A 57671-nucleotide genomic window follows, 5' to 3' on the forward strand; every position below is an offset into this window, starting at 1 on the left:
CTTTGGGCTCAGCCACAGGTTCTGTTACCGGAGCCGCAGGTTTAACCTCTTCAACAGGTTTTGATTTGCTGACTTTTTCAGGCTCAGGCGGCATATTGCGGATAAACAAGTCGTCGCGGGTAAGTTCAGGCTCAAACTCTTCTTCATTGGAAGGTCTTTTGTCAGCGATTGAAATGGTTTTGTGTTGGGTATATTCCAGTTCAATCTTTTTGGAGAGATCTTTCACATTCTTCTCCGACTGATACTCTTTTACCAGCAAAGCGTAAACTTCGGAAGGGAGTTTTGTGTTGGGGTTATTGTCGATTTTAATTCCTTTTTTGTGCAGGAATTCGACAATAGTAGGTACCCCGACGTTAAATTCCTGCGCCGCTTTCCCCAGTCTTGTGCTTTTGCTTACTTCTTCTGACATATTGTTATTATATTCGGTTGTTTTAACCCGCTTATTACCACGGATTTTCTGTAAAAATACGCTAATTATGTTATTCAAACCCTGCGTGTTCCGGAAAAATCCTGTTCAACAATGAAAATTACCCTTCTAATGCTATTCAAATTCGGCCCTGAGGATTCTGATAACCTCTTTAATGGTTTCTTCTTCCAGGTCAGTGCGGTTCACGAGTTCATCAATACTGAGGTCGATGACGCTACGGGCGGTGTCGCAACCAATGGCTTTCAGCTCATCGATGATCCACTGATCGATTTCATCGGAAAATTCCTGAAGATCCACGTCTTCGTTGTCTGAATCTGTATCACGGTAAACATCAATTTCATAGCCGGTAAGTTTACTGGCCAGTTTGATGTTATATCCACCTTTACCGATGGCCAGCGAAACCTGGTCGGGTTTCATAAATACATCGGCCCTTTTGTTTGCTTCGTTGATGGTGATGGACGAAATTTTTGCCGGGCTCAGCGCACGGGTAATATAAAGTGTTGGATTGGATGTGAAATTGATAACGTCAATATTCTCATTTCTGAGTTCACGCACAATTCCATGAATACGCGATCCTTTCATTCCCACACAGGCTCCCACAGGGTCAATACGGTCGTCGTAGCTTTCAACAGCTATTTTGGCGCGTTCGCCCGGAACCCTAACAATGTTTTTAATGGTGATAAGTCCATCATAAACTTCAGGCACTTCTGATTCGAACAAGCGTTCGAGAAAAGCAGGGGAGGTGCGTGAAAGGACAATGATGGGTGTATTGTTTCGCATATCCACTTTAGAAACAACGGCACGGATGGTGTCGCCTTTTCTGTAAAAATCGGAAGGGATTTGTTCTGAACGGGGCAGCGTTAGTTCAATGTATTCGTCATCAAGTACAAGAATTTCTTTTTTCCATACCTGATAAACTTCCCCGGAGATGATTTCACCGATTTTTTCTTTGTATTTTTTGAAAATATTGTCTTTTTCGTATTCCTGGATTTTTGACATCAGGTTTTGCCTGATGGTGAGAATTTCACGACGGCCAAAATCCTTCATTCTGATTTCTTCAGACACTTCTTCTCCAACTTCAAAGTCAGGTTCGATTTTGATGGCGTCGGAGTAAGCAATTTGTCTGTTATCGTCTTCAACAGCTCCGTCTTCAACAATTTCGCGATTCCTCCATATTTCGAGGTCTCCTTTGTCAATATTGACAATGACATTGTAGTTCTCATCAGAGCCGTGCTTTTTTATCAGCATGTGCCTGAACACATCTTCAATGATGCGCATCATGGTTTCGCGGTCGATGTTTTTGAACTCTTTGAATTCGGAGAAAGTTTCGACTAAATTGATATGTTCCATTTTCTTAAGCTGTTCTTTAGAATGGATAATGATTTGTTTTTACTTGAAAGAGATAATCTCTTTGGTTTGTTTAATCAGGTTGAAGGGAATTTCTTTTGTTTCTTCGGTTTCAACCTTTTTTATTTTCGTTTTCCGGTACACTGTAATTTTTTCAGCATCAGCAGCCATGAGTTTACCGGTAAATGTGGTTTTATCTTCCAGTGTAACTTCAACTTCGCGGCCAATATTTTTGATGTATTGCCGCAATAGTTTGTAAGGCTGATCTATACCTGATGAAGAAACAGTGAGGCTGTAATCTTCTGTTTCGCGATCGTAAACCGATTCAAAGTGGCGGTTAATGGCGATACAATCATCAATGCTGAGGTTGGTATCGCTGTCAAGCAGAATGGTAATATTGTTTCCCGCTTTCACTTTGATCTCCACAATAAATTTGTCAGTGCCTTCCAGCTTCTGTTCAACAGTTTTACGGATTTCGTCTGCGTTTATCATAAATGTGGTTAAATGTAATAAAAGAGGGGACAAACCAGTCCCCTCTACATCGTTTCAACCCTTTGTAAGTGCCGCATCAGTACCGGCGGGTGATCAGACCTTATCAGTTGTCCGACTAGGGCTCGAACCTAGAGTCTTCTGAACCAAAATCAGACGTGTTACCATTACACTATCGGACAGACTACCTTAAAAAAGGTGTGCAAAAATAGCTATTTTTTTTGAATTGCGAAATTTTTCCCCATAAAATCTTTGCATTTCTTTAATTTCTTTGTGCCCTGCCTTATATTTTAGAATTATTAACGATTTAAGGTCTTTCATCATATTACGCAAATTCATTACCTTCGCCACAACTTTTAAACAGGAATGTCACTGGCTGAATCTTTTGCTTTTATCTCAATTTCAGATTTTTGCAAAGGAAGTGGAGCAGTGGTTTATGTGTATTTTCTTACCTGAAATCAATCAGATCATTACAAAATGAAAAAATTCAAACAACTTAACAACATTGTCGGATGGTTTAGTTTCCTGGTGGCTCTTGTTGTTTACACGCTGACACTGGAACCTACTGCCAGCTGGTGGGATTGTGGAGAGTACATTTCTACTGCGTTTAAATTACAGGTAGGGCATCCGCCAGGAGCTCCTTTGTTTCAAATGGCGGGCCGCTTCTTTTCGCTGTTCGCTTTTGGTAACACCCAGAATGTAGCCTGGATGATCAATTTTATGTCAGGGCTGGTCAGTGCCTTTACCATTTTGTTCCTTTTCTGGACCATCACCCATATGGCCAGAAAACTGATTGTAAGCGATTCTGAATTTTCACTCGGGCAAACGATTGCAGTGCTGGGCAGTGGACTGGTAGGTGCGCTGGCTTACACTTTCAGTGATTCATTCTGGTTTTCGGCTGTTGAAGGCGAGGTGTATGCCATGTCATCTTTTTTTACTGCCGTGGTTTTTTGGGCCATTCTTAAATGGGAAGAACAATCAGACCAAAAGCATTCCATCCGCTGGATTGTGTTTATTGCATATCTGGTAGGCTTGTCAATAGGGGTTCACCTGCTTAATCTGCTGGCAATTCCTGCTATTGCTTTTGTATATTACTATAAAAGGTATAAACCATCTACCAAAGGGGTGATTATAACAGCTGTTGCATCGGTCTTTTTGCTGGCATTTATTATGTATGTTATCATTCCATGGATTGTTGATTTGGCTGCAAAATTTGAGCTGGTTTTTGTGAACAGTTTCGGATTACCTTTCAATTCAGGAACTATTTTTTATTTCCTCTTTATTACTGTTGCGCTGGTGTTTGGTATTATTTATACCCAAAAGAAAGGCAAGCTTATTGCAAATACGGCTATTCTTGCTTTTACCTTTATTCTGATAGGCTATTCGTCATTTCTGATGCTGGTAATCAGGGCCAATGCCAATACACCTATTAATGAGAATAATCCGGATGATGCCATCAGTTTGCTCTCCTACCTGAATCGTGAACAGTATGGTTCATGGCCTATCTTTTACGGGCAGTATTATAATGCACCATTAAATCCTAAGGATCCTTACGCAGATGCTTCTCCTATTTATATCAGGGACGCTGCCAGCGGTAAATATGTGGTTACTGACTCACGTGAACGATCCATTCCAAACTATGATCCCGCGTTTTGTACTCTGATGCCGCGTATGTACAGCTCACAGGAAAACCATATCAAAGCCTACAAAAGCTGGGCTAAAATTCAGGGAATTCCGGTACAGGCTGTCAATAACGAAGGCCAGTCAGAAACGCTGGTAAAACCAACATTCGGTGAAAACCTCCGCTTCCTGTTCCGTTATCAGTTGGGTCATATGTATTTCCGCTACTTTATGTGGAATTTTGCCGGTCGCCAGAATGATATTCAGGGTCATGGCGGTATCAACAATGGCAACTGGCTGAGCGGGATTGGTTTTCTGGATGAGATGCGTCTTGGCAAACAAACCGATTTGCCCGAAAGCATGCAAAGCCCGGCGCGCAATACCTATTATCTTTTACCTTTGATTTTGGGTGTTATCGGATTGTTTTTCCATTTTAACCGTAACTATAAGGATGGAGTTGTGGTGGCATTGCTCTTTTTTATGACAGGTATTGCCATTGTACTGTATCTGAATCAGACTCCATTTCAGCCTCGTGAGCGAGACTATGCCTATGCGGGTTCATTCTACGCATTTGCCATATGGATTGGACTGGGTGTGCTTGCCATTTATGATTTCATGACACGGAAAACCAAACTTAACCAGCCTGTTGCTGCTGGTATTGTGACCGTAGCTTGTCTGGCTTTGGTCCCTTCCATTATGGCTTCCGAAAACTGGGACGATCACAACAGATCCAACAAATATGCAGCCCGCGATTTTGCTGCCAATTACCTTAACTCCTGCGATAAAAATGCGGTGTTGATTACCAATGGCGATAATGATACTTTCCCGCTCTGGTATGCACAGGAGGTTGAAGGTTTGCGCACTGATGTTCGGGTTGTTAATTATATGCTGGCATCGGGCGATTGGTATGTTCACCAGTTGTCACGTAAAATTTATGACTCGGAACCTTTAAAATTCACGCTTACACCTGCGCAGTATAACAAGGGCGTAAATGAATATATTCCTTTTGTTGACAGGGGTGGCGGACAGCAATATGAATTGAAGGAAATTATCAATTTTATTGCAGATGAAACTGATAGAAGCAAAGTTCCTTTACAGAATGGAGACAAAATCAATTATTTCCCTGCCCGCAGGGTAAGGCTAACGGTTGATTCTGCAAAAGCAGTGGCTAATGGAATCGTTCCTGCCTATATGGCCGATAGTATTGTTCCCGCTGTGGAATGGGAAATTAAGTCAAATTATTTAATTAAAAATGATTTGATGTTACTTGATTTCCTGGCCAGCAATAACTGGGAGCGTCCTCTTTATTTTGCCAGTCCTTCAAGTGTGAGTAAGGTGCTTGGTATCGACAGGTATTGTCATCAAACCGGAATTATTTACAAGTTTATTCCAGTGCCTGCTCAGGATTATATGCCTGGTTTGGGAGGAGTAGACACCGAAGCTTCCTACGATATTCTGATGAATAAATGCAAATGGGGTAATCTGAATCAACCCGGCGTTTATGTTGACCCGGAAAGTTTGCGCAACTCAATGATGCCTAAGCAAAGTTATATGCGTTTGGCTCAGGCTTTGCTTAATAAAGGCAAAAAAACCGAAGCAATTGCAGTTGCAGATCACTGTTTGCATGAATTTCCCAACAACAAAATTACCTTTGATTATTATATGCTGCCAATGGCTGAGATTTATTACGAAGCTGGTGCTATGAAAAAGGGAAATGATTTTGTGAAGACTATTGCTGATATTTATCTGGCTGACCTTAGCTATTATAGTGCTGTTAGTCCCGAATTCAGCAATTATTATCAGGATGACCAGATGCAGGCATACGCTGTAATGTCGCGTATATGGCAATATGCCGAAAAATACGGACAGAAAGCATTGCTTGATGAACTGAAATCAAAAATGATTATTCCTGAGGATTTGAAAGATGTCTTTAAATAATCGATGATTTATAACTTGAAGCCGCCGGTTGATATTTCAGCCGGCGGCTTTTGATTTTAGGAGTGAGCTATTTGTCATATCTGCCAGGGAAATTTTAGATCAGGTGTAATTGTGGCGCAAATAACGGTGTCAAATACTTGGTAACTGTGGATTGATAAACACAGGGCAGTGGTCATCACACATAAAGGGAAACTACTGTTACGAATGAAGTGATTACAGGGCCAAAAACAGGAGCAAAGACTAAAAACCAAAAGCCTTCCGGATGATAAACATCTGAAAGGCTTTTATATATGATAGGTGATAAATCAGCTATTTTTTGGCAACAGCATCAGGTTTATTTCTGACATACCAGATTAAAGCTACTCCGGCAAGAATAAACGGAATACTCAGCCATTGTCCCATGTTTAGCGACATGCCTTCTTCAAACTTAACCTGATTTTCTTTCAGAAATTCAATCAGGAACCTGACGCCAAAGAGGACAATCAGAAATACGCCGAAAATTGTGCCTTCTTTCATGGTCTTATAGTTTTTGCGATAGTAATGGAGAAGGGCAAAGAACAAGGCAAGGTATGAGAGTGCTTCATAAATCTGAGTAGGGTGGCGTGGAATAGTTTCGCCGTCGCGCAAAAAGACGAAACCCCAGGGAAGGGAGGTGAAATGTCCGTAAATCTCACTGTTCATGAGGTTTCCCATTCTGATAAAAAAGCCGCCAAGTGCAACCACAATAACAACGCGGTCGAGTGTCCACAGATAAGTTTTTCCGGTTTTTCTTACAAACAGAATCAGGGCGAGCAGAATACCAACGGCAGCTCCGTGGCTGGCGAGTCCGCCTTCCCATATTTTAAGAATGCTGATTGGATCGGCCAGGTATTCAGCCGGCTGATAAAAGAAAACATGTCCCAGACGGGCACCCACAACCGTGCCTATCACCACATAGGTGGCCAGTCTGTCAAGTACATTTACGGAGATGTTCTCTCTCTTAAAAACCTGTTTTTCAAGTATTAAATATCCGAGATAAAAAGAAAGGGCAAAAAATAATCCATACCATCTGATTTGAAGTCCTCCGATGTGGAAAATCAATGGGCTAATATCCCAGTTTATCTGATTGAGTAGCATATGTTTTTATATTAAACCGCAAAAGTAAACAATTAACAGCCATCAGCCTTTTTTTGGATGAATTGATTTTTCGCTTTTTAATTTCTGCATCAGCTTGTATATAACGCCCTGGTAGTAGGTGTGATTTTGGGGGAGATTAAATCCTGAGCATGCAATGGCTTGATTGTAAGCTTCTGATAAATCAAAATCTTTTTGTTTGCGGGCGGCGTAAATTCCCGCTTTGTGAAGGTTTTTAGCCAGAAATTCCTGTTCGGTCTGGCCCGGAGTAGGAATCAGTACGGCCTTGTTTCCTGTGTAAGCAATATCCATGAGTGTTGAATAACCTGCACGGCATATGACAACTGGTTTTTGATGGAGAATTGAGCCCAGTTCTTCGGTTTCGAGGTGGTCGGCTATATCGAGCCCTTTTCTGAGCGGTTTTATTTGCGTATCTCCGGGGATTCCCCTTAACAACAGGCAATGTTTGTCAGGCAATGGCAACCGGGCCAGGAGCTTGTTTTCGAAAATAGTGCGTTGAGGCTCAGGGCCAGATACAATGGCTACGACATCATATCTGCGCTGACTTCTTTTAGTTGCTTTAAGTTGGTCAAAACGACTGAGTAAACCGATGTAACTTGTATTTTGAGGTAAGTTTCTGCCATGTGATAGTTTTCCTGACAGGTTGAGCTTGCCAGCGAAGTCAGGAATCCAGGATTCATCATAATGCTTCATATGGTAACGGGTAGCCAGCCTGAGAACAGGCGCATACAACATCAAGGCGGCAGGCGCTATAATGTTTACCTGATGCGTGATAAAAACAGAATAAACGTTTTTGTTCCACAATCCATAACGATTGTCAGATATAACCATATCAGGTTGCAGCTCGCGGATGATTTTATTCATCTCTTTATGCTCTTTTGCAATCATCCTTAAAAGACGCGGAGCATCAGTGAGTACTTTTATTGCAACCGGCAATCGTTTACCATAACTCACATTGTACCCGGGCAAGCGGACAAATTCAATTCCGGGGAATTCAGTTTGCAGTAAAGTGAGCTGCAATCCGTCCGATCCAACAATCACTTCAGCCCCGTTTTCAATAAGTTCTCTGATAAGGGGAATGCATCGGGTGGCATGCCCAAGACCCCAGTCAAGCGGACAAATCAATACACGGACTTTATCGGATTTCATGCTTTTTTTTCTGCAAATATAGAAACTGAAAATTCATAAAGACTGACTTCATAGAGAATTAACGAAAAGTTCATAAATTCGCAATATGGCTATTGATCAACAAACTTTACTCTATCAGATAGCTTTGACGCTGCTGCCCGGCGTTGGAGATGTGAATGCACGGAAGCTGGTTTCCTATACCGGTAGCCCTGAAGCAGTTTTTACAGAAAAGAAAGCCAATTTGCTCAGAATTCCGGGTATGGGCTCTTTTACTGCCGATTTGATTATTCAAAACCGTGATGTCTTAAAGCGCGCTGCGGAAGAAGTGGAATTTGTTGACAAGTTTAAAATTGAACCGGTATTTTATACTTCTGATGGTTATCCCGAAAGGCTAAAGCACTGTGCTGACAGCCCGGTATTGATATATAAATCAGGCAATGCAGATTTAAACTCCCCGCGTATTGTAAGCATAGTAGGAACCCGCAGGGCAACGGAATATGGCAAAGAAATCTGCCGGAAGCTGGTAAGCGGATTGGTAGAGATGGATGTGCTGGTGATTAGCGGACTTGCTTACGGAATTGATACCTGTGCGCATAAATCAGCACTTGACGAAGGACTGTCAACAGTTGGGGTGCTGGCTCACGGGCTCGACAGAATTTATCCTCCCTTAAATAAAGGGCTGGCTGAGCGTATGGTAAATCAGGGCGGTTTGGTTACAGAATTTCCTAGCCAAACCAATCCTGACAGGGAAAACTTCCCCAAACGCAACCGCATTATTGCCGGCCTCGCAGATGCAACAATTGTGATTGAAGCAGGTGCTAAAGGAGGTGCTCTTATCACTGCTGATATTGCCAACTCATACAATCGTGATGTGTTTGCCGTTCCGGGCCGCATAGGTGACCCTGCATCTGAAGGTTGCAATAACCTGATTAAAACCAACAGGGCTGCGCTTGTTCAGTCGGCCAATGATATCAGGTATATTATGGGCTGGGATAAATTGAATGCCAAAGCAATACCTGCCCAAACCCGCTTGTTTGTGCAACTTGATGCCGATCAGGAAAATGTTGTTAGAATTCTTACAGAAAATGGTGATTGCAGCCTTGATAAAATTTGCAACTGCAGTGGCGTGCAAACAAGTAAAGTAGCTGCAGCTTTGCTTTCACTTGAATTTGAAGGTATTGTAAAAAGTTTGCCGGGTAAGATTTACCGTCTGATCTAGTGCTGTTCTGCAGTTTTTTGCAGGCTTTTTCTGAATAGTATGAAAGAAATGAAAACGGTTACAGTTACAAACATCCAGAACAAGAGCACGTCGCTGCTCAGCAATGAAAACCGGTAAATGCCCAAAAAAACGGTTGCAGCTCCCAAGCCAGTCATGGAATCGATAAACTGATTTTTTCTGATGTCGCCAAGTCCGGTAAAAAAGCCTGTGATAACGGCTATGGCCATGCTTACAGGGCCCATGCTCCAGAAGAAATGCTCTGATAAACCGCTCTTATTGCCCAGGAGTGAGTAGTATATGGCATAAATACTGGTTAACCCGAGCGTGATAACGACGGCATATAATATTCCTGTTGATGGCGTTTTATGGCGCATTTTTCTCAGAACCGAAAAACGCAAAGGCAAAAAAACGGATATTTGATAAACAAAAGCAACAAACACAAATGAATAGGCTATCATGCGGCGGATACTCCGGGCGCCGTCAATCATCAGGTAGTGTGCCGCCTGATCTATCAGTATAACTGGAATTATCATCCACACACCCCAGAAAAAGGCTTGTACCAGCAACATGTGGTTCGATTTCGGATGCCTGTATTTATGGAACAGGTATATTGCCATGAAAATTGCAGGTGAAATGAGGTAACCGGGTAGCTGTTCCATCATGGATGTATGAGTTCAATGAATTGAATAAAGCGGTTGAAGTGAATTTCTCTTTGTCCGAAAATTAATGCAGCCATATCCTTTTTAAAGCGATTGATTCTGCGCAGATAAATGTGCTAATCAAATATAGTGATATTTTGTAATTTTACGCTTTCCAAAACAATGAATCAAAAAAAATGAAATGGTTGAAGTAAAAAGGCTGAATGAAGCTGAAATCCGTGAAATGGGCATCAGGAACTGGGCCATTTGGGAGAAAGAGGAGTCCCGATTTGCACATACTTACGATGAAGAAGAATGGTGTTATTTTCTTGAAGGAGAGGTCATCATAGAAACAGATGCAGGTAATTATCCGATTAAGCCCGGCGATTTTGTTATTTTTCACAATGGGTTAAATTGCGTTTGGGATATCAGGCAGGCCGTCAGAAAACATTATCTTTTCAAATGAGTACTGCCAATGAGTTGATGGGCGTTGTAATCCGCTCAACGGGAAGTTTTTGCACGGTGCTGGCCGACAATGGAAAAACTATTGAATGCAAATTAAAGGGAAATTTCCGAATCAGGGGAATCCGGTCAACCAATCCGGTAGCAGTTGGCGACAGGGTTGGTTTTAGTTTTTTGCCTGAACAGGAAACAGGTTTGATTCATAAAATTGAGGAAAGACAGAATTACATCATCCGTAAGGCAACCCGTCTTTCGGCTATGTCGCACATTATTGCTACAAATATCGATCAGGCAGTCATTATGGTAACATTGGTAAAGCCGCGGACTTCCACCGGCTTTATTGACAGGTTTCTGGTTACAGCCGAAGCATATCATATTCCGGCGTTTATTGTTTTTAACAAGTGCGATCAGTACACCACGGTCGAAGCTGCGGCTATGAATCAAATGATTCAGCTTTATGAAGGGCTGGGTTATCCCTGCCTGGTTACATCGGCTATAACCGGTCAGGGTGTTGAAGATGTTAAAAAGCTATTTATTGATAAGGTTAATTTGCTTAGCGGGCATTCGGGTGTTGGAAAAACAGCCCTGATTAATGCAGTTGAACCCGGAGTTATCAGAAAGGTTGGCGAAATATCTGACTACCACCACAAGGGAAAACATACCACCACTTTTGCCGAAATGATACCCCTGTCTTTTGGAGGATTTGTGATTGATACGCCGGGTATTAAAGAGTTTGGTTTGGTTAATTTCGAAAAACAGGAGGTGCCTGAGCGCTTTCCTGAAATGCGCAATCTCATGCACCAGTGCCAGTTTAATAATTGTACCCATGTGCATGAACCTGGCTGTGCCGTTAAAAAAGCACTGACCAATGGTTTAATCAGCCAATCGAGATACGCCAATTACCTGAGTATTTTAAATGATGAATATTTTGATGAAACAGAGTGGGATTGATCATTTGATAAAGAAAAAACCATGCGCTTGCTGATTCAGAGAGTTAAAACGGCCAGTGTTCGCAGTGCTGATTATGGCTCGGCTTCCATTGGTGGAGGCTTGTTGATTTTTATTGGTATTGAAGATGCCGACGAAACCGGAGATCTTGAATGGCTTTGTGGAAAAGTTGCCCGATTAAGGGTTTTTGACGACGCCGACGGTGTGATGAATTTGTCTGTAATGGAAACAACCGGTCAGCTGATGGTTATCAGTCAGTTTACTTTGCATGCTAGCACAAAAAAGGGGAATCGTCCATCATATATCAAAGCGGCTACTCCGGATAAAGCCATTCCACTTTATGAAGCTTTTGTGAAACGGCTTAAAGATGAAACCGGATTACAAGTTGAAACAGGGTGGTTTGGCGCTCATATGGAAGTTGAGCTGATAAACGATGGCCCGGTAACAATCATTATAGATTCGCGCAACAGAGAGTAATTTTACTGATTTGTTATTATTTTCTTTACATAAAAAAAGCCCCGGGATACCGGGGCTTTTTTTAATTATCCTGTTCAGGCTAGAAAGATAAACTCATCCCAAAGCTGGGCATAACAGGCAATTGATATACTTTCTCTCCGGTAATCCTGTTTACATAAAAAATGTTGTCTCTATCGTAAATGTTGGTTACACTCAGGTTGAGTTCGAGCATACCGTTATCACCAATTTTGAAACGCCTCATCAGGCTAAGGTCAAGCCTGTGGTAGAAGGGGAGGCGGGCCGAGTTGTATTCGCCATAAAGCACTCCCAGCTCTCCATTTGCCACGATATAGTCGTTGGCAGCACCATTGGGGAATGTTAGTTTTTCATAAAAACCCTGTGATTGAGTGAACGGGAATCCTGAACCAAGGTTCCAGCGGGCATTAAACTCCCACATCAACTCTTCACCAAACCTGTAGGAACTTACCAGGTTCACATTGTGCCTGCGGTCATAGTGAGGAACGTAATCAATTTGTCCGTCGTAGCGGTTGACATATGCGAGCGAGTATACAGCCCAGAAATAGATTTTCCGCTTGTCGTACTTAATGGAAACATCAAAGCCATTGGCGTTGCCGTTTTCAATAATAAAGTCTTTTTTCAGATAATCAGGAACTTCGAAATAATCACCGTTGTCTTCGAATATTTTATTGCGGTTGATATTGGTCAGCTGTGAGAAGTTTTTATAGTAAACTTCAATGTTTGCTGTTACACCTGGTAATGGGTCGAGCTCAATACCGGCAATAATATGTTGGGCTTTTTGAAGTTTATGAGTGACAGATTTGCCGTCAAATTCTTCCTGCAGGTTGTCGGGGCCTGACAGAAAACCATAAAAAAGGTTAACCACATCGCGGTCAGAGTTGGCGCTAATCAGGTTTTGTGAGTAAAAACCGCCAGCCATTTTTAACCTGATATGGTCAGTCAGATTATATTTCATTGCCAGTCGGGGCTCAGCCGAAAGGTTTGACAGTGATGCATAATACTGAAGACGGAACCCAGGCTCAAAAAGCAGTTTACCTCTGGTCATTTTATATTTTACAAAACCGGCAAGCTCAGTGGTGTTTTCCGTTTGATTGATAGCCCGGCCAACAGAGTTGTAAAAATCAAAAACAGTTTTAAATCCCTGCATTTCAACGCCGTATTTTATTTCATCTTTTCCGAGGAAATAAGTAAATCCGAGGCCGAGGTTAAAGCCATTGATTGTGCTTGACCGTGAAGGCAGTGCGCCTTCTTCCATTGAAATATCATAGGATGAATAAGCAAAATTACCTTCCATCAGTACAGGATTGTTGCCCGGAATAACCAGGAAGTTAGCACCGGCACCTGACGATTTCCATTTGTAACTTGCCAGATTGGTATAGTCAACTTTGTCGTTGAAATTAAACCCGTAAAGATTCACTTTTGAACCATTGGCTCCATTGATTGAAACCTTGCCATAAACATCAGTGTAATTAAACGGAAGTCCGGCGGTGTCAATATAATCATACAGGAATTTTGAACTCTCTTTGAGGTATGAGTTTTTGGCAGAAATGATAAATGACGAGCTGCCTCCTCCTGATTCTGATTGTTTTTTTATTGGGCCTTCAATCATCAGCTTGGCACCGAAAGTACTTGCTCCGACTTTACCTGCCATCCTTTTTTTGTTGCCATCGCGCGTAGTCAAATCCATTACTGATGAAATTCTTCCGCCATGCTGTGCATTAAAACCTCCGGTATAGATATCGGCATTTCTAAGAATGTCAGTGTCAAAAACGGAGAAGAGTCCGATGGAATGGAAAGGGTTATAAACAATCATACCATCCAGTACCACTTTATTCTGAATAGGAGAACCACCTCTGATGTAGAGTTGTCCGCCCTGGTCGCCGGTAAAAATAACTCCCGGCAGAACCTGAAGGTACTGAGCCAAATCAGGTTGTCCGCCAATGGTGGGTATCCTGCTGATTTGCTTGGGTGTTAATTTTACAACTGATGTTCTGGTGTCGCTTCTGGCTTCTTCACGCTCAGCTGTAATTTGCACTGCATCAAGATTGTAGGCGCCTTTGTTGATAAAAAGTTTTTTAGTCAGTACCGTGTTGCCTTGTATGGTCACCTGCTCACGAAGCGTATCATAGCCCAGGTAGGTAACCATTAAAGTGTACTTGCCATCAGGTATCCTTGAAATGGCAAAATAACCATTTACATCTGTTGCCGCTCCATAAGAAGTTCTATAAAGGTAAACATTGGTGAAAATAATCGGTTCACCTGTTTCTTTTTCGTAAACAAATCCACGGATTGTGCCGTTTTGCGCTGAAATGTTCAACGAAAAAGCAATCAGCAATGAAAGTGCGGCAAAAGCCGGTTTGATTATTCTGTTCATATCAGCAACTAAGAGTTTGATTGAGATGGTCAACTGTCTTTAGGCGTGTTTCAGCATAAATCTGAATTTTATTCCTGAAACAAAACTAATTTTGAATGGCAAATTTAATTATTTTTCCCGACCACAGTAAGAATCTTCTTTTTCTTTGATTTGAGAATCATGGCAAAAACCTTGGGCTGTCTGATTTGTCAGGAATCATGCAGTGCTTTTGTTGACCAGATATAAGATATCTGTTGCGGGCTATTGTTCTGTATATGAAGTTTCTGATTGCTCCCGGGATGAGATATCCCACCCAAAACAGTTTCCAGAATCCGCCCAGTGCCAGGGCTATTTCCAATATGGCTTCAGACTCCATGTATGATTGTTGATTCCTGATAAAGTAAACACTGTTGAGGTTCGGTTTTTTACCGTTTAATGAATTTGAAACCAAATAGGGCTCTAAGGATGCTAACGTGCCGAAATATAGCCTTTTGCGTTTGTCAACCCGGATTAATAACTGAACAATGCGGTTGCAAAAAATACAATGGCCATCAAAAATTACCAGTCCGCAGTTTATAGGTATTTTTTTCAGGAATATAGGTTCAGAATGGGTTTCGGACTGCATATTTTTATTAGATTTGAACTTGTGTTCGCAACGCTTTCATTTTTATTCTGAAAGTACTGTAAATACAAACAAATTTTAAAGCCGATTGTTAGTAAGCCATTGGTTTGAATGTTCGGATTCTTTTATATATTTGTTCTTCGGCCAATATGTACAAAATTACATAACTAAAAACATAAATACGTATAATGAGCGAACAAGTGATTTCAATTTCTGAAGGAAAATTAATCGTCCCAGACGAACCGGTTGTACCATTTATTGAAGGCGATGGGACAGGTCCTGACATTTGGGCTGCATCGCAGCGCGTGCTGGATGCTGCTGTGGCCAAGGCATATAATGGCAAGCGTAAACTTATTTGGAAAGAAGTATTGGCTGGCGAAAAGGCTTTTAACCTGACAGGCAACTGGCTTCCTGAAGAAACCCTTGAAGCCTTTAAAAAATACAAGGTTGGAATTAAAGGGCCTTTAACCACACCTGTAGGCGGAGGCATCAGGTCGTTGAATGTAGCTTTACGCCAGCAGCTTGATTTATACGTGTGTTTGAGGCCGGTTCGATGGTTTAGCGGGGTTCCGAGTCCTGTAAAAGAGCCGGGAAAGGTTGATATGCATATTTTCCGCGAAAATACAGAGGATATATATGCAGGTATCGAATACATGAATGGTACGCCAGAAGCTGATAAGGTGAAGAAATTCCTGATGGAAGAGATGGGTGTAACCAAGATAAGATTTCCTGAGTCGAGTTCTATTGGCATTAAGCCGGTTTCAAAGGAAGGAACTGAAAGACTTGTAAGAGCTGCATTAAATTATACCATCAGCAAAGGATTACCTTCGTTAACACTGGTTCATAAAGGGAATATCATGAAGTTTACGGAAGGTGCTTTTAAAACCTGGGGATATGAACTGGCGCGCACTGAGTTTGCCGACAAAACTTTTACCTGGGCTGAATACGATGAAATAGCTGCTGAAAACGGGAAGGAAGCCGCTGATCTGGCTCAGCAAAAAGCCCTTGATTCAGGTAAAATCCTGGTTAAGGATGTGATTGCCGATGCTTTCTTGCAGCAGATTTTGCTCAGGCCTTCAGAATATTCAGTTATTGCAACCCTGAATCTGAATGGTGATTATATTTCAGATGCGCTTGCTGCTATCGTAGGAGGTATTGGTATAGCCCCCGGGGCAAATATCAATTATGTAAGCGGTCATGCTATTTTTGAGGCTACCCACGGTACAGCTCCTAAGTATGCAGGTCTCGACATGGTGAATCCGGGTTCTGTTATTCTGTCAGGGGCCATGATGCTTGAATACATGGGCTGGAATGAAGCCTCAGCACTTATCTATAAAGGAATAGAGCAAACCATTCAGGCGAAGAAAGTTACTTATGACTTTCACCGGCAAATGGAAAATGCTACCAAATTGAAAACATCTGAGTTCGGAACCGAACTGGTTCGGGCTATTTCACAGTCGTGATCATTAAAATATTGTTGAACCTACACATCTATTACAATGGCAAAAGGACTTAAAGATACCCTGTACGAAAAAATTATGGATTGGAGGCCCAGAACAGAAAGGCTTCTGAAAGAATACGGTGATGTGGTTGTGGATAAAATAACCATAGGCCAGATTATTGGCGGTATGCGTGGGATTAAATCCCTAGTGTCTGATATCTCTTACCTTGATCCTGAAGAAGGTATCCGTTATCGGGGTTATACTTTGCCCGAGGTCTTTGAAAAGTTACCCAAAGCCAAGAATTCTGATATGCCATTGGTTGAAGGACTGTTCTATTTGCTGTTAACGGGCGATATGCCAACGGAAGAGCAGGCATACAGTGTAGCCGATGAGTTTAGCCAACGAAGAATTTTACCTCGTTATGTGTATGAAGTAATTGATGGTATGCCTTGCTGTAGTCATCCGATGACAATTTTCTCGACAGCCATTCTTACCATGCACCGTGAGTCATTCTTTACTAAAAAATATCATGCAGGCATCAATAAGCTGGATTACTGGGATCCTACTTATGAGGATACGCTGAATATGCTGGCCAAGCTTCCTGAGATTGCGACTTATATTTATGCAAAACTATACCGCGATGGTAAACGCATCCAGTCGAACCCCAATTTGGATATGGGTGGTAATTTTGCACATATGATGGGTATTCCCAAGCCTTATGATGATGTAACGCGTATGCACTTTATTGTTCATGCTGATCACGAAGCGGGTAATGTAAGTGCTCATACAGGCCATTTGGTGGCCAGTTCGTTATCCGATGTTTATTTGTCAATTTCGGCTATGATTAATGGGCTTGCAGGTCCTTTGCATGGGCTTGCCAATCAGGAAGTGCTGCGTTGGCTGCATGATTTGATGGATAAAATGAACGGTGAAGTGCCCTCTGAAGCTGACTTAAAACAGTTTGTATGGAATACTCTTGAATCCGGCCAGGTTATTCCTGGTTTCGGACATGCAGTTCTTCGCAAAACCGATCCCCGTTACATGCTGCAACGCGAGTTTAGCCTTCGCAATCTTTCTGAAGATCCTTTGTTTAAGGTGGTTGATATGCTTTTTAAGGTAGTTCCGCCCATTCTTCTTGAACAGGGAAAGGCTAAGAATCCATGGCCCAATGTTGATGCACAGTCAGGTGTTATTCAGTGGCACTATGGCGTAAAGGAATATGATTTTTATACTGTTCTTTTTGGTATTGGTCGTTCTATCGGTATAGCTGCAAATATTATTTGGGATCGTGCACTGGGCTATCCACTTGAAAGGCCCAAATCTCTTACTACCGCTATCCTGGAAGATATTGCTGCCGGTAAGAGTGTGAATATTGAAGATTAAACATTATCCAATCACTCAGAAAAAGGCAGCGATGCCTTTTTTTTATGCTTCTGTTATGATAAAACAAATAGAGATTGTCCTTCCTGCCTTTAGCCGGGGATTTCATCTGATTACAGGTATTGTTGAAAGTCATTTGCCTGAGTTGCCTCAGTCGGGTTTGTTGCATCTGTTTATCAAACATACTTCTGCAGGTATCTGTATAAATGAAAATGCAGATCCGACAGTACTATCCGATTTTGAAACAGTATTTGATAAACTTGTGCCCGAAAATGAAACCTATTACAAACACACCCTTGAAGGGAGTGATGATATGCCTGCACATATTAAATCGGTCTTGTGTGGTACCGAAATTTCAATCCCCATAACCGGGGGCCGGTTAAACACCGGAACATGGCAGGGCATATATTTGTGCGAATTCAGAAATAAGGGAGGCAACCGAAAGCTGGTAGCAACCATCATTTCGTGAATTAAAAACTATTTGTTCAGATAATCAAAATACCACTGAATGGCTTGTTCAAGTCCTTGATGAAGGCTGAACGCCGGTTGATATCCCAAAAGGGTTGTGGCTTTTTCGATAGACGCCAGGGAGTGTTGCACATCGCCTTTGCGCGGAGGGCCATAAGAGGGTTTTATTTGGGCTATGGAAGGTTTGAAAGCCGACAGGAACCCGGTGAGTTGATTGTAGAGCTCATTCAGACTGGTATTTTCGCCAAAAGCTACATTGTAAACAGTATTGATGGCTTCGGGGTTTTGTGCCAGCAATGCCAACTGGTTTATTTGCACCACATTTTCAACATAAGTAAAATCGCGCGACTGGCTCCCATCTCCATTAATTACAGGAGCATCACCGTTAATGAGTGATTTGATAAATTTAGGGATTACTGCAGCGTAAGCACCGTCGGGGTCCTGGCGTTTGCCAAAGACATTAAAATAGCGCAGGCCAATGGTTTCCATTCCGTAAAGGTCGGCAAAAACCCTGGCATATAGTTCATTCACATATTTGGTGATGGCATAGGGCGAAAGCGGTCTTCCGATGATGTCTTCCTTTTTGGGCAGTGCCGGATGATCGCCATAAGTAGAGGAACTGGCCGCATATACAAACCGTTTGATGCCGGCATCCCTTGCAGCAACCAGCATATTGACAAATCCGCCCACATTGACATCGTTGGTTGTAATAGGATCGTTAATTGAACGTGGAACAGACCCAAGAGCTGCCTGATGTAAAACAAATTCCATTCCTTTAACAGCCGTATGGCAATCTTCAAGATTTCTGATATCACCCTCTATCAGGGTAAATTTAGGATGATCGAGAAATGGTGCAATGTTCTCTCGTTTACCTGTTGCAAAGTTGTCGAGACATACAACCTGATTGTCTTGTTTTAATAATGCTTCAATCAGGTTTGAGCCGATAAAGCCTGCACCTCCGGTTACCAGTACGTTTGATGAAATAAGTTTTTTCATGAAACTTGTTTGTCAGATTGATTATTGCCCATTCTTGGCAAAAAGTGAAAGAGGCATGAGTATTTTGTCAAAGACAAAAAATTGGACCATAACAAAGTCTTTGTCATTATTTACAAGGGCATACATCCTGTCACGGTCATAAGTAACTGTTGAACCGTCAAAAACGTCTATTTCCGGCACAGGAAGCATTCTTCCAAAAGTAGTTGCAGTTTGTTTTGTTCCGTCTTTAAGCTCAAGAGTAATCCGGTGCAAAGGGGTTGAATTTACTATTGAGTCCATTTTGTGAGGCTCCATATCGTTGAGCAATGTTTCATATCTTATATTTCTGAAAGCATTCACAAAAGCCATGAGCTGAAGGGTGTCGTATCTGCTGATCAACTGGTTGTCAGTCAGTTTGTACAAACTTAAACTTTCGTTATTGTTGTTGATGACTTTGAAGGATTCTTCTGGTTTTTGGGTAAATTCCACCTTAATTTCTTTGATGTCAGGTAGTTTTTTATTAAAAACGGTGTGTACTCTCCAGTCGGTTTCAGCTGTTGAAAACCTGGTGGCAACAAATCCTCTAAGTCCGGGCATATAAAGAATAACAGGTGTGTCAGCACCTTCCAGTAATGCATATGTGCCTGCATTATCCATGGTTGCATCACCAATATAGTAGGTTTTTGCCAGCTTTTCGTAGGGAAAAAAATGATAGCTGCCCAGGTTAATTCTGTAGGATTGCTGATAAATTTCAACCTTTACTGACCTTGAAGCAAGTAGCGTGATAATATTGTTGTGTGCTGCTTTTGCGACAGGTTCTCTGACTTCCAGATTGCTGATGGTGGTGAGAAAAGTATTTACATTTTCAACATGAGCATCATATTTGTCATTTAACGACCAGGTTCCATCTGGTTTTCGGGCAAGCAATACTTTATTATCGGCCTTGTCTGACATAAAGATGCGTGTAACTGAGGCTGTATCACTCACGGCAAAGTCGCTGATCTTTCTGTCAAGCGTTGACTTTGATTTGTTTAGCATTAGCAATCCAGCCACTACAGCAAGCAAAAGTGTAACAAGTATTATGATTCTGTTTTTGCGCATTTTATCGAATTAATTTGAATTTTGACTTGAAAATTATCTGGCGTATTTGCGTTTTCTGAGGGCAAACTGTATCAAACCAAACATTATCACCAGTAAAACAGGGGCGGCTGTATTGATTAATTGCCACATTAGCAGTTGCTTGCGTGCTCTGTTTACATCAAGAGCCCTGAGCTTAAGTTCTCTTGCTCTAACCGACATCAAACCTTCGTCATCGCAAAGGTAGTTTACAGCATTCAAGATCAAATCTTTATTGCCAAATGTTTGTCCGGTGTGACGGTCATAACCTAAGGGAAGCGGCATAAAAGAGCCGTTGTTGAATTGTACCTGATTACGGATAATGTCTCCATCAGCCATTACAATCATTCTGTTTTTGGGGCTTTTGGCCGTAAATCCGATTTCGGGGGCCTGGGATATTTCTGATGTGATTCTGTTGTTGTAAAGTGATTGAAACTCTCCTTCGAGCAAAACTGCAACTGCCTGAGGTTGCTGATTGTAATCTTTGGGATCTGCTTCTTTGCTCAGGATATCGAGTGAAATCATTACAGGAGTAAGCGCAATGCGGGTGTACTGCGAAGTTTTCAGCAAAATAGTCTTCTTAATGGCCGGATTTCCGACAGTATCAAGACTGCTGATAAATTCGGTGCGGATAGCATTCAGATTGTTTACTACCGGGTGCTGTGAAGTAGAGGTAATTACAGGAAAGAAATACCAGGGGAAAAAGCTGAACTGGGGTTGGTTGCCTATTTGTCCAGTAACCATAGGAATAGGCAATGCATTGATGTCCATCAGCAGGTTGCTGTTAAGGCGCACACCATAGGTGTAGAGCATATCGTTTAGGTTTATGTCCTGTGTTACGCCCATAGTGCGATCTGATTTTTGCAGGCTGTCCATTGTGGCAAAAACAGGGTCAACCAGCCATAATATTTTGCCTCCGTTCATTACAAACTGGTCAATGATAAATTTGTCCTTTTCAGTAAAAACCGAGTCAGGTTTGGCAATCACCAGTGCTTTGTATTTATTTACCACGCTGTATGTTCCATCTTCATTTTCTTTTCTGTTGGTCAAAGCGTTAATATTGCCGGCAATTTTAACGCTTTCAACCTGGTAATAATCAGATAAGGCGTGGCGTGCGTCAGCTGTTTCGATAAGAGGTAATTCGCCATGGCCATATGAAAATGCGATTTTGGGTTTGCTGGTGTTGCTAAGCTTTCTGATGGCATTTGAAATATTATACTCAAGTGCCTGTATGGAGTTGTTGATGATAGCATCAGGTGGTGCGCCCAATTGGTCGGCGAGCAGGCTTAAGGGGATTTCACGGCCTTTATAGGAAACCAGGGCTCCCGGAAATATTCGTTGCTGTTGCTGCCCTTCCTTCATTTTCACATTGATGTCGGTTGGCTGAAGCCCCTGTTCAATCAGTCTGTTATACACTTCTCCTCTGGCTTTGGCCGATTCTTCTGCCGAAGGGTTGATAAATTCGTACTGGATGTTGTCACTGTAAGCCCTGAATTCATCCAGCATTTCGCGGGTTGATTTGCTGAGTAATTTGAATCCTGCCGGGAAATCCCCCTCAAGGTAAACCCTGAAATAAATGATATCGTCTGTTTCGCGTAAAAGCTTTTTGGTGGACGGCGATAATGAATACCTCTTTTCAGTAGTGAGGTCAAATCTGGTAAATAAATATGAACCAATTACGTTCAGCAGTATGATGATGATTAAACCCAGTGCAAGCTGAATGATATTGTTTCGACGTATGTCAGCGTTATTTCGTTTACTTGTTTCCATGCTTTTCAGAAGCCCTTTGATCAAAACTATTTACCGGATTTGTTTTTGCTAAGTGTTTGTTCCCATTTACGGCTCTCCAGCGCAATTTTGGTGAGCAGAATAAAAATGGCTATCAGACTCACAAAATAAAGCACATCACGTGTGTCAATCACACCCCGGCTCATTGAAGCATAATGCGCCTGAATGCCCAGCGACATGATAAACAGGTCGGCCTTGCCGAAAAGTGAAAGTTGTGCAATAAATTCAAACCCGGTATATGCAAATCCACTGAGCACCAAAGCCAGAATAAAGGCGATAATCTGATTATCAGTAATGGATGAAACAAAGAGGCCGATGGCTACAAATGCTGAAGCTAAAAATAGCAATCCGATGTAGCTGCCCCAAAGCCCGCCCATATCCATGTTGCCTTTGGGAAGTCCGAGCAGGTAGACAGATATGGCATAAATCAGCGTTGGTAAAAGTGAAAATAATACTAATGTAACACCTGCCAGATATTTGGCCATAATAATCTGAAAATCTGTAAGCGGTTTGGTAAGCAACATTTCAATGGTTCCGCTGCGCTTTTCGTCAGCAAATGAACGCATCGTAATGGCCGGTATCAAAAAAAGGAAGACAAATGGCGAAAGCGTAAACAGGTTGTCGAGGCTTGCATAACCATAGTCAATAATGTTGAATCCGAGGGGGAAGACCCACAAAAATAGCCCGTTGATAATCAGGAAAACTATAATGGCCAGATAGCCTATCAGCGAATTCAAAAAACTGAAAATTTCTTTGCGAAAGAGTGTGAACATAGTGATGGTAATAACTTGTATGCTGCTTTGGGGCCGCTAAATTACTTAAAAATAGGGTTTGAGCGTATCAGACTTTTATTTTTTAAGCTATTTGGGTTTGTAAACTGTACGGTTTGCCCTGTCAGCTATATTTAATTTGTGAAAGTTATAAGCACAATGTCATCGGTTTTTAACCCGAGCAGACTTGCGGCATTGCCTTTGTTGATTGAAATCTCGATGAGGCCTGTTGTACTATACAATATAGCAATTTCACCCTCAGGAACAGCACTGTATGCTTCGCGTATAGTGTTGATTTGGTGAGACTTGCCTTTGATTGAAAGGGAGAATCTGCGATTTTTCCCAACTTCTGCAAATTCTTTGGATGTAATATTGAGAAAGGCATTCTCATAATTATCAATATATACGACCCTGCTGCTGATGGTGTCGCCACTGATGTGCGGCCGCATGCTGATGAGTGCATTGAGGTCGGACCTCACATGGCCAAGTTCTTCAATAGCTTTACCTTGTGCCAGATGCACTGCTGCTTTCACAAACCGGTCGCGCGTTGAAAATGTGAAATATCCCGTATCCTGATTGATGTCCAGTTCAACAATTTTTGCAGGGCTTTCATCAAACATAAGGGTGAAAACACCATTGTCAGCTCCGATAAAATAATGGTTGCGAAATTGAACAGCAACGTGCGGGGTGTTTTCTGATTCTTCGGTGTTGATGCCAATAATATGAATGGTTCCTTCAGGAAACAAGGGAAAAGCATTACGCAGAATAAAGGAGGCCTGTTTGATGTTGAACGGTTTGATGCGATGGCTGATGTCAATAATCCTGGCATCAGGCAAACGGCTGATAATCGCCCCCTTGACGGCTCCGGCATAATGGTCGCGAGGTCCCCAATCAGTTGTTAGCGTTATTACCGGTGTCATTATTTTTATATTTTCAGGTATTTAAATATCAATCTTATTCTGCACTTCTAAACCTTATGTTGTTCAGTTTCATAAGGCTATTCATCACTTATCCGTTATTTTCTGTTGAGGCGTATGAATTGCAAAAGTACAACTTATGATGGTGAAACCAAGACAGATTCAAAGTTATTGCAGGTATTTTGACAGGGCAAAACGTCTTGCCTTTTATTTGATTTGCATTGGAATCATTTGTTACTTTTGCAGTAAAGAACCTGATGATGATAAAACATATTGTTTTTTTTAAGGTGGCAGCTCCTATGTCAGCTGCTGATAAAGCCTCGTTGCTTAATACAGTTAGTCAACGACTGAACGAACTTCCTGGTTTGATTCCTGAAATCAGCCGGTTTGAAGTGGGTATTAACATGGTGGATGATATCAAAGCTGCTGATTTGGTGCTTGTGAGCGAGTTTGAAAGTGCCGGGGATCTTCAGTCGTATCAGTCACATCCTGCACATCAGGCATTCTTGATGTGGAATAAGGATAAATGCCCCAAATTTTCGGTAGTCGACTATTTGTTCTGATTTATTTACCCCTGATACTTTGATTGGTAAAATGACCATCATTGTTTGAAGTTTAATCCCTGACCCGATAATGAAACACACATTTCTGCTTTTACTCGCGACATTACTTGCTACTTCCTGCGTTAAACTTGATGGCGAAAGTTATCGCAAATATTCTGATTATGTTAACATTATGGACGTGAATATGCCTGACAGTGCATTTATAGGAGACGATATTCCTATTGTGGTACAGGCCGGTGCCCCCAATGGCTGTTGGTCGGGGCTTGAAGTTCATATTGGCAGATCTACTATTTACGATTCTGTTTTTGGGTTTACAGCCACTGGCTTGTTTGAATCAACCAATAATTTGTGTGCCGAAGTGTTGGTTACAAAAGACTCTACTTTTCATTTTAAAACTGATACAGCCGGCATCTACCTCTTTATTGCTTATTCTGCTGCCTATCAGCCAATTTATGATACCCTTGTGGTTTCGGATACGGCAACTTCAAAACGTTAGTTGATTGCTTTTTTATATTTCCCGTAGATGTTTCTGCAATTTGAAGGCATAAGAATTGTCTGCATCAATGCATTTTTGTTTCGCAGAGGTGCAGCTGTTACTATTCCCGGGGTTGGAATAATTACCGGAAAATCAGGCGCTTGCGACATCAATTTGCTCCGGCATGAGTTTGGCCATATTTTACAATTCAGACAACAAGGAGCTTGCTTTTATTGGTGTTATATTGCGCCTGCCAGTTTATTGAGTGCTATAAAAGCGCATCGTCATTACGCATACAGGCATATGTCATGCTGGACTGAATGGTCAGCTAACCTGTTGAGCTATAGATATTTTAATGAACCTGAATCGTGGGATCATCTGAACTTTCCCGTCAGAAATTCTTATGTATTATCGGGTAAGCAATCATTCCGGGTCAATGCTTTTATCAACTCTATAACCTGATAAGCGGCTTTCCCGAACAGCATTTAATTAAGGTTAATTCCCTTACTACCGGCTTATTCCTTATCTGTATTTTCAGATTTTTGCTTTCGCGAAACCATCCACAAATGAAAGAAATAACCAAATCCGGCTCCGATGAGGAAAATAAATAGCAGCATAAGTGCCAGCGACATGTTAAAACTCCAGAAGAAGAGTTTTAATTCAGCCGATGCGGAGTTCTGAATGGAAAAAATGACAAGCAGGATAGCTGCAATAATGGTGATAATGGCGGAACGTGACATCTTTGGGGTATTTTAACTTTTATTATCCAAAGTTAATCAATTTTCTATCTTTGTCCGGAATCATTTGATTATTCCTGACCTTCAACTTCAATTCATATGAAAATCAGCCGACAATTATTATTATTTACCTGTTTTGCCATGATGGTGTTCATTGCAGGTGTATTTAAAACCAATCATAAAAACCAAAATAATCCCGGGCATAACCATACCTCAATGCAGGAAAGATTTGGTCTTGAAAAAGAGCCGGGATTATATCCCAATGATTGGATGGACAGGCAACGTACTTTCCCTTATGGTTCGATAAAGACTGATGTTTATCTTGAAGCCATCAGGCAGGCACAGGCTTTTCATACGAATGCTTCCAGAACGTCACTAAACTGGGAATTGGCAGGCCCTGTTAATATTGGCGGGCGGATTACTGATATTGAAATGCCTGAAGGTTCAAATTCAACTATTTACATTGGTGCTGCATCCGGGGGTATTTTTAAATCGACCAATAGTGGTTTTAACTGGACGAATATTTTTATGAATGCAGCCTCCTTAACAATTGGTGACATTGCTATTGATAAAAGCAACCATAATCTTTTATACGCTGGTACTGGTGAGGCCAATGCTTCGAGCCAGAGTGTCAGGGGCGATGGTATTTATAAATCAACTGACGGAGGAACAACCTGGACTTTTTCAGGACTTGAACAATCTGCTTATATCGGGCGAATAGTTATAGATTATTCAAATTCCGACAGGGTTTTTGCAGCGGCCTGCGGTAATTTATTTTCGCCAGACGAGCACAGGGGTGTTTATCGTACAACCGATGGAGGGAATTCATGGCAAAAAGTTCTATTTCTGACTGATTCCACTGCAGCCATTGATATTGTTCAACATCCAACAAATCCGGATATACTTTATGCTGCCATGTGGGAGCGTGTACGTGGTTTGAACTACCGCCGGTCATATGGTGCCAGTTCAGGTATTTGGATGACAACTGACGGAGGCGACAACTGGTCAGAATTATCGGTTGGCTTACCGTCAGGCAATGAGAAGGGGCGTATCGGGTTGGCTGTTTCTCCTTCAAACCCATCTATCCTTTATGCCTTTTATGATAATCAATCGGAAGTGGCAGTATATAAAACAATAAATGGCGGGCAAAGCTGGTCGCGCACCAATGACGGTGCCCTGCAAGGGATGAACAGCACTTTTGGCTGGTATTTTGGCCAGATTAGGGTTGATCCGAATATTCCTGATATAGTGTATGTTATGGGCGTTGATATGTTTTATACCGCTAATGGTGGCAATTCCTGGACACAGCTTGCCGGTTATTTTAATTCTGATGTCATTCATGTGGATCATCATGCCATGTATATTCATCCTGAAACAGGCCGTATTTACGAAGGAAATGACGGAGGCCTTTATGTAAGCGACGATTTAGGGTTTAATTGGAGTAAAATCAATAATTTGCCGCTTACTCAGTTTTACGATATTGAAATCGATTATCTGAATCCTGATCGCCTCTATGGCGGGACACAGGATAACAATACCGTACGGACAACTACTGGTCAGACCAACGATTGGGATGCCATTTTGGGTGGTGACGGTTTTTATAGCCTGGTTGACTATACCAATTCAAACATCATCTATGCTGAATACCAATGGGGAGCTTTACATAAGTCAACCAATGGAGGAAGCTGGATGAATGCCATTAATGGATATTGGTCTTCCGACAGGGTAAACTGGTCAGCTCCTGTCGTAATGCATCCGCAAAATCCCGAAACACTATATTTTGGTACTTACAGGGTTTGGAAGTCAAATAATGGTGGAAATTCATGGACTGCTGTCAGTGGCGATTTGACCAATGGCGATGATGGAAGCTCTTTTCATACCATCAGCACGCTGGCTGTGTCTCCTCTTCAGCCTTCCATTGTTCTGGCAGGAACTGACGATGGAAGGGTACATATTTCAACTGATGCCGGTGCGCAATGGACTGATATAAGTCAGGGATTACCGCTCAGATGGATAACCCGCGTAGCCACCGACCCTTTTGATGAGAACAAAATTTATGTTACACTTTCAGGATTCAGATGGGATGAGCCTGTTTCACATGTTTATATGTCGGACGATCTTGGCCAGACATGGCAATCTATTGGAGGAAACCTTCCTGAGCTGCCGGTAAATGTTATTTTGGCCGATCCTAATCGTCAGGGGCGTTTGTTTGTTGGGACTGATGCCGGTGTATTTGTGACCAATAATGGAGGTGAGGAATGGCTGAGTTTGAATCAGGGACTTGGAAATGTACCTGTAATTTCAATGAAAATTCATCCTGAGCTTAATTTTCTGGTCATAGGAACATACGGGTTGTCGGCCTACAAACTCGATTTGTCGCAGCTCAGTGTGGGTGTCGGAGATATACATCAGCTGAGGTCAAAGCTTTCTGTTTCAGGAGTTTTTCCTAATCCTTTCCGGACAGCTTTAAATCAGTTTGTTACTTTAAAGGTTGAAAGTTCAGCTTTTACAAATGCTCATATGGTTATTTACGACAATACAGGCAGAACAATAAAGACTTTTTCTGCCACTTCTCTTCGTCAGGGCCTGAATCAATTGTTATGGGATGGTAAGGATGAAAGCGGAATGGCTGTTAAATCAGGTTATTATTATATTTCGCTGAAATCTGCAGCTGGCAATGCATCGGCAAAGGTGCTGGTTGTGAATTAATCAGCATGTCAATAGAGAGAAATTTTAAAGCTTCTGATGGGTTGTGAGGTGTTCCTGTTTCAGATGAAATTACATTTCTACCCATCAGAATTCCTTTTATCAAAAGGGAAATCGCCTGGTTAACAGATTATTTTCAGTTGGATTTAAAATGCTAAGTCACAGCTTTCAGGGCATTGACTTCAATACTTATGCCCAGTTTTACATTGGCACAAGGTCGTATGGAAGACTGCTGAAAAACATCAGAAAAGAAGATGAATAAGCAATGTATGGATTGTGCTGAATACGCCAGTTGATATATAAGGAAGAGTAAGCTTATTTAAAAAATATTACTCTTCCTGCATTTTTCCAGCTTTTTCAAAATCACGGCTTGATCTCAGGATATTATCAATGTAAAGCGTAAGATTTTTAGTCTCGGCCAGAATGTTCAGATATAAAATACTGTTGCGGGTTCCGGTTTCGCTGTTTTTGATACGTTTCACCTGTTTTTTGCGTGTTTCTTCAATAATGCGCAAAATGGTTTGTTGCTTAATTTTTATCTCCTCAATATTCTGATATTGTTTGTTTTTTAGAATGTCGAGGGCTTTGCCGAAAAGAATAGATATTTCGCCATTTAATCTTGAAACTTCTTCAACCTGCACCGGAATCAAAGGCTTATGATTATTTTCAACATGCTCGAAGCAAGGATTATTGATGTATGAGATGCAGTGGTTAATTTCACGCAGATAGTCAATGGCCTGAACATAAAAATGGCCAGTATCGATAGAATCTTCCTGAAGATTAGCAAGCGTTGAGTTGATGTGGTTTTTAAGCCTTTTGGTCATGACATTCAGGCTTTCAGCATTGTTTTTTGCATTACGCAGTAATTTTCTGTCTTCATCCACCAGTCCCATAATGGTTTCGTTGAAAATATCAAGGCTCTGTTTCAGTACAAACTGAATTGAAACCGAACATCTTGAAATGATGGTTTCTGTATTCATCTCTTCAGGCAGAATATCAAGAGCCTCGTCGGCTTTACGTTCATCGGCGCGACGCAGGTGAATGCGATGGGTGCGGTAAATAAGGAACCCAACAACGCTCAGGAGAATAAAAGTGGCAACCATTCCTCCGTAATAAAGAATAACTGCCGCGATAAGCGAAACAGTAAAGGCGGCAAGTGCAGTAAAAAACCAACCACCAATAACAGAAAGAACGCCGGTAATTCTGTAAACAGCACTTTCGCGGCCCCAAGCCCGGTCGCTGAGTGATGAACCCATGGCAACCATGAAAGTAACATAAGTGGTTGACAGGGGCAATTTGAGCGAAGTGCCAATGGCAATTAAGATACTGGCAACTACCAGATTTACACTAGCCCTGAGCATGTCAAAGGCTGCGCCTTCAGGCATCTGCTTTATTGTTTCTTCATCAGGGGCTTCAAAACGGCTTTCAATCCAATTGCTTATGCTAACAGGCACAACACCGCTGATGGTAGATGCTAAATTGCGGGCACCTCTCACCATATTTCTTGAAAGGACAGAAGAGTTAAATCTTTCAGCCCCTTCATTTTGTCTGCTGAGATCTACCGATGTTTCAATGACGCTTCGCGCTTTTTTGGAAGTCCAGAGTGTGATTGACATCACAAGTCCGGCTATCAGCAGCATCCATGTTTCAGTTTTTACATCATTGGCCAGGCCAATCATCATAAATGTGTCGGGATCGGCTCCCGGAGTGGCGCTGAAAATCTGGAATGCTTTTAATCCTGCGAGCGGTACGCCTATAAAATTTACCATGTCGTTGCCTGCAAAAGCCATCGCCAGGGCAAAAGTTCCGGTAAGAATGATGAGTTTCAGAATATTGAATCTGAACGCCATCAGCAAAAGCTGAAATAGCAATGTAAGGCCTATGAAGCTGATAATGAGTATTGAGGCTGTATGAGCGTTGATAAAGGCCAGTGTTCCTTCTGTAATGAACGAAGCACCTTTAGCTCCTTTTATCACCATAAAATAGAGAATGCCTGTTATGGAGAAACCACCCCATACAGCTGCAAAATATTTGATATTGTGCCGGAGGTTAAACGTAAACAGGATTCTGGAGATATATTGGATGAGAGCCCCCACACTAAAGGCCAGGGCAACAGAGACAAGTATACCTGTGATAATGGCCAAGGCTTTGGCTGCATTTATATATTGTCCGATATCCTGAAGTGTTTGCTCTGAAGCTGAAATCTTAATGATTGCTACAGCAACCGAAGCTCCCAGAAGTTCAAATACGATAGAAACTGTGGTTGAAGTGGGTAATCCGAACGTGTTGAAGATATCGAGAAGTATAATGTCTGTGATCATTACAGCCAGGAAGACAATAATAACTTCGCTAAAGCTGAATTCTCCCGGGTAGAAAAGGCCTTTTCTGGCTATTTCCATCAGACCACTTGAAAAAGTTGCACCTACCAATACGCCGACGCTGGCGACAATCATTACGGTTTTGAAGGAAGTGGCCCGGGCGCCTACTGCGGAGTTGAGAAAATTAACTGCATCATTGGAAACCCCTACAATCAGATCCGAGATGGCAAGTATGAAAAGGACAACGATGAAAATAATGTAGATACTATCCATTATTTGAAGGCTAAATTAGACATTGCAAAGTTATCAATACGCAATGAAACAGGCTAAAAGCAATGTTAAGTTAATGTTAAATCGACTCTATCTTGCATTACTGGCAATCGCCTGGTTTACATTGATTACATGGTCAGCCAGTTTTTCACATTGACTTACCAATTCATTGAAAAAGGCTGCATTCTGATAGGTATATTCGCCTTTGTCGACTCTTATTCGGTTGTCATTCAGTAGTTTGTCGCGAAGTGCGTTGATTTTAAGTTCCAGTTCAGCAGATTTGGCCAGTATACCGGGGCGATATTCCTGAGAAAGATTGAAATTCATGTTATCAATTGCCTCATTTACCAACGAAAACAGGGAAGCTAAATCATCACGCATTTCCTGGGTAAACCAGGCTTTCTCCTGGTTTTTCCGGTTGATGGTTTTTTCCATTTGAACGCATTGGTCGGCAATGCTTTCAATGTCGTCAATAATTTTCAGCATGGAGCTGACTTTGCGTGATGCGGCTTCTGTTAAATCCTGTTCAGCTGTACGTGTAAGGTAATATCTGATTTCAAGCTCCATTTCATCAGCCTGTTCTTCACTTTTTTGAATTCTTTTTTGAAGTTTTTCGTATTTGCGTTCGCGTTTTTCAATCAGGTATTCTGGTATAAGATTGAACATAAACGAGATGTGCTTACCAAAGATAAGGATTTCTTCACGGGCTTGCAGCAGGGAAATTTCGTTGATGGTCATAAATCCTGACCTGAAATATTTCAGTCTGAAATTCTTCTTTTCATTATTTCTGAGCGGAATAATCCATTCAAGGAGTTGTTTAAAGTAAGGAATAAGCCCTGCTAAAATTACAGTATTTATAATGTTAAAACCCGAATGAATGATAGATAAACCGACCGGTACTGCATCTGGATTTTGCAGAGGTGACTGGCCTGTAATAAATGCAGTTGCCTGAGCAGATATTTTGATGAAAAATGAAAAAAAGATCAACATCCATAATGCGCCGAAAACATTAAATAATGTGTGCCCGAGAGCCAGTCTTTTGGCTGAGCGGTTGGCCATGATTGCCGCAATATTGGCTGTGATAGTTGTTCCAATGTTTTCGCCGATAACCATAGCCGCTGCGGCCTCATATCCAATCCAGCCATTGTGGCTTAATACCATTGTAAGGGCAATGGTAGCACTTGACGACTGAATAACAAACGTGATAACCAGACCGATGCCGGCAAATAAAAGAAGAGAATACGGGCTGTCTCCTGAAATTCCAGAAATCAGCGTTGTTAGCCCTGAGTCGCTGGTCATGTCCGGAAATGCGTTCTTCATAAACTGAAGGCCCAGAAACAACAAGGCAAATCCCAGCAGAAATTCACCAATGGCGCGTTTACTGGCCGTTGGCATAAAAAGAAATGGCAACGCCAATCCCATGATGGGAAGAAGAACAATATTGAAATCAAAATGAAATCCGAAGTAAGTTACAAGCCATGCTGTAACAGTAGTGCCAATATTGGCACCCATCATAATGCCTAATCCCTGAATTAAAGAAAAGAAGCCTGCATTGATAAAGCTAACCAGCATAACTGTTACCGCAGAAGATGACTGAATGAGTCCGGTTACCAGAAACCCGGCAAAGATTGCTTTGTATTTGTTTGAAGCAATACTGGAAAATAACTTTCGTACCCGGTTACCTCCGAATCGCTGAAGGGCTTCACTCATCAGCTTCATACCAAACAGGAATAAAGCCAGTGCTCCAAGAATCGTAAGAATCGATAATCCGTTATTGAGAATTGCCATGTTAAGTTGCTGAAATGTGGATGGTTATTATGCAAGAAGGCTGCACAAAAATAGGTATTCTGTCGTTGTATTCCAATTTTCTGTGAATTTTTAAGACATGGATTTAACTTTCCGGCGGATTAAATTTTGTTAAGAATCAAATGAAAATGTGTGGCAATCCCGGCCTGTTAAAAAATTAACAATAACTTAATATTGCCCCCTGAAATACCCTCATTTAACGCCTACTTTTGCAGCAATTTTTTCATGGGTCAAAAAGTTTTCAATTGTAAATAAAAAGGTATTAACATGTTTAAAATTAATTGTTTATGAAACTTGATAAATTGTTTCAATTTTTGGTCCCCAAAGACAAAAAGTTTTTTCCTCTTTTTTCTTCAGCTTCGGCCAATCTGGTTAGCTGTACTCTTGAGTTTCAAAAACTGCTGAATTGTGATGATGAGGAAGAAAAAGCCGTGCTGGTTAAAAATATTAAGAAGTTTGAAAAAGTAGGGGATAAAATCACTGTTTCAATTTTTGACGAACTGAATACTACCTTCATTACGCCTTTTGATCGTGAAGATATTCAAAAGTTAGCTAACCGTATCGACAATGTGGTTGATTTGGTGAATACTTCAGCCAAAAGAATTCAGCTTTACAAGCTTACCGAAATACCTCCTGTGTTTCATCAGATGGCTGGCTTGTTGGTTGATGCCTCCGGTGAAATTGACCATGTGGTTGGTGGATTAAACAAAATTCATCAGGCCAACGGATTTAAAGAAAGCTGTATCAGAATTGGCGAACTTGAAAATGAATCAGATGAACTTAACTATTCGTTTTTATCTGAAATATTCGACAATGAAACCAATGCGATTAATCTGATAAAGAAACGCGATGTGTTAAATTCGCTTGAAAAAGCGATGGATCGCTGTGAGGATGTAGCAGACATTCTGAACACCATTATGGTCAAATATGCCTAATTACTACCGGTATGGACTTTAATTTCATTATTCTTGTAGTAATTGTTGTTCTGGCTTTCGGTTTTGACCTGATCAATGGTTTTCACGATGCAGCCAATTCAATAGCAACGGTAGTTTCTACCAAAGTTTTAACACCCTTTCAGGCTGTATTGTGGGCTGCATTTTTTAATTTTGTGGCTTATCTGATCTTTGATCTGAATGTTGCCGACACAATAGCAAAAACAGTGGATACCAGCGCAATAACGCTCACGGTGATTTTATCGGGATTGATAGCTGCTATACTCTGGAATTTACTTACATGGTATCTTGGGATTCCTTCAAGTTCTTCACATACCCTTGTGGGTGGTTTTGCCGGTGCCGCTATTGCGCATGCCGGTGGGTTTGATGTTGTTCACACAGGGAAAGTGCTCAAGATTGTATCTTTCATTTTTCTGGCTCCTTTTTTGGGGATGGTTATGTCCTATTTTCTGTCGGTGATTCTTTTACATATTACCCGATGGGGAAATCCGGGGAGGCTTAATAAATGGTTCAAGAGTCTTCAGCTTCTTTCTTCAGCTTTGTTCAGTTTAGGGCATGGAGGTAATGACGCTCAGAAAGTTATGGGAATTATAGCCGCAGCACTCATGGTTTATTTTAATGGTGTTGATCCATCCCTGATTCCTGATTGGGCTCAGGTGGAACTGGTGAATGGGAAAATACATGACATTCCGCACTGGATTATACTGGGTTGTTATACAGCCATTAGTATGGGAACTCTCATGGGTGGATGGCGTATCGTAAAAACTATGGGTGGTAAAATAACAAAAATTACCCCTTTTGAAGGCGTTGCTGCCGAAGGAGCTGGCGCATTATTGCTCTTTGGTACAGAAGCTTTTGGCATTCCCGTCAGTACAACACACACCATTACAGGAGCTATTATGGGCGTTGGAGTTGCCAAACGGGTTTCAGCGGTTCGCTGGGGTATAACCATCAACCTTTTATGGGCCTGGATTTTAACCATTCCTGTGTCAATGGTCGTGTCTGCAGGAATTTATTTTCTCCTCAGTACATTTATGTAACTGATGCTGCATTCCAGTTTATTTGCATCGGGTTTGTCCTGCCCCTGTTTATCTTTCTACCTTTGCAGGGTTATTGAACAGCTATGATACAAACTACTATTGAACGAATGGGTATTTCTTCGTTGAAACCCATGCAGGAGGATGCGCTTAAGGCTATACAGCCCGGTAAAAATATAGTTTTGCTTTCCCCGACAGGTTCGGGCAAAACACTGGCTTTTTTGCTCCCATTGCTAAGGATGCTAGATTCCAATGTGGCAGGTGTGCAGGCATTGGTTCTTGCCCCATCGCGTGAACTGGCTTTGCAGATTGAACAGGTATTCAGGAAAATGCAAACCGGATTTAAAGTGAATGCGTGTTACGGGGGGCATCCCATGCGTACTGAACGAAATAATCTGAAAGAGCCTCCGGCATTGCTTGTTGGCACTCCCGGCCGTATTGCCGACCATTTGCGCCGGGGCAGTTTTGACCCTTCCCGTATTCACTACCTGGTGCTGGATGAGTTTGATAAATCATTAGAGCTGGGGTTTAAAAATGAGATGGAATTTATTGTCAGAGAGCTTTTTGGACTTAAAACAAGGGTACTCACCTCGGCGACAGCCATCGATGAAATTCCGGCCTTTACCGGAGTGACTGAACCCGTTTTTATCAATTTTACATCTGATGAGCCATTGCAGAGGTTGAATCTTTGTGGTGTAAGAGCCGAAGGAACTGATAAACTGGCCATTTTATTTAATTTGATTTGTCATTTAGGTAACGAAGCCAGTCTTATTTTTTGCAATCACCGCGAAACAGTGGAACGTATCAGCGATTTACTTTCAGGGCAGGGCATAGTTCATGGGAAATATCATGGCGGAATGGAACAGGAAGACAGAGAAATGGCGCTTATTAAGTTCAGAAACGGAACTCATCATCTGTTGCTAACCTCTGATTTGGCTTCTCGCGGACTTGATATTCCGGAAATTAAAAATGTTATCCATTATCAACTTCCAACTACACATACGGCATGGTTGCACCGGAATGGACGCACCGCCCGTATGCATGCACACGGCACAGCCTGGCTCGTTATGGCTGCTGACGATTATGTGCCTGATTTTATTTCTGAGCAAATTCAGTTTGTGGATGTTCTTCACGAAAATGAAATTCCTGACCTGCCGGTTTGGGAAACATTATATATTGGTGCCGGTAAAAAGGATAAAATAAGTAAAGGAGATATTGCCGGATTTTTGCTTCAGAAGGGGAAGCTAGATAAAGATGATGTTGGTAAGATTGAAGTGCTGGATTATGCCTCTTTTGCCGCGGTAAAACGAAAATTTGTCAAACATGTTTTGTTGCGGATAACCCGGGAACAAATAAAGAAAAAAACAGTAAAGATTGATATTGCCCGTTAAAGAAAAAAAGAGAAGGAGGATACAAAGTCCTCCTTCTCTTTTTTATGATGCGGCAGTTGTGCCGTAAAATGCGGCATCTTATTCGGGTATCCTATATACCATTGCATTTACATGCATTCCGGCTCCAACCGAAGCAAAAACAAAATGGTCGCCGGGTTTTAGCTGATGGTTGTCAACTTTGTCGTTCATGATAAGACTATAAAGGATAGGCAATGTAGCAACTGAATTATTGCCAAGCCAGGAGATAGTCATGGGCATTGAAAATTCAGGACGGGTTTTAATTCCATATAATTCATACAAGCGGTTCACAATCGCATCGTCCATTTTTTCGTTGGCCTGATGAATAAGAATGCGCTCAATGTCAGTGATGGGTAATCCGCTTTTTTCAATGGCTGCTTTAATTGACAGAGGAACAACTTTTAAAGCATATTCATATAATTTGCGGCCATTCATTTTAAGATAGAGGTTGTCTTTATCGGCAGGATTAAATGATTTGTCCATTCGAAGAAGGTAGGCCTGTTCCAGAGTGTCAGTGCGGGTTACATGCGATAAGATTCCAACAGGTTTTTCACTTTCCATGGCAGAAAGAATCACCGCACCGGCGCCATCGGAGTAAATCATGCTGTCGCGGTCATGCGGATCGCTGATGCGCGAAAGCGTTTCAGAACCAATAACCAGAATGTGTTTGGCATCTCCCGCCTTGATATAATAATTGGCCTGAATAACGGCCTGAAGCCATCCCGGACATCCAAAAGGAAGATCGTAAGCCACTGTAAAAGGGTTGGCTATACCTAATTTGTATTTTACCCTTGAAGCCAGTCCGGGTACGGTGTCAACCTTAGTCCCTCCATGTTTTACATCGCCGAAATTGTGAGCAACAATAATAAAATCAAGTTCCTCCTTGTCAATATTTGCATCGGCTATGGCTTTTTCTGCAGCAAAGAATGCAATATCTGAGCATACAAATTCGTCTTCAACATACCTGCGTTCATCAATGCCGGTAATCTTTTGAAATTTTGAAATAATTTCGGCATTAGGCCGGTTCATTAATTCCCCTGTTGATTCATAAAAATCACGGCTTAAAAAATCCGAATTGGGTATTATTTGGGTTGGGATGTAGCTACCTGATCCGGTAATTACGGAGTATATCTGCTTGGGCATTATTTCATATTGTTAGTGACAAAAAAAATGATTTATCCAATTGAGCAGAAGTGGATAAATCGTTATCACCTGAAATAAGATTCCTCTTTCGAAAAACCATCAGGTTCAGGATACAAAGTTAAGAAAATAATAAACAGTATTTATTTTTTTGATTTTTACTGATTTGCCTGCTTTTTTCTATGCATTGAGCCCGGTTTCTATGGATGCATCCAGCGCTACTATCATGAGCTCATTCAATGAATGTATCTTTTTTGTTTGTGTAGCGTTGTATAATTTTACTCCAAAACTAATGCAGTTGTGTGTTTCTTTATATCTGAGAAACGATGGATTCAAATCGTGCTGACCCAGTCTGATTCTGTCTAAGGCATCAGCATCCTTTAGAATGGCAACTGTATGCCAGTCAGTGTCTTCTTTAGGTAATTCAAGTCCGGTTGAGTGTAAGGTAACAGCTTTGCCAATCACAACTAAATCCTTTTGAGTTGCACCATTTTTAATGAATTTTTCTGCGTATTCCGGCAGTTTGTGCTGAGCGGCATCTGCTCCGTGTTTTGTACAGTAGCCATCATGTTTTCTGGCCATATCATGAATATAAGCGGCAAAAAATGCATTCCGCGCTTCTTTTTCTCTTCCTGTAATGAATCCCAGGTACAGCGTATGAATCATCACCCTGTATGAATGCATTACGCCATGAAGTCTGCTCGGATTGTCAAACTGATTTTCGTGCAGATTAAATTCTTCGAAATGAATCTTGTAATTGTCGTAAAAGGATGTCAAAATTGTTGATTTTAAATGTCTGATGGGTTAAAAGAGAGGCTTTTTTTTCTTCAAAAGTAATGATGATTTTTCTGATTTCAATGGTTAATGTATTCAACTTATTTTTTACTGACCTGATAATCATTATGTTAAAATTTTGAAAAAGATTTGTTAGGACATTTTACGCATGCAGGCTGTTTCCCGAAGTCCGTTCTATTATTGAGCATCGCCTCATTAGCAGAGTACTGCCGGGCCATCAGCCGGTTCAGGTTGGACTGATATTGAAAATTGATTGAAGAATGGGTTTTAAACCGGCAAAAAAGAATTCAACAGCAATGACCATCATAATGAGTCCCATTAGCTTTATCATGATTTTATTGCCGGTATCACCTAATATTCTGATAATTTTTCCGGCGCCCAACAACATTACCAGCGTTAAGGCCAGGGTTAGTACAATCGATAAAATAAGAATAATTTTAAGCTGAAACGACTGGCTGTCTTCCATCAGCACGATGGAGTTGGTAATGGCTCCCGGGCCTGCAATTATGGGTATTGCCAGCGGTGTAACAGAAATGTCATCAACATATTTCTTTACCATATCATCGTCCATTTTGATTTTGCTGATGCGGGCCTGTAACATATCGTAGCCCATGATAAAGAATATAATTCCGCCAACAATTCTGAACCCATTGACTGAAATGCCGAAAAACTTGAACAGCAACTGCCCGCCAATGGCAAAAACCAATAGAATGATAAAGGCTGTAATCACTGCTTTAACGGCTGTTTTTCGTCGCTGCTGCTCAGTTAGGTCTGATGTCATGGTCATAAAAACCGGCATTACACCCAGCGGGTTGATGATGGCAAAAAATGAGGTAAAAAATAAGACAGCAGTTGTGAAAAGCTCGTGGGTCATTCCTTTAAATTGAGTTGGATGATAATTTAATTGTAGGAGAATTTTATCATTAACTGAAGCAAAATCCCCGATGACAGGGAGTTTGCTTCAGCTCAGAAAATAAAATTACCTTCTAACTATTGATTTTACTGTTTACAATAGCAAGGATTTCTTCTTCCATCTGGCGTGCTTTGAGTTCAATTTCAGCGCCTTCAGCAATTACAGATTTTACAAATTCTTTGTCAGACAAACCGGCTGCATTGATTTTTACATTGAGGAATGCCCCTATCACAGCCGAGCGAACGGCAAGGGCGCCCACACCTGCATCGGTAACAGAGTTTGGGTTTCCTGTTTCAGCCATTGCTTTAATAATTTCCAGTGTTTCAAAAGATTTTTTCATAACACGAAACGGAATTTCAATGGCATACCTTGTTGCATCCTGGATGGCAGCAGTTCTGGCAGCTTTCTCGGCATCGTTGCTTTTGGGGAGTCCGAAGGCATCCATAATTTTATTAAAAGCATTGGTGTCTTCATCAACCAGATGCAGAAGCTCGTCTTTCAGCAACTGGCCTTTTTCTGCCCAGATAGAGAATTCTTCCCAGCGGTCGTCCCAGCCTGGTTTGTGTGAAGAAAGATTGGCTACCATAGTGCCCAATGAAATGCCCAGTGCACCCATATAGGCTGAAATTGAACCTCCGCCCGGAGCTGGTGATTCTGATGCGGTTTCATCGGCAAAGCCGGCACAGCTTAAATCAATCAGTTTTTTCTGCGATTTGTCGCGCAGTACGTATTCAATGATTTTTTCTTCCGGGTTAAACGGTTTGAGGTCGTCGAGCCCAAGTGATTTTACGGCTATTTTTATCAGTTCGGCTTCTGAAACACCAACTGAACGATTTTGCTTACGCAGGAAATACTTACCGGCATCAGTAAATACTTTTAACGGAGCTAATCCTACCAGTTCAGAGCCGGTTACCCTCATACCCCGGTCCTGCGCTTTTTTACATGCTTCTTCAAAAGCAACATGCACCGGGGTAATGCTGATGTTAGTCAGGTTTATTGAAACCTGGGCAATGCCATATTCTTCAATAAACCAGCCAATTGCTTTACAGGCTTTGAGTGTACCGGGTATGTTGATTTGATTGCCATGCTCATCTTTCATAATCTTGCCGTTTACGGTGTTTCCTTCGCGCATGGGGCGGCCTTTCTCCCTGATGTCGAAGGCAACGGCATTGGCTCTTCGTGTTGAGGTTGTGTTGAGGTTTACATTGTAAGCCACCAGAAAATCGCGGGCTCCTACAGCAATTGCACCGGTTTTAGGCAGAAATGTTGCAGGCCCGAAATCAGGTTTCCATTCAGCGTTGCTGAGCTTTTGCGGCAATCCTTCGTATTCGCCTGAACGGCAGTTGGCCAGATTTTTGCGAACGGTTGTCAGGGCTGCATCTTCATAGCAATAAACCGGAATGCCCAGTTCTGTGCCTATTCTCTCAGCAAGCCGGTGTGCATATTGAACCGTTTCTTCCATGCTAATATTGGCAATGGGAACAAGCGGACATACATCTGTTGCGCCAAAACGGGGGTGCGCGCCGGTGTGTTTGCTCATGTCAATCAATTCCATGGCTTTTTTTACAGCTTTAAATGCTGCTTCAATAACCTGCTCTGGCTCTCCGGCTATGGTTACTACCGTGCGGTTGGTAGCTGCGCCCGGATCAACATCCAGCAGCTGAACGCCTTCAACTGTTTGCATCTGATCCGTAATCTGTTTAATTATTGTCAGGTCGCGACCTTCGCTGAAATTAGGAACACATTCGATGATTTGTTTCATATCTGGTGAGTTATTTTTGAGTTTCCTGTGATCTTGATTTTTGGATTCATTGACTGATGCCGGAAATGTGAATGGAAATGTTCATGTTTGATTTTTTTCCGGCTTAATTCTCAGAAATGATTTTCCCAAGTCGTGTTTTTATCAGGTTGATGTTTGTTTTGATTTCCTGGCAGTTGTTGCAGATGAACAGGTTTTATCATCATTCAATGATTTTTCCATTCAGAATCACTGTTTCAACTTTATTGCTTCCGAAAGCATAGGGCATAAATTCAACAGAAGGGATAGGTTTGGTAATAAAAATATTGGCTGTTTTGCCAACAGTAATGCTTCCCAGTTCATCACTGACACCCATGGCATAGGCTCCGTTTAATGTACATGCATTGATGGCTTCTTCTGGAGTCATCCTGAACATGATGCTTCCCATTGACAGGATAAGCTGCATGTTTCCAGAAGGGGAGGAGCCCGGGTTAAAGTCACTTGCTAAAGCGACCGGAAGGCCTGCATCAATCATTTTGCGAACCGGAGCATGTTGCATATTCAGAAAAAATGCGGCGCCAGGCAAGAGGGTAGGCATAGTTTCAGAGTTAAGTAATGCTTCTATTTCTTCATCGCCGGTAAATTCAAGATGGTCAACCGAAAGGGCATCATATTTTACACCTACCTGAATGCCTCCCGAATAATCAAGCTCATTGGCATGGATTTTAGGTTTCAGACCATGCTTGATGCCTGCCATGAGGATGCTTTCTGTTTCTTCAGGAGTAAAAAATCCTTTATCGCAAAAAACATCAATAAAGTCGGCCATATGACCTGAAGCAACAACCGGAATCATTTCATTGATAATCAAATCAACATATTCTCCTTGGCGGCCACGGTATTCTTCAGGAACCGCATGTGCACCCAAAAATGTGGCACGGATGGTGAGCGGACTCAGGGCCTGAAGTTTCCTGATGACGCGCAACATTTTTAACTCATCCTCAGTATTTAGTCCATATCCACTTTTTATTTCAACCGCACCCGTTCCCAGGGCCATCATTTCATTCAATCGCAACATGGCATCTTCGGTCAGTTCTTCTTCAGTAGCTTCGTGAAGGCGTTTGGCTGAGTTGAGAATCCCTCCGCCACGTTTTGCAATTTCTTCATATGACAAGCCTTTGATCTTGTCAACATATTCAATTTCGCGACTTCCGGCATATACCAGGTGAGTGTGTGAGTCACAGAATGATGGAAAAACCATACCTCCGCGTGCGTTGATTATTTTGCAGTCGTCAGGGTCAATTACATATTGGTCAGCCTTTGCGGCATCCCCAAAAGCGCTTATTTTTCCATCTTCAATCAGCAAAAAGGCATTGTCAATACTTTCCAGTTCTGACATCGCTTTGCCAGCTTTAAGCAAAACTCCTTCTTTTTCAATGCCTGCAAGTTTTTTGATATTGGTAATCAGTATTTTTCCCGCCATTTTGTACAAAGGTTTTAATTCTTCCGGATAACCAGAGGTTCATTTTCTGTCGGTGGCAAAGTTAGTAAATCAGATTCAGCCGCAATACTTTCAGGCTATTATTGTCTCACTGTTTTTGTTTTTCTGATGAGGTTGAATGAGCACCTGATAAAGTCAATGTGTCATTTTTAAGATGCTGAAATTCAAAAGTGTAGTATCGGTGTCTTGCGTAATTGCCTGCTTCTGTCACTCTGTCTGAATCATCATGGCGATTAATTTTCATATCAGGCCTTCGTGTTTACCCATCTGGTGAATGCTTGAATAACTGAAGTGAGGCAAATTAACGACCATTATTAATTAGTTAAAGTTGTGATAATGAGTTGAAAAACAATGGCATAAATAAATGTTTTAAAGACTTGCAATGACGAAAAACGCCTTATGATCTTGTTTTTTTAGCCTTATTTCCGACAATTAGCTGTTTTTTTTGTTATAAAAGAGACACAAACTTTGAATTATGGATACTCTTTTTATTCGCTTTAAGCGCTTTTTTTACCTGCAAATGCTATTGGCAGGCACTATCTTATTTTTCATCAATCCCCTGGTCGGACAAACTGTATATCAGGATTACCACGATGGAAGGATTTATTTGAAATACAAGGATAATATTGTTCCTCAGTTTTCGGTCAGGTCAGATAATAAGGTTGATATAGAGGATGTTCCTGCTGTTTCGGCTTTGAGAAATTCTTACAGGCTTAAAGATTTATCCAGGCCGTTTGATTTGAATCATGATCAAAAGCTCAGTCGCACCTTGATGCTGGAATTTGAAGATTTTGAGAAAGTAGATGAGATCATAAATCAATTGAAGTCTTCACCCGACCTGGAATATGTTGAACGTGTTCCTTATGATCGGATAGATTTTTCGCCCAACGATACGTTATATACGCTTTACAACGGACCTCAAAACTGGAATTGGCATCTGGAGCGTATCCAGGCTGATTTGGCCTGGGATATTACCAAAGGTTCGCCTGAAATAAAGGTAGCCATTGTAGATAATGCTGTTTGGGTGGATCATCCTGATTTGGCCGGCAAAATTGTGGCTCAACGCGATACCTATTATAATACGGATAATCCTAACCCGCCTTCAACCGGAGATCCTGCTGAATGGTCGCATGGAACGCATTGTGCCGGGCTTGCCGCAGCAAGCAGTAATAATGAAATAGGGGTGGCTTCGGTCGGATTTGATGTAAGTATTATTGCTGTTAAAGCAGCTGCCAATACAAATGCCAACAGTATTTATGGTTATACTGGAATTCAATGGGCTGCAGCCAATGGTGCTGATGTTATCAGTATGTCGTGGGGAGGCTCCGGATATTCGCAAACCAATCAAAATTTAATCAATACTATTTCTAACATGGGAATTGTATTGTTAGGAGCTGCCGGAAACGATAACGTAACAACTCCGCACTATCCTTCGGCCTATGCCAACGTTATTTCAGTCGCATCTACTGATTGGAATGATGCAAAAAGCGATTTTTCAAACTACAGCACTACAGTAGACGTAAGTGCTCCGGGCGGAGTAAGCTCTCCTGGCCCTGCAGGATTAATGAGCACAACATTCAATGCTTCTAATTATGGAAATTACGACCTTTCACAGGGAACTTCCATGTCAACCCCTGTTGCGGCAGGCCTAGCCGGTTTGGTGTTGTCCATCAATCCTTTGCTTACACCGGCACAGGTTGAAAATATTCTGAAATCAACTGCTGATGATATATATGGCGTAAATCCTGATTATGTGGGTATGTTGGGTGCGGGCAGAATTAATGCCTATCAGGCGGTGCTTCACACTCCATTTGAACCCACTGCTGCTTTTGAAACACCGGTTACCACGATACTTCCAGGTGGAGAAGGAATCAGCTTCACTGATAAATCAACCGGAGTGCCTTCTTCATGGTCATGGACTTTTGAAGGTGCCATTCCTGCAGGTTCAACCGAGCAGAATCCTGAAAATATTGTTTATCCCGTTGCAGGAACCTTTGATGTAAGTCTTACTGTTACCAATGACTTCGGAACCCATACCATTACCTATCCCGATTATATTACAGTAACTGATTCGCCTTCACCTTATGTAAACATCAGTGTGAGCGATACCACGCCATGCATTAGCAGCGCAGTGGTGTTGAATGATTTATCATTATATAACCCCGATGCCTGGGAATGGTCAATTTCGCCCTCCACGTATGAGTTGGCCGCCGGAAGCAATCTGAATATGCAGAACCCTGAAGTGCTTTTTAAGGTTCCGGGTTTGTATTCTGTGAGCCTGAATGCCTCAAATGCTAACGGAATGTCGACCTTAAATTTGCCCGATTTTATTCATGTTAAAGGAGCTGTTCCGTTTTATTCAGTGGATTATGAGGATGGAATGCCAGGTTATTTTGAGCTGTGGGATACGGTTAAATCGCAATCGGCTATTGATAAATATGCAGCCAATCAAAGTGCATTTGGTTTGCATTTCCACGGCGATCCTGTTCCGGTTGGATGGAAGGGTAGTCCAACCGCAGCAACGCCTGAACAGGCTTGGGTTGAAAACCGACAGTTTCATAGCGAAGCTCATATATGTGGCGTAGATGGAACCGGCATACAAAATCTGGCTTTGGAGCTTGATCTCAGGCAAACTTACAGCCTTGGCCCCCGTTACTCATGGTTCAGAGTGCTGGTCAATGGCCAACAGATAGCAAGCGATGATGGAATTTCAGATTTTAACCCTGTAACAGCAGGAGATGACCCCTGGCAGAGAATTACATTTGATCTTTCACAATGGGCAGGTTCCATTTTTGATATCACTCTGCAGGCATGTAACCGTTTTTCAAATCAATTGCAGGGCGAGGGAGATAATGTTTTTATTGACAATGTAAGTATATCCAACACAACATCAATTCCGGTTGTGGCTAAATTAAAGCCTGAAATCAGTGTGTTTCCCAATCCTTCAAATGGTGTGTTCAACATTGCTTTAAATACTTCGAAAGAGGTTAGTGCCATAAGGGTTGTTTCATTGCTGGGAAATGTTGTTTATGCCAGTGGTAAGGAAATAATTGGGAGTAATGGTCTCAAAAGTATCGACTTATCTGGTTTACCTGCAGGCATTTATCTGTTGTCTGTCAATAGCGGATCTGAACAGCTGAATAAGCGGATTGTGATAAAGTAATTGCAGAATAGCTGAGAATAAAATGCTTTAACAGTTTAAGTTAAGGCATTTTTTTTTATTTTTGGCGTCACCATTAACAATAATTTAATCAAATCAGGTATGAAACTTGGAAAATTACTCAGCCTTGCTATTGCTATAGTTCTGGCATCCAATGCTTTTGCAGGCATTGTAACCCCAAACAATGCAGCAACTGTTGCTCAGGGTTTTATTTATGAACAGATGGTTCAAAAAGGTGAAGCTCTCAACTTTAATGATATTCAACTGGAAGTTGTTAAAGTTCAGGAATATAACGGACAGCCTGTATTCTATGCTTTTAATGTAACCCGTGGCGGTTATGTTGTTATTTCAGCAGATGATATTTATACACCGGTAATCGGATATTCATCAACAGGCAGCTTTCCATCAATGGATGAGAATCTGAATTTCAGAAGTTTCATGATGAGTTATGCTGAGCAAATTGACTTTGGCCGCAGCAATAATGCACGGGCTGAAGCTTCAACCGTTCAGGCCTGGGATTACTACAGCAATCTTTCTTCAGCCAGGGTTAGTCTGGATGGATACCGTGATGTTGAACCTTTACTGACCATCTTATGGAATCAGGATTATCCTTACAATGCATATTGTCCTGAAGATGCAGCCGGTCCTGGTGGACGGGTGTATGCCGGTTGTGTTGCAACTGCCATGTCGATGATTATGACATACTACCGCTATCCGGAAGTGGGTATAGGAAGTTATTCATATAATTGTCCTCCTTATGGAACCTTAACTGCCAACTTTGGTCAAACCCATTATAACTGGGATGCGATGCTTAATTCAATCAATGCTGGCAATGGTCAGGCTGTGAACGCAGTAGCCGAACTTCAGTATCACTGCGGTGTTGCGGTAAGAATGGGTTATGCTCCTGATGGTTCAGGCGCCTATAGTGCTGATGTACCCAATGCAATTAAAAATTATTTTGGTTACTCAACCTCAGCTCAGTATCTGCAAAAGATGGCTTATACACTTGCCGTTTGGGAAGGTATGCTCAAAACCAGTATTGATGAGATGAAACCTTTATATTACAGCGGTCAGAGTCCTGATGGTGGTCATGCTTTTGTATGCGATGGTTATCAGGAAACAGCCTCAGGAAATCTTTTCCATTTTAATTTTGGATGGAGTGGCTCCGGCAATGGTTTCTTTACATTGAGTGATGTAGGCGGTTTTAGCAGTCAGCAGGGAATGGTTAGAAATTTTATTCCTAATCCAGCCAATTATCCTTATGATTGTGATGCACATGTTATTACTACTCCTCTGGGTATTTTTGAAGATCGCAGCGGCCCATTGGGCAATTATCTGGCCAACAGCGCCTGCTCATGGTTGATTGACCCTTCAGATTCAGTTAATTCAATTTCTATCAATTTTAATTCACTGTTACTCGGAACCGGCGACAGTATCAAAATTTATGACGGAGAAAATGAAAATGCTCCTATGCTCGCTGCTTACGGACAAGGTTCCTCAACCTCTCAGGTAACTTCAACAGGCAGTAAAATGTTTGTTCGTTTTATTACTGATGGTTCTGATGAAGCTCAGGGTTTCCAGGCAGAATTTAATTCTTCATACCCGGTATACTGTACAAGTAGTATTACCAACCTGACAGACCCAATTGGCTCTTTCTCAGATGGCAGCGGGGAGCATAATTATAACAACAGCACCGTTTGTAAGTGGAAAATTATGCCGGGTGTTGGTGCTCAGGATCTTACTTTAGCTTTTACTTCTTTTGATCTCGAACCTGATAAAGATAATCTGAGGGTTTATGCCATTCCAACCAATGAATTATTGGCTAACCTTTCAGGAAATACAATTCCTGAGCCTATTGTTTCTCCTACCGGTCAGATGATGATCATGTTCTCAACCAATGGGTTCAATAACTTTCAGGGATTTGATGCTGAGTATTATATCTCAAATGTGGGAACAACTGAGCAGGATTTTGCAAAAAACCTTGCAGTATATCCCAACCCGGCTTCGGGCTACACTCAGATCAAATTTAACCTTCAGCAATCATCACAGGTAAATTTCAGTATTTTTAATCTTGTTGGTGAACAGGTTTATAATGAAACTTCCAGCATTTTGGCCGGATTTGTTGATAAAACCCTGCAGTTAGGCAATATCGCCAAAGGTGTTTATGTACTCCGCATCAATAGTGATCAGGGTAGCATCTCACGCAGGCTTGTGATTAACTAAAATAATTTTAAATTTTTTATCAGAGGCTTTCGTAACAGAAAGCCTCTTTTTTAATAGGTTGTCAACCAGGTTGAATCTCTGATAAACACTTGCCTTATGAACAAAAAATACCTTTTATTTTTGATTGTCTGTGGTTTATTTCTAAACGTAACCGGGCGAACTATACATCAGCGCGAAGCAGAGTCGGTAGCAAAAGCTTTTATGCACAGCAGGCTGAATATTTCTCAAACAGTTGCCTTTTCTGAAATTCAGATTAAGGATATTGTTCCTTTGGGAACAGAACAGGATCGGATTTATGCAGTGAATATGAGTCCTGCCGGATTTGTGCTTGTGGCAGGCACCGATGCTTCAGTTCCTGTTTTGGGATATTCTTTTGAATCATCGTTTACAACCGAAAACATGCCGGTAAATTTAAACGAATGGCTCGAAGGATATAAACTTCAGCTAAAAGACTTAACCACCGGAAATATTCAGGCTACTGCCGATATTAGTATGAAATGGGCTGATTTATTGCAATATAATCCTGAGCTTGCTTTAAATATGAGGGGAACAACTGAAGTTCAGCCATTGTTAAACAGCACCTGGGATCAGGGGGCCAGATATAATGCATTGTGTCCTGAGGCAGAAGGCGGGCCGGGTGGCCGGGTTTATGCAGGTTGTGTTGCAACAGCTATGTCGCAGGTGATTAACTACTGGCGATATCCTTTGCAGGGCACAGGTTCACATGGTTATTATTCTGACTATGGATATTTATCGGTCAATTTTGGTGAATCTAATTATGATTATAACCAGATGAATAATAACATTGGTGGTGAGTCAAATTATGAAATGGCTGAAATTCAGTATCATTGTGGAGTAGCGGTTGATATGATGTATGCTCCCGATGGCTCAGGAGCTTACAGTGCTGATGTTCCTGACGCTATGCGCGATTATTTTGGCTATTCATCACAAATTTCAATCAAGTCAAAGGGCGATTATTCAGATGCTCAATGGGCTGCCTTGCTTATGACTAATCTTGACAATGGCTGGCCGTTATATTACAGCGGACATGGTACCGGGGGGCATGCTTTTAATCTTGATGGTTACCAGGGAACTGATTATTTTCATTTTAACTGGGGTTGGAGTGGTTCTTACAACGGCTATTTTTATCTGAATAACCTAAATCCGGGAGGGAATAATTTCTCTGAAAGTCAGAACGCAATTGTTAATTTTACTCCAGGTAATAATTATCCGTACTATTGCACCGGCGTTACAACGCTTACCCGACATAACGGAACCATTGAAGATGGAAGCGGACCGGTAGCTCCTTATACTTCAGGCCTTAATTGTGGCTGGCTGATTGCCCCTGATGATTCTGTAAAAAACCTTACTTTGGTTTTTGATAAATTTGATGTTACCTCGGGTATCGATGCTTTGAATGTGTATGACGGACCTGATGCAGGTTCTCCATTACTCGGAACATATACCGGAAGTGCCTTGCCTCCTGCAATTACTGCCAGTGGTGATAAAATGTATGTTGAGTTTCTGACTTCGGGAAATACCGGAAGTGGCTGGAGAGCGCGTTATACAAGTGATATTGTTTCCTATTGTTCGGGCCTTACTACCTTTACAGCGCCTGAAGGAACATTTAGTGATGGAAGTTCTGACAGGCCCTATCACAACAACAGTGTTTGTAAATTTAAAATTCAGCCCGAAGGTGCCAGCTCAATTCTTTTAACATTCAATTCGCTCAACACCGAGCCGGAAAATGACGTAATCAGGGTTTTTGATTATGTATCTCAGACCCTTATCGGAACATATTCGGGAAACCAGATTCCTGACGAAATTCTGGTTCCTTCAGCCAAAGCTTATGTGTTGTTTTATACCAATGATGAGGTGCAGGGCGAAGGATGGGAAATTTCCTATACCAGCACAACTACCGGTATTGGTGAAACTGAAGCGGGTGTTAACGGCAAACTTAAAGTGAGGTGCTATCCAAATCCGGCCAAAGATTGGCTGAGGGTAGAAATTGGAAGCGATAAAAATGTTGAGGTTGAGATGCACCTGATGTCAACGGATGGCAGGGTGGTTATTACGCCTGAAGTTAAGTCGGTAATGGGCTCAGGTGTTGTATTTATCGATATTTCATCTTTATGTAATGGGATGTATTTTCTGAAGTATTCATCATCTGAAGGTTCAGGTATCAGCAAAATTCTGGTGAACCGTTAGTATTTGCTTATACATCAAAATAAAGGCGAAGTCTGCAACAGGCTTCGCCTTTATTCTTTTTATTGATTGTTTTCTTTACCGTATGCCTTGATAATACTTGAAACGAGTTTATGCCTGATTACATCTGATTCGTCAAGGGTGATAATGTCGATGCCTGGTATGTCTTTTAAAATCCTGGTAGCCTGAATTAAACCTGATTGCTGATTGCGAGGCAGGTCAATTTGAGTAATGTCGCCGGTAATAAAGAATTTGGCTGAACGGCCCATGCGGGTTAAAAACATTTTTAACTGCATACTGGTAGCATTTTGAGCTTCATCTAGAATGGCAAAAACATTGTCAAGAGTGCGGCCGCGCATAAAAGCCAAAGGTGCAATCTCAATCGTTCCGTCCTCAAGATAGGTCAGCAGTTTCTGGGGCGGAAGCATGTCGCGCAATGCATCGTATAATGGTTGCATGTAAGGGTCAAGCTTCTCTTTCATATCGCCCGGCAGAAAACCAAGGTTTTCGCCGGCTTCTACAGCGGGTCGTGTAAGAATAATTCTTTTAACTTCCCTGTTTTTAAGAGCTCGAACAGCAAGTGCAACTGCTGTATAGGTTTTTCCCGTTCCTGCAGGTCCAATGGCAAAAACCATGTCGTTATGGCCTATACTTTGCACAATCTTCATCTGGTTGGCAGTTCTGGCCTTGATAACCATTCCGTTGCGGCCATGAACAAGCACATCAGGCGGGCTGTCTTTTAATATTCCATTGCTATTCCCCGGCTCGGCAAGCTGCCTGATGTCATTCCCTGTAATATTTCCAAACCGCTCAAAGTGAATAATAATCAGGTTAAATAATGATTCAAAGGTTTCAATTTCAGTAGGTTCGCCAATTACTTTAATAAACTCACCACGAGCTATTATTTTTAATTTCGGAATGAGTTCTTTAATCACATTCAGGTTGCTGTCGCCAGCCCCAAACAAGTCCAGTGGACTATGTGATTCAATGCTGAATACTTTTTCGCTCATAAAGTCAGTTTGATTCTAGATAACAGGAAAATATCCGGCAGTTGACACCATTTATCCTGAGGTTCAAAATTAGTTAATTTATCGATGTGTATCCTTGACTCTATTTCAACGATGTTTGATATTTATTGCTAATTTTGAACTTACTTTTAAACTATGGAACAAAGAGCCGAAACCGACTTTATTGGTACCCGCAATATTCCTGCTGATGCATTGTATGGCATTCACGCGTTAAGGGCCAGTGAAAATTTTCCTGATCATACCCCATTTCATCCTGAATGGTATCGCGCCATGGGAATGGTTAAACAAGCCTGTTATACTACTGCTTCGGCTTATTTTAAGGCATTACAGCTGAAATTTGGTGCTCAACCACTGCCTGTTAAAATAATTCCGGCAGATATTATAAAGGTTATGACAGATGTTGCTTCAGAAATTGCTGAAGGGAAATATGTCGGGCATTTTATCGTTCCCGCTGTTAGTGGAGGTGCCGGAACGAGTATCAATATGAATATAAATGAAATTATAGCCAATTCAGCCTTGCTGAAACTCGGACACAAACCCGGTGATTATCATTTGATTGATCCCACTGAAGATGCCAATATTTTTCAGAGCACCAACGATGTTGTTCCCACAGCTCTTAAAGTAGCTGTCATGATTTTGCTGAATGATCTTGAGGTTGCAATAAATGACCTCAGAGCAGGTTTTGAAGTGCTGGAAAACCGCTATCGGCATCATTTACGTGTTGCCTATACACAGATGCAGGAAGCTGTACCTTCATCATTCGGAAAGCTGTTTTCAAATTATATTGATGCGCTTTCGCGCGATTGGTGGCGGGTTTCAAAATGTTTTGAACGTATTAAAATTGTCAATCTGGGAGGAAGTGCCATCGGAACATCTGTTGCAGTCCCCCGTTTTTTTCTGATGGAAGTTGTGCAGCAATTGCAACAGCTAACAAAATTGCCGGTTACCCGTGGTGAAAACCTGACCGATACAACAAGTAATCTCGATGCTTTTGTGGAAGTGCATGCAACTTTAAAAGCACATGCTGTTAATCTGGAGAAAATAGCTTCAGATTTGCGTTTGCTGGCCTCAGATGTAGCTGGTAATGGCGATATTGTCCTTCCGCAGATGCAGGTTGGTAGTTCAATAATGCCCGGAAAGGTGAATCCGGTTATTGCTGAATTTGTGGTAAGTTCGGCCCATCAGATTTATGCCAACGATAATTTAATATCTGGCTTATGTGCGCAGGGATGTCTGGATCTCAATGCTTATCTGCCTGTTATCGGGCATAGTTTAATAGGTAGCCTCAAACTAATGATTGCCGCCTGCCGTTCAATGTTGGAAAACATGGTGAAAGGTTTAACCGTGAATACCGGAGCAAGCCTTCATCGCCTTATGCACAGCCCAGCCATAACCACTGCCATCAGCCCGGTAATTGGTTATCACAAGGCTGCTGAAGTGGCTAAACTAATGAAGTTAGAAGGAAAAAGTATTCTGGAATTGAACCAGCAATTAAAATTAATGCCTGAAGAAAAACTTATTGAATTACTCCAACCCTCTAATTTGTTAAAAGCCGGATATTCAATCAGTGATTTGTAGCTGAATCCAAATGCTGACTTCATCATGATTTTAAACTTCTGGTTTTAGAGAGCCTGGCTTTTGTATCAGTTACCTGGTATTTGAAAGGTTTGTTTATTCTAAACATAAGCCGGTTTATTGGGTTGTAACTTTGCTAATTTTTGAATAAAAAGTTTAAAGAGTTGTTTTCTATGTCGAAAGGAAAGGATATTAAACCACATATAGGCATATTTGGCCGTCGCAATAATGGCAAAAGTTCTCTTATAAATGCTCTTTCGGGGCAGGATTTAGCCATTGTTTCAGAAATTGCCGGCACAACTACTGATCCGGTTAAAAAATCAATGGAGATACCCGGGATTGGGCCTGTAATACTTATTGATACTGCCGGAATTGATGATTTAGGTGAACTTGGTGAAAAGCGTGTGGCCAAAACCCGCGAAACGCTTAAAATTATTGATCTTGCTATTCTGGTGATAGAAGGTAACAGATTTGCCGAAACCGAAAAAAATCTGATTGACGATCTTGCCGAACAGTCTGTGCCCTTTTTGATAGTTCATAACAAGAGTGATAAACAACCTCTTGACAATGGGCTGAAGCAGGAATTAGAGATAAATTACCGCGTTCCGGTGATTGATTTTAGCGCTTTACTCAATCCTGATAATGCGATGCTGATTGAAGCTATGCGTAAATTGATTCCGGAATCAGCATACCGTTCACCTTCCATGTTAGGCGATTTGATTCGATATGGCGATGTAGTTTTGCTAATCACTCCTATTGATATTGAAGCACCGGAAGGTCGTATGATATTGCCTCAGGTGCAGGCTATTCGTGACATTCTTGACCATGATGGTGTGGCAGTTGTTTGCAAGGAACGTGAAGTTGATGCATTTATCCGCCGCATGAATCCTAAGCCCTCGCTTGTAGTTACAGACAGTCAGGTGTTTTTGAAAGCTGATGCTTCTGTGCCTAAAGATATTCCACTCACCAGTTTCAGTATCTTGTTGGCCAGACAACGGGGCGATTTTTTAAATTATCTGAAGGGAACGCCACACATCGCTCACCTAAAGGACGGCGATCGTATTCTCATACTGGAGTCGTGTACGCATCATGTTTCATGCGATGACATAGGCAGGGCAAAAATACCCAGGTGGCTTGGTAATTATACAGGCAAAAAGCTTGAATACGAAGTGGTTGCTGGCTTGTCGAAACTTCCGCGCGATATCCATGACTATGCCATGGTAATCCAATGCGGTGGTTGTGTCATTACCCGAAAACAGATTATTAACCGGTTGAAACCAGCAGTAGATGCAGGTATCCCGGTTACAAATTACGGAATGGCCATTGCCTGGGTGCATGGTATTTACCAACGAGCTACGGCTCTTTTTGGAAATGATCAGACTGGCGCCTCAGATTATCTTTGAAGCTGATTTAAACCTGTACACTGAAATAGCTTTCACACTTTTTTAACATAAGACATTACAGATGAATATAGTTGTAACCGGCGCTTCTTCCGGCATTGGCAGAGAGACCGTTAAAATACTTGCAGATGCTCCTGGAAACAAATTGGTGGCTATAGCCCGCAATAGTATTAAAATTCAAACACTTGCCGGCGAATGTAATATTCATCGCCAGGAAACCATTGTTCAGCCGGTTGTTTTTGATTTGGCATCCGGTGATTTTAATAAACTGGCATTCCAGGTTTTCAGGCAACTTGGGCATATTGACGTTTTAATCAACAACGCAGGTGCCATGCTCAACGAGCCTTTTGGCCAAATTACCAATAAATCATTTGATGACGTTTTCAACGTAAATATCCGGGCTCCTTTTTTACTTACCCAGGCTTTATTGCCTTATTTTCATGACGGGGCGCACGTAGTGAATATCAGCAGCATGGGAGGCGTTCAGGGAAGTGTTAAATTTCCGGGCTTGTCTGTTTATAGCGCCAGCAAAGGAGCACTTTCTGTTCTGACCGAATGCCTGGCTTTGGAACTGGCCGAAAAACATATTTCAGTAAATTGTCTCGCTTTTGGAGCTGTTCAAACTGAAATGCTGTCAAAAGCCTTCCCTGATTATAAGGCCCCGCTTTCAGCTACTCAAATGGGCGAATATGTGGCTGAATTTGCCTTGAATGGACATAAGTTTTTCAACGGAAAGATTTTGCCCGTATCTTTGTCCACACCCTAATTGATAAATATTGATGCTGAATGACCGGGACTGTTGATTGTATTGCCAAAAATGGTATAGTTGACCACATGGATGAGCATTCTATCTATGTAAAAATTATGAGCATGAGTGCCTGCGCTTCGTGCAGTGCAGGTGGTGTTTGCGGTAGTGCTGATGCCAGTGAAAAAATTATTGAGATTGACAAAAGAACTGCACCGGAAGTCGCAGTTGGTGCATCCGTAAAAGTTCACATGGATGTGGCCAACGGAAACCTGGCTGTTGTTTACGGCTATTTGCTTCCTTTTCTTTTACTTATCATTTCGTTGATTGTTTTTGTCAACCTCATGAATGAAGGATGGGCTGGTTTGCTCTCAATTGCAGTGCTGCTGCCTTATTATACCGGCCTTTATCTTTTTAGGGAGAAATTAAAGAAAAGGTTCAGATTTACTTTGGAATAATTACTGAATTCATCACAAATAAACTCTTATGAAACACTTGTACACCACAATTATGTTGGTGCTAAGCTTGTCTTTGACAACGCTGGCTCAACAGGAAGTTCTCAGGCCTGCCGAAATATCAAAGGCCACTTATTTTGATGTTTCGCCTCCTTTGCGAGAAATGCCTGTAATTGAAGCCAGTAAGCGCGATCTTAGCTGGAAGGATGGCATTGTTAAGAATAAAGTGGATATGCCTGATTTTCGTAATCTTCCGCTTCCTGAAGCTACTGATGCTGATTTTAAAGATGCCCAGAACTTTAAGGGAAACCGCGAAGGTGTTCTTTTGCAAAGTTTTAACGGGGTAGGGAATGTTAGTGGCTATCTTCCTCCTGATACACAGGGCGATGTAGGACCGAATCATTATATGCAGATGGTGAATGCTGCTTTTGCTATCTGGGATAAATCAGGCAACCTGCTGTATGGCCCTGTTGACAATAGAACACTCTGGAATGGTTTTCCAGGCCCCTGGTCAAGCTCAAATGACGGTGACCCTGTGGTTATTTATGATGAGCAGGCCGATCGTTGGGTTGCCAGTCAGTTTGCTTTGCCCAATTATCCCAATGGTCCGTTTTATGAATTAATTGCCGTTTCACAAACCGGAGACCCCACAGGCTCCTGGTATCGTTATGCTTTTACTTTTACCAATATGCCCGATTATCCAAAATTGGGTGTATGGCGCGATGGTTATTATCTTTCGGTAAATTCATTTACTTCTGGTAGTTTAAACTGGAATGGAACCGGAGTTGCTGCTCTTGAACGTGATAAAATGCTGGTTGGTGACCCCAATGCTTCCATGGTTTTCTTTACTACACCAGCCAGTGGAAATCCATCCAGCTTTTTACCTGCCGATTGCGATGGAGCGTTTCCTCCGGAAGGAAGTCCTGCCATATTTGCCTATGGCCGCGATGGTTCAACTGATATGCTGGTGCTGCATGCCCTGCAGGTTGATTGGGAAACTCCGGCAAATTCAACCTTCACTGAACTGATTTCACTTCCAACAATGCCCTTCAGTTCAAATATTAACTCTGTACCGCAGCCTGGTACTTCGGTTACATTGCAAACCATCAGTAACAGGTTGATGTATAGGTTGCAGTATCGTAACTTTGGTACATACCAGGCAATGGTTGCAAACCATACAGTTAATGTTTCAGGTCATGCCGGAATAAGGTGGTATGAGCTTCGCAATTCCGGCTCAGGGTGGAGCATTTATCAGCAAGGCACTTATTCTCCTGATGCTACTTCACGCTGGATGGGATCTATCGCAATGAATGAAGCCGGTGATATTGCCTTAGGATTCTCGGCATCCAGTTCTTCCGTCTATCCTTCAATTCGTTTTACAGGCCGTTATGCCAATGATCCTTTAGGTGTAATGACCATAGCTGAACAGGATATTGTTGCAGGTGGTGGCTCTCAAACATCCTCATATCAGCGCTGGGGCGATTACAGTATGATGTCTGTTGATCCTGCTCATCCTGATGTGTTTTGGTACACTCAGGAGTATTATCAGTCTACAAGTAATCAGAGTTGGAAAACCCGTATAGGTGCTTTTACTTTTGGAACTCCTCTGATGGCTGTGGCAGTTGCAACACCTGATACTATATGTGCCGGTGAATCTGCCACTCTTAGTGCACAGGTTTCTGGCGCTTCAGGTGATGTTGTTTACGAATGGACTTCCTCTCCCGGAAGTTTTACGTCCGATTTGCCGGAGCCCGTTGTGACACCTGATGTTACTACTGTTTATTCAGTTACTGTTACCTCTGATGGCAATTCTGCTACTTCTTCTGTTGAAGTTGTGGTTAACGAAGCTCCTTCAGTTTCAGTTCCAGATGACTTGTTTGTATGTGCCGGAGCTCAGGTCGCTTTATCTGCTCAGCTTTCAGGCCAGGGAGAAATATTGTGGACAAGCGATGGAGATGGAACTTTCTCTAATCCTGCCGTTCTTTCACCAGAGTATCTTCCGGGTGTTCAGGATATTGAATCGGGAAGTGTCTTGCTAAAAATTAATGTAAACAGTAGTTTTGGTTGCGGAAGTGCATCCGACTCTCTTAATCTGACCGTCAATAAAGCTCCTTCTGCTGAAGCAGGCCCTGCTTATGAAAGCTGTGGGGCTGAACCAGTTCAGTTGGCCGGTGTTGCAACTGACTACAGCGCTGTAATGTGGAGCACTTTGGGTGATGGTACTTTTACCAGTCCCGGGTCTGCTGAGGCAATTTATGCGCCTGGCATAGCCGACCTCGAAGCCGGAATGGTAGAATTAATTTTTAATGTTACGGGTAATGTTTCCTGTGCCGATGCATCTGATACAACTTTACTTTCTATTTCTCCTGCAGCAGTTGTTGAAGCCGGACCAGATCAGGAAATATGCGCAGGTGAAAACATCCAGTTGGTTGCCGAAGCTGTAAATTATTCTTCGTTTTCGTGGGAAACTTCAGGCGATGGGCAGTTTACAGATGCTTCAGCTGTTGAAACAACCTATCAACCCGGCGCTGCTGATTTGATAAATGGCCAGGCGTCGATTTCAGCCAAAATTACTGGACTGGGTGCATGCCCGCAGGTTGAAGATCAGTTGTTGCTTCTCGTTCATCCATTACCCGTGGTATCTGCCGGAAATGACACAACCATCTGCAAAACTGCCAGTATCTTATTGACAGGGGTGGCTCAGCATGCCGGTTCTTACCAATGGGTGTCAAATGGCAATGGCAGTTTTCAGGATGCTTCTGCTTTAAATACAGTTTATTTTCCCGGAACCCAGGATACTGTTGGCAATGGGATTACCCTGTCTTTAAATGTCAGTAGCTTGTTTG

The 57671-nt window shown here is 41.9% G+C and carries 45 protein-coding genes and 1 tRNA gene (2 of these 46 running past the window's edge); 23 read left to right on the forward strand and 23 right to left on the reverse strand.

The window, feature by feature from the left end:
- From infB to H6541_02060, 4 genes are all read right to left on the reverse strand, one after another.
- A protein-coding gene (gene infB, locus H6541_02045) for a translation initiation factor IF-2 (protein MCB9014547.1) crosses the window boundary here: on the reverse strand, nucleotides 1-409 show its start. Its footprint begins 2837 nt before the window's first position; the window shows 409 of its 3246 coding nt (coding positions 1-409); the start codon lies at nucleotides 407-409; its stop codon lies off the left edge, out of view.
- Nucleotides 410-541: 132 nt separating this feature from the next.
- Nucleotides 542-1777, reverse strand: coding sequence for a transcription termination/antitermination protein NusA (gene nusA / locus H6541_02050; protein ID MCB9014548.1), 1236 nt, complete (start codon nucleotides 1775-1777; stop codon nucleotides 542-544).
- 39 nt (nucleotides 1778-1816) lie between these two features.
- Nucleotides 1817-2266 carry a ribosome assembly cofactor RimP gene (rimP, locus tag H6541_02055; protein ID MCB9014549.1) on the reverse strand — a complete coding sequence of 150 codons (450 nt, stop codon included), beginning with the start codon at nucleotides 2264-2266 and terminating at the stop codon, nucleotides 1817-1819.
- 107 nt (nucleotides 2267-2373) lie between these two features.
- A tRNA-Gln gene (locus H6541_02060) sits at nucleotides 2374-2445 on the reverse strand.
- A 295-nt stretch (nucleotides 2446-2740) separates the two neighbouring features.
- On the opposite strand from H6541_02060, the gene H6541_02065 reads away from it, so the two are divergent.
- A complete protein-coding gene (locus tag H6541_02065) occupies nucleotides 2741-5821 on the forward strand; it encodes a DUF2723 domain-containing protein (protein MCB9014550.1) in 3081 nt (1026 codons plus the stop codon).
- A 309-nt stretch (nucleotides 5822-6130) separates the two neighbouring features.
- Here the strand turns inward: H6541_02065 and lgt are convergent, their stop codons facing one another.
- A complete protein-coding gene (lgt, locus tag H6541_02070) occupies nucleotides 6131-6937 on the reverse strand; it encodes a prolipoprotein diacylglyceryl transferase (protein MCB9014551.1) in 807 nt (268 codons plus the stop codon).
- 42 nt (nucleotides 6938-6979) lie between these two features.
- Nucleotides 6980-8104: a glycosyltransferase gene (locus H6541_02075; protein ID MCB9014552.1), complete on the reverse strand. Its 1125-nt coding sequence runs from the start codon at nucleotides 8102-8104 to the stop codon at nucleotides 6980-6982.
- An 85-nt stretch (nucleotides 8105-8189) separates the two neighbouring features.
- On the opposite strand from H6541_02075, the gene dprA reads away from it, so the two are divergent.
- Nucleotides 8190-9302 (forward strand): DNA-protecting protein DprA, encoded by a 1113-nt coding sequence (gene dprA / locus H6541_02080; GenBank protein ID MCB9014553.1) that lies wholly within the window; start codon nucleotides 8190-8192, stop codon nucleotides 9300-9302.
- On the opposite strand, the gene H6541_02085 is transcribed toward dprA, so the two are convergent.
- Nucleotides 9299-9964, reverse strand: a complete 666-nt coding sequence (locus H6541_02085; protein ID MCB9014554.1) for a hypothetical protein — start codon at nucleotides 9962-9964, stop codon at nucleotides 9299-9301. The genes dprA and H6541_02085 overlap by 4 nt on opposite strands.
- A 178-nt stretch (nucleotides 9965-10142) precedes the next feature.
- Between H6541_02085 and H6541_02090 the strand changes: the two genes are divergently transcribed.
- The 3 genes from H6541_02090 to H6541_02100 are packed head-to-tail and all read left to right on the forward strand — an operon-like array spanning nucleotide 10143 to nucleotide 11827.
- Nucleotides 10143-10406, forward strand: coding sequence for a cupin domain-containing protein (locus H6541_02090; GenBank protein MCB9014555.1), 264 nt, complete (start codon nucleotides 10143-10145; stop codon nucleotides 10404-10406).
- 14 nt (nucleotides 10407-10420) lie between these two features.
- Entirely contained in the window at nucleotides 10421-11353 is a 933-nt protein-coding gene (rsgA, locus tag H6541_02095; GenBank protein ID MCB9014556.1) for a ribosome small subunit-dependent GTPase A, read from the forward strand.
- 21 nt (nucleotides 11354-11374) lie between these two features.
- Entirely contained in the window at nucleotides 11375-11827 is a 453-nt protein-coding gene (locus tag H6541_02100; protein ID MCB9014557.1) for a D-tyrosyl-tRNA(Tyr) deacylase, read from the forward strand.
- A 79-nt stretch (nucleotides 11828-11906) separates the two neighbouring features.
- Here the strand turns inward: H6541_02100 and H6541_02105 are convergent, their stop codons facing one another.
- Together H6541_02105 and H6541_02110 are read right to left on the reverse strand one after the other, a co-directional pair.
- Nucleotides 11907-14219, reverse strand: coding sequence for a TonB-dependent receptor (locus tag H6541_02105; GenBank protein ID MCB9014558.1), 2313 nt, complete (start codon nucleotides 14217-14219; stop codon nucleotides 11907-11909).
- Between the two features lie 157 nt (nucleotides 14220-14376).
- Complete coding sequence (locus H6541_02110) at nucleotides 14377-14823, reverse strand: DUF393 domain-containing protein (GenBank protein MCB9014559.1); 447 nt, start codon at nucleotides 14821-14823, stop codon at nucleotides 14377-14379.
- Nucleotides 14824-15008: 185 nt separating this feature from the next.
- Between H6541_02110 and icd the strand changes: the two genes are divergently transcribed.
- From icd to H6541_02125, 3 genes are read left to right on the forward strand one after another with little or no spacing between them, the layout of a single operon-like run.
- Nucleotides 15009-16283 carry an NADP-dependent isocitrate dehydrogenase gene (icd, locus tag H6541_02115; protein ID MCB9014560.1) on the forward strand — a complete coding sequence of 425 codons (1275 nt, stop codon included), beginning with the start codon at nucleotides 15009-15011 and terminating at the stop codon, nucleotides 16281-16283.
- Between the two features lie 36 nt (nucleotides 16284-16319).
- Nucleotides 16320-17645: a citrate (Si)-synthase gene (locus H6541_02120; protein MCB9014561.1), complete on the forward strand. Its 1326-nt coding sequence runs from the start codon at nucleotides 16320-16322 to the stop codon at nucleotides 17643-17645.
- Nucleotides 17646-17700: 55 nt separating this feature from the next.
- Nucleotides 17701-18111, forward strand: a complete 411-nt coding sequence (locus H6541_02125) for a YjbQ family protein (protein ID MCB9014562.1) — start codon at nucleotides 17701-17703, stop codon at nucleotides 18109-18111.
- A gap of 8 nt (nucleotides 18112-18119) precedes the next feature.
- Here the strand turns inward: H6541_02125 and H6541_02130 are convergent, their stop codons facing one another.
- The 5 genes from H6541_02130 to H6541_02150 form a co-directional block, all read right to left on the reverse strand.
- Entirely contained in the window at nucleotides 18120-19106 is a 987-nt protein-coding gene (locus H6541_02130; GenBank protein ID MCB9014563.1) for an SDR family oxidoreductase, read from the reverse strand.
- Nucleotides 19107-19127: 21 nt separating this feature from the next.
- Nucleotides 19128-20186, reverse strand: a complete 1059-nt coding sequence (locus H6541_02135; protein MCB9014564.1) for a DUF4340 domain-containing protein — start codon at nucleotides 20184-20186, stop codon at nucleotides 19128-19130.
- A 33-nt stretch (nucleotides 20187-20219) separates the two neighbouring features.
- Nucleotides 20220-21971: a gliding motility-associated ABC transporter substrate-binding protein GldG gene (gene gldG, locus H6541_02140; GenBank protein ID MCB9014565.1), complete on the reverse strand. Its 1752-nt coding sequence runs from the start codon at nucleotides 21969-21971 to the stop codon at nucleotides 20220-20222.
- 26 nt (nucleotides 21972-21997) lie between these two features.
- The gene (gldF, locus tag H6541_02145; protein MCB9014566.1) at nucleotides 21998-22762 is read right to left on the reverse strand and encodes a gliding motility-associated ABC transporter permease subunit GldF; all 765 of its coding nucleotides are present in this window, start codon (nucleotides 22760-22762) and stop codon (nucleotides 21998-22000) included.
- Between the two features lie 131 nt (nucleotides 22763-22893).
- Complete coding sequence (locus tag H6541_02150) at nucleotides 22894-23679, reverse strand: SAM-dependent chlorinase/fluorinase (protein MCB9014567.1); 786 nt, start codon at nucleotides 23677-23679, stop codon at nucleotides 22894-22896.
- Nucleotides 23680-23936: 257 nt separating this feature from the next.
- Here H6541_02150 and H6541_02155 point away from each other — a divergent pair, with 257 nt between their 5' ends.
- The 3 genes from H6541_02155 to H6541_02165 all read left to right on the forward strand — a co-directional run bounded on the left by H6541_02155 (nucleotide 23937) and on the right by H6541_02165 (nucleotide 25176).
- Nucleotides 23937-24239 carry a Dabb family protein gene (locus tag H6541_02155; GenBank protein MCB9014568.1) on the forward strand — a complete coding sequence of 101 codons (303 nt, stop codon included), beginning with the start codon at nucleotides 23937-23939 and terminating at the stop codon, nucleotides 24237-24239.
- A 70-nt stretch (nucleotides 24240-24309) separates the two neighbouring features.
- Nucleotides 24310-24735: a hypothetical protein gene (locus H6541_02160; protein ID MCB9014569.1), complete on the forward strand. Its 426-nt coding sequence runs from the start codon at nucleotides 24310-24312 to the stop codon at nucleotides 24733-24735.
- 27 nt (nucleotides 24736-24762) lie between these two features.
- Nucleotides 24763-25176, forward strand: coding sequence for a hypothetical protein (locus tag H6541_02165; GenBank protein ID MCB9014570.1), 414 nt, complete (start codon nucleotides 24763-24765; stop codon nucleotides 25174-25176).
- A gap of 53 nt (nucleotides 25177-25229) precedes the next feature.
- Here the strand turns inward: H6541_02165 and H6541_02170 are convergent, their stop codons facing one another.
- Complete coding sequence (locus H6541_02170; protein MCB9014571.1) at nucleotides 25230-25454, reverse strand: LapA family protein; 225 nt, start codon at nucleotides 25452-25454, stop codon at nucleotides 25230-25232.
- 96 nt (nucleotides 25455-25550) lie between these two features.
- Between H6541_02170 and H6541_02175 the strand changes: the two genes are divergently transcribed.
- A complete protein-coding gene (locus H6541_02175) occupies nucleotides 25551-28160 on the forward strand; it encodes a T9SS type A sorting domain-containing protein (GenBank protein MCB9014572.1) in 2610 nt (869 codons plus the stop codon).
- A 326-nt stretch (nucleotides 28161-28486) separates the two neighbouring features.
- Here the strand turns inward: H6541_02175 and H6541_02180 are convergent, their stop codons facing one another.
- Both H6541_02180 and H6541_02185 read right to left on the reverse strand, forming a co-directional pair.
- Nucleotides 28487-30748 carry an inorganic phosphate transporter gene (locus H6541_02180; GenBank protein MCB9014573.1) on the reverse strand — a complete coding sequence of 754 codons (2262 nt, stop codon included), beginning with the start codon at nucleotides 30746-30748 and terminating at the stop codon, nucleotides 28487-28489.
- 87 nt (nucleotides 30749-30835) lie between these two features.
- Complete coding sequence (locus H6541_02185; GenBank protein ID MCB9014574.1) at nucleotides 30836-32533, reverse strand: Na/Pi cotransporter family protein; 1698 nt, start codon at nucleotides 32531-32533, stop codon at nucleotides 30836-30838.
- Nucleotides 32534-32838: 305 nt separating this feature from the next.
- Here H6541_02185 and H6541_02190 point away from each other — a divergent pair, with 305 nt between their 5' ends.
- The 3 genes from H6541_02190 (at nucleotide 32839) to H6541_02200 (ending at nucleotide 35932) form a co-directional block, all read left to right on the forward strand.
- Nucleotides 32839-33486 carry a DUF47 family protein gene (locus H6541_02190; GenBank protein MCB9014575.1) on the forward strand — a complete coding sequence of 216 codons (648 nt, stop codon included), beginning with the start codon at nucleotides 32839-32841 and terminating at the stop codon, nucleotides 33484-33486.
- An 11-nt stretch (nucleotides 33487-33497) separates the two neighbouring features.
- A complete protein-coding gene (locus H6541_02195) occupies nucleotides 33498-34544 on the forward strand; it encodes an inorganic phosphate transporter (protein MCB9014576.1) in 1047 nt (348 codons plus the stop codon).
- 83 nt (nucleotides 34545-34627) lie between these two features.
- Complete coding sequence (locus H6541_02200) at nucleotides 34628-35932, forward strand: DEAD/DEAH box helicase (protein MCB9014577.1); 1305 nt, start codon at nucleotides 34628-34630, stop codon at nucleotides 35930-35932.
- Between the two features lie 78 nt (nucleotides 35933-36010).
- Here H6541_02200 and H6541_02205 read toward each other — a convergent pair whose 3' ends face one another.
- From H6541_02205 to H6541_02225, 5 genes are all read right to left on the reverse strand, one after another.
- Entirely contained in the window at nucleotides 36011-37093 is a 1083-nt protein-coding gene (locus H6541_02205; protein ID MCB9014578.1) for a ketoacyl-ACP synthase III, read from the reverse strand.
- 177 nt (nucleotides 37094-37270) lie between these two features.
- Entirely contained in the window at nucleotides 37271-37867 is a 597-nt protein-coding gene (locus tag H6541_02210) for an HD domain-containing protein (GenBank protein MCB9014579.1), read from the reverse strand.
- A 244-nt stretch (nucleotides 37868-38111) separates the two neighbouring features.
- The gene (locus H6541_02215) at nucleotides 38112-38759 is read right to left on the reverse strand and encodes an NAAT family transporter (GenBank protein MCB9014580.1); all 648 of its coding nucleotides are present in this window, start codon (nucleotides 38757-38759) and stop codon (nucleotides 38112-38114) included.
- Nucleotides 38760-38871: 112 nt separating this feature from the next.
- A complete protein-coding gene (gene ftcD, locus H6541_02220; protein MCB9014581.1) occupies nucleotides 38872-40560 on the reverse strand; it encodes a glutamate formimidoyltransferase in 1689 nt (562 codons plus the stop codon).
- Nucleotides 40561-40759: 199 nt separating this feature from the next.
- A complete protein-coding gene (locus H6541_02225; GenBank protein ID MCB9014582.1) occupies nucleotides 40760-42016 on the reverse strand; it encodes an imidazolonepropionase in 1257 nt (418 codons plus the stop codon).
- 493 nt (nucleotides 42017-42509) lie between these two features.
- Between H6541_02225 and H6541_02230 the strand changes: the two genes are divergently transcribed.
- The 3 genes from H6541_02230 (at nucleotide 42510) to H6541_02240 (ending at nucleotide 49625) form a co-directional block, all read left to right on the forward strand.
- Entirely contained in the window at nucleotides 42510-45197 is a 2688-nt protein-coding gene (locus H6541_02230; protein MCB9014583.1) for a S8 family serine peptidase, read from the forward strand.
- A gap of 99 nt (nucleotides 45198-45296) precedes the next feature.
- On the forward strand, nucleotides 45297-47417 hold the full coding sequence (locus H6541_02235) for a C10 family peptidase (GenBank protein ID MCB9014584.1): 2121 nt from the start codon (nucleotides 45297-45299) through the stop codon (nucleotides 47415-47417).
- A gap of 96 nt (nucleotides 47418-47513) precedes the next feature.
- Nucleotides 47514-49625 (forward strand): C10 family peptidase, encoded by a 2112-nt coding sequence (locus H6541_02240; GenBank protein ID MCB9014585.1) that lies wholly within the window; start codon nucleotides 47514-47516, stop codon nucleotides 49623-49625.
- A 59-nt stretch (nucleotides 49626-49684) separates the two neighbouring features.
- Here H6541_02240 and H6541_02245 read toward each other — a convergent pair whose 3' ends face one another.
- Nucleotides 49685-50632: a PhoH family protein gene (locus H6541_02245; GenBank protein MCB9014586.1), complete on the reverse strand. Its 948-nt coding sequence runs from the start codon at nucleotides 50630-50632 to the stop codon at nucleotides 49685-49687.
- Nucleotides 50633-50785: 153 nt separating this feature from the next.
- Here H6541_02245 and H6541_02250 point away from each other — a divergent pair, with 153 nt between their 5' ends.
- The 5 genes from H6541_02250 to H6541_02270 form a co-directional block, all read left to right on the forward strand.
- Entirely contained in the window at nucleotides 50786-52228 is a 1443-nt protein-coding gene (locus H6541_02250; protein ID MCB9014587.1) for an aspartate ammonia-lyase, read from the forward strand.
- 170 nt (nucleotides 52229-52398) lie between these two features.
- Nucleotides 52399-53628, forward strand: coding sequence for a [FeFe] hydrogenase H-cluster maturation GTPase HydF (hydF, locus tag H6541_02255; protein MCB9014588.1), 1230 nt, complete (start codon nucleotides 52399-52401; stop codon nucleotides 53626-53628).
- Between the two features lie 61 nt (nucleotides 53629-53689).
- Nucleotides 53690-54391 (forward strand): SDR family oxidoreductase, encoded by a 702-nt coding sequence (locus tag H6541_02260; GenBank protein MCB9014589.1) that lies wholly within the window; start codon nucleotides 53690-53692, stop codon nucleotides 54389-54391.
- A gap of 20 nt (nucleotides 54392-54411) precedes the next feature.
- Nucleotides 54412-54828 (forward strand): SoxR reducing system RseC family protein, encoded by a 417-nt coding sequence (locus H6541_02265; GenBank protein ID MCB9014590.1) that lies wholly within the window; start codon nucleotides 54412-54414, stop codon nucleotides 54826-54828.
- Between the two features lie 28 nt (nucleotides 54829-54856).
- A protein-coding gene (locus H6541_02270; GenBank protein MCB9014591.1) for a T9SS type A sorting domain-containing protein crosses the window boundary here: on the forward strand, nucleotides 54857-57671 show its 5' portion. It continues 323 nt past the right edge of the window; only the first 2815 of its 3138 coding nucleotides appear in the window; it begins with the start codon at nucleotides 54857-54859; its stop codon lies off the right edge, out of view.

The organism is Lentimicrobiaceae bacterium (assembly GCA_020636745.1).
Lineage (GTDB): Bacteria > Bacteroidota > Bacteroidia > Bacteroidales > Lentimicrobiaceae > Lentimicrobium.

Excerpts from the sequence above, each read along its gene's own strand:
- H6541_02135 (MCB9014564.1), bottom strand. The coding sequence starts at position 20,186 with ATGCGCAAAAACAGAATCATAATACTTGTTACACTTTTGCTTGCTGTA.
- dprA (MCB9014553.1), top strand. The coding sequence starts at position 8,190 with ATGGCTATTGATCAACAAACTTTACTCTATCAGATAGCTTTGACGCTG.
- gldG (MCB9014565.1), bottom strand. The coding sequence starts at position 21,971 with ATGGAAACAAGTAAACGAAATAACGCTGACATACGTCGAAACAATATC.
- H6541_02185 (MCB9014574.1), bottom strand. The coding sequence starts at position 32,533 with ATGGCAATTCTCAATAACGGATTATCGATTCTTACGATTCTTGGAGCA.
- H6541_02175 (MCB9014572.1), top strand. The coding sequence starts at position 25,551 with ATGAAAATCAGCCGACAATTATTATTATTTACCTGTTTTGCCATGATG.
- lgt (MCB9014551.1), bottom strand. The coding sequence starts at position 6,937 with ATGCTACTCAATCAGATAAACTGGGATATTAGCCCATTGATTTTCCAC.
- rimP (MCB9014549.1), bottom strand. The coding sequence starts at position 2,266 with ATGATAAACGCAGACGAAATCCGTAAAACTGTTGAACAGAAGCTGGAA.
- ftcD (MCB9014581.1), bottom strand. The coding sequence starts at position 40,560 with ATGAAACAAATCATCGAATGTGTTCCTAATTTCAGCGAAGGTCGCGAC.
- icd (MCB9014560.1), top strand. The coding sequence starts at position 15,009 with ATGAGCGAACAAGTGATTTCAATTTCTGAAGGAAAATTAATCGTCCCA.
- H6541_02075 (MCB9014552.1), bottom strand. The coding sequence starts at position 8,104 with ATGAAATCCGATAAAGTCCGTGTATTGATTTGTCCGCTTGACTGGGGT.
- H6541_02225 (MCB9014582.1), bottom strand. The coding sequence starts at position 42,016 with ATGGCGGGAAAAATACTGATTACCAATATCAAAAAACTTGCAGGCATT.
- H6541_02065 (MCB9014550.1), top strand. The coding sequence starts at position 2,741 with ATGAAAAAATTCAAACAACTTAACAACATTGTCGGATGGTTTAGTTTC.
- H6541_02190 (MCB9014575.1), top strand. The coding sequence starts at position 32,839 with ATGAAACTTGATAAATTGTTTCAATTTTTGGTCCCCAAAGACAAAAAG.
- nusA (MCB9014548.1), bottom strand. The coding sequence starts at position 1,777 with ATGGAACATATCAATTTAGTCGAAACTTTCTCCGAATTCAAAGAGTTC.
- H6541_02100 (MCB9014557.1), top strand. The coding sequence starts at position 11,375 with ATGCGCTTGCTGATTCAGAGAGTTAAAACGGCCAGTGTTCGCAGTGCT.
- H6541_02250 (MCB9014587.1), top strand. The coding sequence starts at position 50,786 with ATGGAACAAAGAGCCGAAACCGACTTTATTGGTACCCGCAATATTCCT.
- H6541_02240 (MCB9014585.1), top strand. The coding sequence starts at position 47,514 with ATGAACAAAAAATACCTTTTATTTTTGATTGTCTGTGGTTTATTTCTA.
- H6541_02155 (MCB9014568.1), top strand. The coding sequence starts at position 23,937 with ATGATAAAACATATTGTTTTTTTTAAGGTGGCAGCTCCTATGTCAGCT.
- H6541_02205 (MCB9014578.1), bottom strand. The coding sequence starts at position 37,093 with ATGCCCAAGCAGATATACTCCGTAATTACCGGATCAGGTAGCTACATC.
- H6541_02110 (MCB9014559.1), bottom strand. The coding sequence starts at position 14,823 with ATGCAGTCCGAAACCCATTCTGAACCTATATTCCTGAAAAAAATACCT.
- H6541_02260 (MCB9014589.1), top strand. The coding sequence starts at position 53,690 with ATGAATATAGTTGTAACCGGCGCTTCTTCCGGCATTGGCAGAGAGACC.
- H6541_02150 (MCB9014567.1), bottom strand. The coding sequence starts at position 23,679 with ATGACACCGGTAATAACGCTAACAACTGATTGGGGACCTCGCGACCAT.
- H6541_02265 (MCB9014590.1), top strand. The coding sequence starts at position 54,412 with ATGACCGGGACTGTTGATTGTATTGCCAAAAATGGTATAGTTGACCAC.
- H6541_02170 (MCB9014571.1), bottom strand. The coding sequence starts at position 25,454 with ATGTCACGTTCCGCCATTATCACCATTATTGCAGCTATCCTGCTTGTC.
- H6541_02195 (MCB9014576.1), top strand. The coding sequence starts at position 33,498 with ATGGACTTTAATTTCATTATTCTTGTAGTAATTGTTGTTCTGGCTTTC.
- H6541_02130 (MCB9014563.1), bottom strand. The coding sequence starts at position 19,106 with ATGAAAAAACTTATTTCATCAAACGTACTGGTAACCGGAGGTGCAGGC.
- H6541_02120 (MCB9014561.1), top strand. The coding sequence starts at position 16,320 with ATGGCAAAAGGACTTAAAGATACCCTGTACGAAAAAATTATGGATTGG.
- H6541_02160 (MCB9014569.1), top strand. The coding sequence starts at position 24,310 with ATGAAACACACATTTCTGCTTTTACTCGCGACATTACTTGCTACTTCC.
- H6541_02090 (MCB9014555.1), top strand. The coding sequence starts at position 10,143 with ATGGTTGAAGTAAAAAGGCTGAATGAAGCTGAAATCCGTGAAATGGGC.
- H6541_02180 (MCB9014573.1), bottom strand. The coding sequence starts at position 30,748 with ATGGATAGTATCTACATTATTTTCATCGTTGTCCTTTTCATACTTGCC.
- H6541_02105 (MCB9014558.1), bottom strand. The coding sequence starts at position 14,219 with ATGAACAGAATAATCAAACCGGCTTTTGCCGCACTTTCATTGCTGATT.
- H6541_02230 (MCB9014583.1), top strand. The coding sequence starts at position 42,510 with ATGGATACTCTTTTTATTCGCTTTAAGCGCTTTTTTTACCTGCAAATG.
- gldF (MCB9014566.1), bottom strand. The coding sequence starts at position 22,762 with ATGTTCACACTCTTTCGCAAAGAAATTTTCAGTTTTTTGAATTCGCTG.
- hydF (MCB9014588.1), top strand. The coding sequence starts at position 52,399 with ATGTCGAAAGGAAAGGATATTAAACCACATATAGGCATATTTGGCCGT.
- H6541_02215 (MCB9014580.1), bottom strand. The coding sequence starts at position 38,759 with ATGACCCACGAGCTTTTCACAACTGCTGTCTTATTTTTTACCTCATTT.
- H6541_02125 (MCB9014562.1), top strand. The coding sequence starts at position 17,701 with ATGATAAAACAAATAGAGATTGTCCTTCCTGCCTTTAGCCGGGGATTT.
- H6541_02245 (MCB9014586.1), bottom strand. The coding sequence starts at position 50,632 with ATGAGCGAAAAAGTATTCAGCATTGAATCACATAGTCCACTGGACTTG.
- H6541_02085 (MCB9014554.1), bottom strand. The coding sequence starts at position 9,964 with ATGATGGAACAGCTACCCGGTTACCTCATTTCACCTGCAATTTTCATG.
- H6541_02235 (MCB9014584.1), top strand. The coding sequence starts at position 45,297 with ATGAAACTTGGAAAATTACTCAGCCTTGCTATTGCTATAGTTCTGGCA.
- H6541_02165 (MCB9014570.1), top strand. The coding sequence starts at position 24,763 with ATGTTTCTGCAATTTGAAGGCATAAGAATTGTCTGCATCAATGCATTT.
- H6541_02200 (MCB9014577.1), top strand. The coding sequence starts at position 34,628 with ATGATACAAACTACTATTGAACGAATGGGTATTTCTTCGTTGAAACCC.